The organism is Paenarthrobacter sp. 10N417 (assembly GCF_056394745.1).
Window position 1 is genome coordinate 1 of sequence record NZ_JBFTIL010000014.1, and the last position, 57671, is coordinate 57671.

The 57671-nt window shown below is 60.6% G+C and carries 56 protein-coding genes and 1 pseudogene (1 of these 57 running past the window's edge); 29 read left to right on the forward strand and 28 right to left on the reverse strand.

All coding sequences use genetic code 11. The features are described from left to right. Positions 1-241, forward strand: a pseudogene (locus AC1DCM_RS16730) (hypothetical protein); the annotation flags it as partial. A gap of 138 nt (positions 242-379) precedes the next feature. Here AC1DCM_RS16730 and AC1DCM_RS16735 read toward each other — a convergent pair. After that, positions 380-2230, reverse strand: a complete 1851-nt coding sequence (locus AC1DCM_RS16735) for an FG-GAP-like repeat-containing protein (protein WP_477519075.1) — start codon at positions 2228-2230, stop codon at positions 380-382. 207 nt (positions 2231-2437) lie between these two features. On the opposite strand from AC1DCM_RS16735, the gene AC1DCM_RS16740 reads away from it, so the two are divergent. The 5 genes from AC1DCM_RS16740 (at position 2438) to AC1DCM_RS16760 (ending at position 6829) form a co-directional block, all read left to right on the forward strand. After that, the gene (locus AC1DCM_RS16740) at positions 2438-3604 is read left to right on the forward strand and encodes a glycosyltransferase family 4 protein (RefSeq protein WP_477519076.1); all 1167 of its coding nucleotides are present in this window, start codon (positions 2438-2440) and stop codon (positions 3602-3604) included. Beyond that, a complete protein-coding gene (locus AC1DCM_RS16745) occupies positions 3601-4950 on the forward strand; it encodes a UDP-glucose dehydrogenase family protein (protein ID WP_477519077.1) in 1350 nt (449 codons plus the stop codon). The genes AC1DCM_RS16740 and AC1DCM_RS16745 overlap by 4 nt, the downstream gene beginning before the upstream one ends. 86 nt (positions 4951-5036) lie before the next feature. After that, positions 5037-5924, forward strand: coding sequence for an SGNH/GDSL hydrolase family protein (locus tag AC1DCM_RS16750; RefSeq protein ID WP_477519078.1), 888 nt, complete (start codon positions 5037-5039; stop codon positions 5922-5924). A 156-nt stretch (positions 5925-6080) separates the two neighbouring features. After that, positions 6081-6542 carry an Hsp20/alpha crystallin family protein gene (locus AC1DCM_RS16755; RefSeq protein ID WP_442002563.1) on the forward strand — a complete coding sequence of 154 codons (462 nt, stop codon included), beginning with the start codon at positions 6081-6083 and terminating at the stop codon, positions 6540-6542. Positions 6543-6607: 65 nt separating this feature from the next. After that, a complete protein-coding gene (locus AC1DCM_RS16760) occupies positions 6608-6829 on the forward strand; it encodes a hypothetical protein (RefSeq protein ID WP_442002562.1) in 222 nt (73 codons plus the stop codon). On the opposite strand, the gene AC1DCM_RS16765 is transcribed toward AC1DCM_RS16760, so the two are convergent. Then, positions 6821-8017 (reverse strand): low temperature requirement protein A, encoded by a 1197-nt coding sequence (locus tag AC1DCM_RS16765; RefSeq protein WP_477519079.1) that lies wholly within the window; start codon positions 8015-8017, stop codon positions 6821-6823. The genes AC1DCM_RS16760 and AC1DCM_RS16765 overlap by 9 nt on opposite strands. Positions 8018-8245: 228 nt before the next feature. Here AC1DCM_RS16765 and AC1DCM_RS16770 point away from each other — a divergent pair, with 228 nt between their 5' ends. From AC1DCM_RS16770 to AC1DCM_RS16780, 3 genes are all read left to right on the forward strand, one after another. Then, positions 8246-8983, forward strand: a complete 738-nt coding sequence (locus AC1DCM_RS16770; protein ID WP_477519080.1) for a hypothetical protein — start codon at positions 8246-8248, stop codon at positions 8981-8983. A gap of 80 nt (positions 8984-9063) precedes the next feature. Further along, positions 9064-9480 carry an SRPBCC family protein gene (locus AC1DCM_RS16775; protein ID WP_477519081.1) on the forward strand — a complete coding sequence of 139 codons (417 nt, stop codon included), beginning with the start codon at positions 9064-9066 and terminating at the stop codon, positions 9478-9480. Next, positions 9480-9908 carry a MarR family winged helix-turn-helix transcriptional regulator gene (locus AC1DCM_RS16780; protein WP_477519082.1) on the forward strand — a complete coding sequence of 143 codons (429 nt, stop codon included), beginning with the start codon at positions 9480-9482 and terminating at the stop codon, positions 9906-9908. Before AC1DCM_RS16775 ends, AC1DCM_RS16780 begins: the two co-directional genes overlap by 1 nt. Before the next feature lie 10 nt (positions 9909-9918). Here AC1DCM_RS16780 and AC1DCM_RS16785 read toward each other — a convergent pair whose 3' ends face one another. The 4 genes from AC1DCM_RS16785 to cspE all read right to left on the reverse strand — a co-directional run bounded on the left by AC1DCM_RS16785 (position 9919) and on the right by cspE (position 16016). Further along, the gene (locus AC1DCM_RS16785; protein WP_477519083.1) at positions 9919-11181 is read right to left on the reverse strand and encodes a plasmid pRiA4b ORF-3 family protein; all 1263 of its coding nucleotides are present in this window, start codon (positions 11179-11181) and stop codon (positions 9919-9921) included. A 312-nt stretch (positions 11182-11493) separates the two neighbouring features. Further along, positions 11494-12759, reverse strand: coding sequence for an APC family permease (locus tag AC1DCM_RS16790; protein WP_477519084.1), 1266 nt, complete (start codon positions 12757-12759; stop codon positions 11494-11496). An 83-nt stretch (positions 12760-12842) separates the two neighbouring features. Further along, entirely contained in the window at positions 12843-15401 is a 2559-nt protein-coding gene (locus AC1DCM_RS16795; RefSeq protein WP_477519085.1) for a helix-turn-helix transcriptional regulator, read from the reverse strand. Between the two features lie 411 nt (positions 15402-15812). Further along, on the reverse strand, positions 15813-16016 hold the full coding sequence (gene cspE / locus AC1DCM_RS16800; protein WP_011773907.1) for a transcription antiterminator/RNA stability regulator CspE: 204 nt from the start codon (positions 16014-16016) through the stop codon (positions 15813-15815). 301 nt (positions 16017-16317) lie between these two features. Between cspE and AC1DCM_RS16805 the strand changes: the two genes are divergently transcribed. From AC1DCM_RS16805 to AC1DCM_RS16830, 6 genes are read left to right on the forward strand one after another with little or no spacing between them, the layout of a single operon-like run. Further along, positions 16318-17760, forward strand: a complete 1443-nt coding sequence (locus tag AC1DCM_RS16805; protein ID WP_477519086.1) for a DUF3375 domain-containing protein — start codon at positions 16318-16320, stop codon at positions 17758-17760. Beyond that, positions 17757-18344 carry a DUF4194 domain-containing protein gene (locus AC1DCM_RS16810; RefSeq protein WP_477519087.1) on the forward strand — a complete coding sequence of 196 codons (588 nt, stop codon included), beginning with the start codon at positions 17757-17759 and terminating at the stop codon, positions 18342-18344. The genes AC1DCM_RS16805 and AC1DCM_RS16810 overlap by 4 nt, the downstream gene beginning before the upstream one ends. Positions 18345-18346: 2 nt before the next feature. Beyond that, positions 18347-21763, forward strand: a complete 3417-nt coding sequence (locus AC1DCM_RS16815; protein ID WP_477519088.1) for an ATP-binding protein — start codon at positions 18347-18349, stop codon at positions 21761-21763. After that, positions 21753-23027 carry a Wadjet anti-phage system protein JetD domain-containing protein gene (locus AC1DCM_RS16820; protein WP_477519089.1) on the forward strand — a complete coding sequence of 425 codons (1275 nt, stop codon included), beginning with the start codon at positions 21753-21755 and terminating at the stop codon, positions 23025-23027. Before AC1DCM_RS16815 ends, AC1DCM_RS16820 begins: the two co-directional genes overlap by 11 nt. A gap of 55 nt (positions 23028-23082) precedes the next feature. Beyond that, positions 23083-23448, forward strand: a complete 366-nt coding sequence (locus AC1DCM_RS16825; protein WP_477519090.1) for a TfoX/Sxy family protein — start codon at positions 23083-23085, stop codon at positions 23446-23448. A 41-nt stretch (positions 23449-23489) separates the two neighbouring features. Then, positions 23490-24362, forward strand: a complete 873-nt coding sequence (locus AC1DCM_RS16830; protein WP_477519091.1) for an SDR family NAD(P)-dependent oxidoreductase — start codon at positions 23490-23492, stop codon at positions 24360-24362. 113 nt (positions 24363-24475) lie between these two features. Here the strand turns inward: AC1DCM_RS16830 and AC1DCM_RS16835 are convergent, their stop codons facing one another. Beyond that, positions 24476-24838, reverse strand: coding sequence for a hypothetical protein (locus AC1DCM_RS16835; RefSeq protein WP_477519092.1), 363 nt, complete (start codon positions 24836-24838; stop codon positions 24476-24478). 175 nt (positions 24839-25013) lie between these two features. Here AC1DCM_RS16835 and AC1DCM_RS16840 point away from each other — a divergent pair, with 175 nt between their 5' ends. The 3 genes from AC1DCM_RS16840 (at position 25014) to AC1DCM_RS16850 (ending at position 27855) form a co-directional block, all read left to right on the forward strand. Further along, complete coding sequence (locus AC1DCM_RS16840) at positions 25014-25613, forward strand: TetR/AcrR family transcriptional regulator (RefSeq protein ID WP_477519093.1); 600 nt, start codon at positions 25014-25016, stop codon at positions 25611-25613. 182 nt (positions 25614-25795) lie between these two features. Then, complete coding sequence (locus tag AC1DCM_RS16845; RefSeq protein ID WP_477519094.1) at positions 25796-27037, forward strand: flavin-containing monooxygenase; 1242 nt, start codon at positions 25796-25798, stop codon at positions 27035-27037. 44 nt (positions 27038-27081) lie between these two features. Then, positions 27082-27855, forward strand: a complete 774-nt coding sequence (locus tag AC1DCM_RS16850) for an alpha/beta fold hydrolase (RefSeq protein ID WP_477519095.1) — start codon at positions 27082-27084, stop codon at positions 27853-27855. A 131-nt stretch (positions 27856-27986) separates the two neighbouring features. Here AC1DCM_RS16850 and AC1DCM_RS16855 read toward each other — a convergent pair whose 3' ends face one another. Next, positions 27987-28619: a hypothetical protein gene (locus AC1DCM_RS16855; RefSeq protein ID WP_477519096.1), complete on the reverse strand. Its 633-nt coding sequence runs from the start codon at positions 28617-28619 to the stop codon at positions 27987-27989. A gap of 225 nt (positions 28620-28844) precedes the next feature. Between AC1DCM_RS16855 and AC1DCM_RS16860 the strand changes: the two genes are divergently transcribed. Next, entirely contained in the window at positions 28845-29102 is a 258-nt protein-coding gene (locus tag AC1DCM_RS16860; protein ID WP_477519097.1) for a helix-turn-helix domain-containing protein, read from the forward strand. Positions 29103-29478: 376 nt separating this feature from the next. On the opposite strand, the gene AC1DCM_RS16865 is transcribed toward AC1DCM_RS16860, so the two are convergent. The 3 genes from AC1DCM_RS16865 to AC1DCM_RS16875 form a co-directional block, all read right to left on the reverse strand. Beyond that, the gene (locus AC1DCM_RS16865) at positions 29479-30414 is read right to left on the reverse strand and encodes a hypothetical protein (protein ID WP_477519098.1); all 936 of its coding nucleotides are present in this window, start codon (positions 30412-30414) and stop codon (positions 29479-29481) included. A 346-nt stretch (positions 30415-30760) separates the two neighbouring features. Then, positions 30761-31372 carry a dihydrofolate reductase family protein gene (locus AC1DCM_RS16870; protein WP_477519099.1) on the reverse strand — a complete coding sequence of 204 codons (612 nt, stop codon included), beginning with the start codon at positions 31370-31372 and terminating at the stop codon, positions 30761-30763. A 239-nt stretch (positions 31373-31611) separates the two neighbouring features. Further along, positions 31612-34671, reverse strand: a complete 3060-nt coding sequence (locus tag AC1DCM_RS16875) for a DEAD/DEAH box helicase (protein ID WP_477519175.1) — start codon at positions 34669-34671, stop codon at positions 31612-31614. 224 nt (positions 34672-34895) lie between these two features. Between AC1DCM_RS16875 and AC1DCM_RS16880 the strand changes: the two genes are divergently transcribed. Then, the gene (locus tag AC1DCM_RS16880; RefSeq protein WP_477519100.1) at positions 34896-35360 is read left to right on the forward strand and encodes a hypothetical protein; all 465 of its coding nucleotides are present in this window, start codon (positions 34896-34898) and stop codon (positions 35358-35360) included. A 94-nt stretch (positions 35361-35454) separates the two neighbouring features. Here the strand turns inward: AC1DCM_RS16880 and AC1DCM_RS16885 are convergent, their stop codons facing one another. Then, a complete protein-coding gene (locus tag AC1DCM_RS16885; protein WP_477519101.1) occupies positions 35455-35982 on the reverse strand; it encodes a hypothetical protein in 528 nt (175 codons plus the stop codon). A 580-nt stretch (positions 35983-36562) separates the two neighbouring features. Next, a complete protein-coding gene (locus AC1DCM_RS16890) occupies positions 36563-37816 on the reverse strand; it encodes an HNH endonuclease (RefSeq protein WP_477519102.1) in 1254 nt (417 codons plus the stop codon). Between the two features lie 431 nt (positions 37817-38247). Here AC1DCM_RS16890 and AC1DCM_RS16895 point away from each other — a divergent pair, with 431 nt between their 5' ends. Beyond that, positions 38248-38472: a LacI family DNA-binding transcriptional regulator gene (locus AC1DCM_RS16895; RefSeq protein ID WP_477519103.1), complete on the forward strand. Its 225-nt coding sequence runs from the start codon at positions 38248-38250 to the stop codon at positions 38470-38472. 596 nt (positions 38473-39068) lie between these two features. Here the strand turns inward: AC1DCM_RS16895 and AC1DCM_RS16900 are convergent. The 3 genes from AC1DCM_RS16900 to AC1DCM_RS16910 all read right to left on the reverse strand — a co-directional run bounded on the left by AC1DCM_RS16900 (position 39069) and on the right by AC1DCM_RS16910 (position 41713). Continuing rightward, entirely contained in the window at positions 39069-39773 is a 705-nt protein-coding gene (locus AC1DCM_RS16900) for a hypothetical protein (protein ID WP_477519104.1), read from the reverse strand. Further along, positions 39751-40311 (reverse strand): hypothetical protein, encoded by a 561-nt coding sequence (locus tag AC1DCM_RS16905; RefSeq protein ID WP_477519105.1) that lies wholly within the window; start codon positions 40309-40311, stop codon positions 39751-39753. The genes AC1DCM_RS16900 and AC1DCM_RS16905 overlap by 23 nt, the downstream gene beginning before the upstream one ends. Positions 40312-40372: 61 nt before the next feature. Next, a complete protein-coding gene (locus AC1DCM_RS16910; protein WP_477519106.1) occupies positions 40373-41713 on the reverse strand; it encodes a hypothetical protein in 1341 nt (446 codons plus the stop codon). Between the two features lie 247 nt (positions 41714-41960). Between AC1DCM_RS16910 and AC1DCM_RS16915 the strand changes: the two genes are divergently transcribed. After that, the gene (locus tag AC1DCM_RS16915; protein ID WP_477519107.1) at positions 41961-42815 is read left to right on the forward strand and encodes an FG-GAP repeat domain-containing protein; all 855 of its coding nucleotides are present in this window, start codon (positions 41961-41963) and stop codon (positions 42813-42815) included. A gap of 36 nt (positions 42816-42851) precedes the next feature. Here the strand turns inward: AC1DCM_RS16915 and AC1DCM_RS16920 are convergent, their stop codons facing one another. Further along, positions 42852-43553 carry a TetR/AcrR family transcriptional regulator C-terminal domain-containing protein gene (locus AC1DCM_RS16920; RefSeq protein ID WP_477519108.1) on the reverse strand — a complete coding sequence of 234 codons (702 nt, stop codon included), beginning with the start codon at positions 43551-43553 and terminating at the stop codon, positions 42852-42854. A 113-nt stretch (positions 43554-43666) separates the two neighbouring features. Between AC1DCM_RS16920 and AC1DCM_RS16925 the strand changes: the two genes are divergently transcribed. The 5 genes from AC1DCM_RS16925 (at position 43667) to AC1DCM_RS16945 (ending at position 46844) form a co-directional block, all read left to right on the forward strand. Continuing rightward, positions 43667-44386: a DUF2306 domain-containing protein gene (locus AC1DCM_RS16925; protein ID WP_477519109.1), complete on the forward strand. Its 720-nt coding sequence runs from the start codon at positions 43667-43669 to the stop codon at positions 44384-44386. 71 nt (positions 44387-44457) lie between these two features. Then, positions 44458-44772 carry an ArsR/SmtB family transcription factor gene (locus AC1DCM_RS16930; RefSeq protein WP_442002520.1) on the forward strand — a complete coding sequence of 105 codons (315 nt, stop codon included), beginning with the start codon at positions 44458-44460 and terminating at the stop codon, positions 44770-44772. Then, entirely contained in the window at positions 44769-45176 is a 408-nt protein-coding gene (locus AC1DCM_RS16935; protein WP_477519110.1) for an SRPBCC family protein, read from the forward strand. Before AC1DCM_RS16930 ends, AC1DCM_RS16935 begins: the two co-directional genes overlap by 4 nt. Before the next feature lie 324 nt (positions 45177-45500). Beyond that, complete coding sequence (locus AC1DCM_RS16940; protein WP_477519111.1) at positions 45501-45932, forward strand: helix-turn-helix domain-containing protein; 432 nt, start codon at positions 45501-45503, stop codon at positions 45930-45932. Beyond that, the gene (locus tag AC1DCM_RS16945; RefSeq protein WP_477519112.1) at positions 45933-46844 is read left to right on the forward strand and encodes a zeta toxin family protein; all 912 of its coding nucleotides are present in this window, start codon (positions 45933-45935) and stop codon (positions 46842-46844) included. 44 nt (positions 46845-46888) lie between these two features. On the opposite strand, the gene AC1DCM_RS16950 is transcribed toward AC1DCM_RS16945, so the two are convergent. The 3 genes from AC1DCM_RS16950 to AC1DCM_RS16960 are packed head-to-tail and all read right to left on the reverse strand — an operon-like array spanning position 46889 to position 49390. Beyond that, on the reverse strand, positions 46889-47497 hold the full coding sequence (locus tag AC1DCM_RS16950; RefSeq protein ID WP_477519113.1) for a TetR/AcrR family transcriptional regulator: 609 nt from the start codon (positions 47495-47497) through the stop codon (positions 46889-46891). Between the two features lie 12 nt (positions 47498-47509). Continuing rightward, complete coding sequence (locus AC1DCM_RS16955) at positions 47510-48355, reverse strand: alpha/beta fold hydrolase (protein ID WP_477519114.1); 846 nt, start codon at positions 48353-48355, stop codon at positions 47510-47512. Between the two features lie 42 nt (positions 48356-48397). Further along, a complete protein-coding gene (locus AC1DCM_RS16960) occupies positions 48398-49390 on the reverse strand; it encodes an NADP-dependent oxidoreductase (protein ID WP_477519115.1) in 993 nt (330 codons plus the stop codon). A 260-nt stretch (positions 49391-49650) separates the two neighbouring features. Between AC1DCM_RS16960 and helR the strand changes: the two genes are divergently transcribed. Further along, complete coding sequence (gene helR / locus AC1DCM_RS16965; protein WP_477519116.1) at positions 49651-51885, forward strand: RNA polymerase recycling motor ATPase HelR; 2235 nt, start codon at positions 49651-49653, stop codon at positions 51883-51885. 65 nt (positions 51886-51950) lie between these two features. On the opposite strand, the gene AC1DCM_RS16970 is transcribed toward helR, so the two are convergent. From AC1DCM_RS16970 to AC1DCM_RS17000, 7 genes are all read right to left on the reverse strand, one after another. Next, on the reverse strand, positions 51951-52406 hold the full coding sequence (locus AC1DCM_RS16970; RefSeq protein WP_477519117.1) for an SRPBCC domain-containing protein: 456 nt from the start codon (positions 52404-52406) through the stop codon (positions 51951-51953). A 79-nt stretch (positions 52407-52485) separates the two neighbouring features. Then, on the reverse strand, positions 52486-52824 hold the full coding sequence (locus tag AC1DCM_RS16975) for a YciI family protein (protein WP_477519118.1): 339 nt from the start codon (positions 52822-52824) through the stop codon (positions 52486-52488). Positions 52825-52869: 45 nt separating this feature from the next. Further along, a complete protein-coding gene (locus AC1DCM_RS16980; RefSeq protein ID WP_477519119.1) occupies positions 52870-53850 on the reverse strand; it encodes a TIGR03086 family metal-binding protein in 981 nt (326 codons plus the stop codon). Between the two features lie 24 nt (positions 53851-53874). Continuing rightward, a complete protein-coding gene (locus AC1DCM_RS16985) occupies positions 53875-54210 on the reverse strand; it encodes an ArsR/SmtB family transcription factor (RefSeq protein WP_477519120.1) in 336 nt (111 codons plus the stop codon). A gap of 59 nt (positions 54211-54269) precedes the next feature. Continuing rightward, a complete protein-coding gene (locus AC1DCM_RS16990) occupies positions 54270-54497 on the reverse strand; it encodes a hypothetical protein (protein ID WP_442002510.1) in 228 nt (75 codons plus the stop codon). A 98-nt stretch (positions 54498-54595) separates the two neighbouring features. Further along, a complete protein-coding gene (locus AC1DCM_RS16995; RefSeq protein WP_477519121.1) occupies positions 54596-55969 on the reverse strand; it encodes an MFS transporter in 1374 nt (457 codons plus the stop codon). 83 nt (positions 55970-56052) lie between these two features. After that, positions 56053-56790 carry a GAF and ANTAR domain-containing protein gene (locus AC1DCM_RS17000; protein ID WP_477519122.1) on the reverse strand — a complete coding sequence of 246 codons (738 nt, stop codon included), beginning with the start codon at positions 56788-56790 and terminating at the stop codon, positions 56053-56055. A gap of 270 nt (positions 56791-57060) precedes the next feature. On the opposite strand from AC1DCM_RS17000, the gene AC1DCM_RS17005 reads away from it, so the two are divergent. Continuing rightward, positions 57061-57492, forward strand: coding sequence for a hypothetical protein (locus AC1DCM_RS17005; RefSeq protein ID WP_477519123.1), 432 nt, complete (start codon positions 57061-57063; stop codon positions 57490-57492). A 30-nt stretch (positions 57493-57522) separates the two neighbouring features. On the opposite strand, the gene AC1DCM_RS17010 is transcribed toward AC1DCM_RS17005, so the two are convergent. Then, on the reverse strand, positions 57523-57671 hold the 3' portion of the coding sequence (locus AC1DCM_RS17010; protein WP_477519124.1) for a helix-turn-helix transcriptional regulator. It continues 109 nt past the right edge of the window; 149 of the gene's 258 nt are visible here — the last part of the coding sequence; its start codon lies off the right edge, out of view — the gene reads right to left on this strand; it ends in the stop codon at positions 57523-57525.

The following is a 57671-nucleotide window of genomic DNA, read 5'->3' on the forward strand; positions in this document are numbered from 1 at the left end:
GCAGCGGCACGGCGCGAAAGTCACCAAGAAACACGACGCGCCAGCCACACCCCACCAACGCGCGATCCGGCATGAACGGATGCACAAACGCCCGGTCATCCAGATGAACGCCGCCTTCAAACGCATCAAGCCCGGAGCCCTCTCACGTCAGATTCTGGCGCTCACCGGACAGCTGGAAACACTGGCCCTGGTCAAGAAACCAGCACCCCTCAAACCGGTAAACCGAGCCTGGAACGGCTAGGCAATCCGGAGGTTCTTCAACGAGGCAACGAAGCCACTCATCCGGAGGTTTTCAAATGAGGCAACGTATTACTCTTCCCGGAGGTATTGCAATGAGGCAACAGGGCCTCAGCGCACAGAAAGCAGCAGAGACCGGTCCTCAGAAGATCGCGGTCATTGCGTTCCAGCCCTGCCCCACTTTGCTGCCAGAAGGCCAGCGCGGCGCACTGCTTCCGGCATACAACCACAGGTCCCCGGCTGAGTCCCGGGCCATGATGTCAACCGGGCCGCCGCCATTGAAGTCGCCTGGCCCAAAGATGGTTGTCATGTCGTCCCAGCCTTGGCCGATCATGACGACTGGTAGCCACTTACCGCGCCCGTTCCCGGGATAAAGCCACAGATAGCCGGAGGCATCACGGGCAGCCAGATCAGCTGTCCCGTCGCCGTTATAGTCACCGAGGCCCGTGATTCCGTCCATGGAGGACCATCCGACGCCTATGGGTGATTGCGGGAGCCAACCCCCCGAACCGTCGCCGGGGTATAGCCACAGCACTCCAGCACCGTCGCGCGCTGCCACGTCCACTGCATGATCCCCATTGAAGTCGCCCGCGCTGATAATGGCCGTCATGCCGGACCACCCGGTGCCAACTTGCTCGCGAGCGAACCACCCACCCGAGCCGTCTCCCGGATACAGCCACAGCAAGCCCTTGTCATCGCGCGCCAGGACGTCGGCGTTGCCGTCGCCGTCGAAATCTCCTGGCGTAAGCATGGCCGTCATGATGTTCCAGCCCCGCCCGATCTGGACCCTTGGCAGCCAGTATCCAGCACCGTTCCCGGGATACAACCACAGGTCACCTTGGCCGTCCCGGGCCAGTACATCCGTGTTCCGATCACCGTCAAAATCATTCTTGGTGGGAACCTGGACTGACCCGTCGATCACGGTCACCGAGCCTGTACGTTTATTGGCAATGTACGTGATGTTTGTTAGTTCGTTAACGACTGCAACGGCAGGTTCCACACCCGCCGGAACCGTGCTGGTTGAGCGGGTTCGACCATCAATAATGGTCACCCCGCCACTGCCAGTTGGAACGTAGATCTTGTCGGTCGTTTGGTTCACGGCCAGTGTCCGGGGGTCGAGCCCGGTACCAATTGTCAGGCTTCCGGCGTAGCTTTCCCCATCGATCAACAGCACCGAGGACCCGCTCCCGTCGATGCCAACAACCGATACGTAAACAAGATTGGTCACTTGGTTGACTGCAATCTGTCCGAGCATCCCAGCCGTAGGAATGGTCGCGATGATGCTGCTTGTCCCTCCATCCAGCACGTACAGCGAGGCCTGGTACCGGGAAGCTGACGACACATAGATCCTGTTGGTTTTCTCATTGAGGGCAATGGCAGACAGCGCGGAACCGAGCACAATGGATGACGCTGTATTGGTCTCCCCATCAATAACCGTCACGCTTCCGCCGGTCAGGACGAAGATCTTATTGGACGTTTCGTTGAGCACGATGTCCGTAACGGGACCATAGATGGGAATCAATGTGGTGGCATTGCTCGCACCATCAACTACCGCCACTCCATTACTGAAGCCCACATAGACCTTGTTGGTGATCTCATTCACGGCCACCGCCGTGGGATCACCGCCGATGGGGATTGATGTCAGGCTATTGGTATCGCCGTCCATCACCGTAGCTGTGCCCCGAGCGTTGCTGAAATAGATCTTGTTGGTCACCGTGTTGACTGCAACATCCACCGCATCAATGGTGTTGTTGTACGTCGTGGCCCCCTTCAACTCTCCGTTGATGACCGACAGGCCGTCGTCGGTAGCCACGTACACCATGTTGGTCACAGAGTTCACTGCCATGGCATGAGGGGCGGCCCCAACCATAAGGTTATCGGTCGCGATATCCGCCTCCGCGGGCGAGCCGGGCAGAAGCGAGAGTGCCATTGCGGCCGCAAGCGCCCAGACCGCCGTCGCCCGCTTGATCCTTGACCTAAAAGTTCCGGTCACGCCTGCACTACCCAGAACTGCACCCGCAAGACCCCCAGCAGCAAACATGGCAAGACCCCCCAAAAGTCGAGACGCGGCGGCGCGTCATAGAACGGGAGTCTACCGGGCGGCTCCGACAAACAGGACACCCTCCTGTTAACCAACTCTTCCTCCACAGGCCACCAGTTCGAACCCACAAGGCCAACCGCTCCGACCACCGTTGAAGGCGTGAGGATCGCAATCGTCGCCGAATCATTCCTGCCACTGATGAATGGGGTAACCCATTCGATACTGCGGGTGCTGGAGCATCTGCAGGAGCGCGGGGATGAGGTGATGGTGATCGCGCCGTCGACGTCGGACACTGATGTTTCGAGCGTCGTCAAGGGTGCGTATGTGCACAGGCTTCCCTCAGTGCCGCTGGCCGGTTACACGAATGTGCGGGTTGCGTTGGGTGGTGTGAATCGGGTCAAGCGAATCCTTGCCGATTTCGCCCCCGACGTCGTTCATCTCGCCTCCCCATTCGTCCTCGGCTGGCGCGCGGTGCAGGCCGCCGATCAGCTCGGGATCCCGACGGTTGCGATCTACCAAACCGAGGTTCCCAGCTACGCCGCCCGCTATGGCGTGCCGTTCCTGGAGAACTGGGCGTGGAACCGCGTGGACAACATCCATCTTCTGGCCACGCGAACCCTTGTGCCGTCCACGTTCGCGCTGAACCAGTTGCGCGGACGCGGCATCCTGCGCGTGGACATGTGGCGCCGCGGCGTGGACACCGCGCGCTTCAACCCGGCGAAACGTTCGACGGCGTGGCGCAGCTCGGTAGCGCCGGACGCTCAGCGGATCATCGGCTACGTCGGCCGCCTAGCGGTGGAGAAGCAGGTGGAAGACCTCGCCGTGCTGGCGGACCTGCCGGATACGAAGCTGGTGATTGTTGGCGATGGTCCCCAACGGGAAGCACTCCAAACGGCCCTGCCCAACGCCCACTTCACGGGCTTCCTCGGCGGAGATGCCCTGGCGCAAGCTGTGGCAGGCTTCGATCTCTTCGTGCATCCCGGCGAGTTCGAGACCTTCTGCCAGACCATTCAGGAAGCCATGGCATCGGGCGTTCCTGTAGTCGCGACCGGTCGCGGCGGCCCCCTTGACCTCGTGGAAAACTCCCGCACCGGCTGGCTGTACGAGCCGGGGAACCTCACTCAACTGCGCGGCTACGTTCAGGACCTGATGGGCGACGACGCCAAGCGCCGCGCGTTCGCAGCGGCAGCAACCGCTTCGGTCCAAGGCCGGACATGGCCCGTGCTCAGCGCCGACCTGGTGCGGCATTACAACGAAGTCATCGCCGGCATTTCCAGCGAAGCCGGCCCCACTGAACTGACCTCAAGCAAAGGACCCTCCTCATGAAGATCTCCGTGATCGGCTGCGGCTACCTCGGCGCAGTCCACGCCGCAACGCTCGCGTCCATGGGCCACACCGTGGTGGGCATCGACGTCGACTCCCACAAGGTTGAGCAGCTCAACAAGGCGCTGGCTCCCTTCCACGAACCCGGTTTGGATGAACTGCTCAGCGACGGCCGTACCACGGGCCGCCTGAAGTTCACCACTGACTTCTCAGCGGCAGCCGACGCCAAAGTCCATTTCCTCTGCGTGGGCACGCCGCAGTCCAAGACCTCTGACACAGCCGATCTCTCCTACCTGATGAGCGCCACGAAGAGCCTCCTCCCCCACTTGGCCAAGGGTGCCGCCGTCGTGGGTAAATCAACGGTGCCAGTTGGCACGGTGGAGACGCTGCGCGCGGTCCTGGCCCGACGCTCGGACGTCCTGCTCGGCTGGAACCCCGAGTTCCTGCGCCAAGGCACGGCGGTCAAGGACTCTCTGGTTCCCGATCGCCTGGTTTACGGCGTCCCGGGCGGCAAGGGTGCCGCCGCTGGAGCTCCCGTGACCGCCGTTCTGGATGCCGTGTACGAGCCGCTGATTAGCGCGGGCATTCCTCGTTTGGTCTGCAACTTTGCGACGGCGGAGCTGATCAAGTCGGCGTCGAACGCGTTTCTGGCCACGAAGGTCAGCTTCATCAACGCGATGGCAGAACTGTGCGACGCGTCGGGTGCTGACGTCAGCGAGCTTAGCGAGGCGATGGGTCTGGACCCGCGCATCGGCAACCGGTACCTGCATGCGGGGCTCGGGTTCGGCGGGGGTTGCCTGCCCAAGGACATCCGCTCGTTCCGCGCCCAATCGCGCGAGCTTTCCGTCCCATCCGTGGACCGATGGATGGCGTTGGTGGACACCATCAACCTGGACCAGCGCACGCGCGCCGTGGAGGTGGCAAGGGAAATGTGCCGCGGCTTCCTGTCCGGCAGAACGGTGACGATCCTCGGCGCAGCGTTCAAACCGGACACCGACGACATCCGCGACTCCCCCGCTCTGGACGTCGCCCAGCAACTCGCTTCTGCCGGCGCACATGTAACCGTCACCGATCCCAAAGCCATCAACAACGCCTGGATCCGCTACCCGCAGATCCGCTTCGAGGCCTCCACCAAGCGCGCCCTCGAGGGCGCCGAACTCGTTTTGCTGTTGACCGAATGGGACGAATACGTGTCCCTCTCGCCGTCGTTTGCGGGCTCGCTCGTACGACGCCGGATGGTGCTGGACGCTCGGAACGTACTGGATGCTGAGGCGTGGCGAAGTGCGGGGTGGACCGTCCGCGGGTTAGGGACTGGAGCGTCAGTGGTGGCGGAGGAAATGTTCCTATAGCCGACTCGAGTTCGCGGGAACATCACGACCAGCACTGCCGTTATCCACATTGTAAGAAACCTTTTTCCTTACAAGGAGGTAGGGCAATGAGGTGGCGTGGCCGGGTTACCCCCGATGGCCTTGTTGATCTCAATGCGGGTGCTGGGCAGGATACCAAGAACCGCTCGCACCCTTGGAGCAGGTATGTGGCGCTTGGGGATTCCTTTACCGAAGGAATTGGGGATCCCGAACCAGGAAGCGTCGGAGGGCTGCGCGGCTGGGCTGACCGTGTTGCCGAAGAGCTCGCAGCCGATCACCCGGATTTTGCCTATGCCAACCTGGCCGTGCGCGGGTTGCTCATGCAGCAGATCCTCGACCAGCAGATAGGTCAGGCACTAACCCTGAAGCCAGACCTGATCACGTTATCTGCAGGCGGGAACGACATGGTGTTCCATGGCAGCGATCCGGACAAGCTGGCCAGCAAACTTGAGACCGGCGTGAGCGTCTTGGCTGAGACGGGCGCGGCGATTGTCTTGTTTACGGGACCCGACTGGGGATCCACTCCTGTGCTGGGACGTAACCGTGGCAAGGTGGCGATCTTTAACGAGAACGTTCGCGCTATTGCTGCCCGCCACGGCACACTCATCACAGATCTGTGGGCTATGAGGCAGCTCAAGGACCCGAGGATGTGGGACCCTGATCGGCTCCATCTCTCCCCCCTGGGTCATCACACAGTGGCCATCGCTGTGCTGGACACACTCAACGTCCCGCACACCCTCCGGCCGCTGGAACCCAAACAGCTGCCGGAAAGCAGTTGGCGTCAGGCCAGGGCCGGCGACCTCGCATGGGCAAAGGCATACTTTCTCCCTTGGGTGTTCAAGCAGCTTCGGCCCCACGGTCCCGGAGAGGAACGCCGGGCGAAGCGGCCGTCGGCAGGCCCCGTCTTCGACGGCGAGAAGGCTTCGGGAGCGTCTGCGGCATTGGTGGAGGGATAACTTTAGGTTCCCCGGGGGCCCGTGCAGGGAGGTTCCATCAAGGCCAAAAGTCGTCTTAACAACGATGCGCGTTCGGCGTATTTTATTGGTGTAGATCCGATTAAGGCCCCGCCGGGGTCGGTCCGCGGGGCCTGGTAACAAACAGGAGGCACCACGATGAGCAATCTACTTCGTTGGTCGGCCAGCGACATCGCCGATCCTGTCCGTCGGTTCCTTGAAGGAGACACCGGCTCCTGGCTCCGCGTTGAGGAATATCGGGACGGCGGATCAATGGTGGTCAAAGCCGAAGTTCCAGGCATCAATCCTGAAAAGGACGTCGATATCACCCTGTCCGGTGACGAGCTGCAGATCCTTGTGCGCCACGAAGAGAAATCCGAACACAAGGATAAGAGGGGGTACCGCTCAGAATTCCGGTACGGCACCTTTTCCCGAACAGTAAAGCTCCCGACGGCGGTCTCCGAACAAGACATCAATGCCTCGTATACGGATGGCGTTCTTGAGGTGCGGATTCCGGTGCCGGAACAATCAGAGAAACAGTCGCGGAAGATACCGGTCAGCCGTGGCGCATCTTCGTCCACCAGCACTGGCACCAGCTCGGGTCCCACCGAAACCCGTTAGACCCTGGCCCGGTGCCTGCATCGGGCAAGACCCCCTATTGGTAATTCAATCTTCGGGAGCTCACGGTGGACACCGGAGTGATGACGGCTTATATCGTCGGTTATCTCATTACTGCAATCACGGTGTTCGTGTTTTGCCTGCCAGCCATAGTTCTATTTGTCATTCTGTTGCTGGTGGCAGCGGTACTTCGGGTGTTGGTGTTGCCGCTGGAACTGCTGATCCGGAAGCTGCGCCGGCACCCGGAGGAACCCCAAACTGACCAATCGTGGTTGTTGGGCTCAGGTTAGGAGCCGTAAAGATCCATCAGCCGGCCGCCGTCGTCTGCGGAACTCCACATAAGCCGTGACCAGAAGCAGGAGGACCACGGCACTTACCAGGATGACAACCGCCGAAACCACAGCGTTGATCGGTATGAGCAAGGACGCGACCACCACTGCGGGCACCGCCCACGGCACTACCATTCGAAGCGGTTGGCCGTAGCGAAGCGCCACCACCGCGTTGCACGCATAGAACAGGGCGATTCCGCCACCAAGCGAAACCCCGGAACCGAGCGGCAGATGCTCGAACGGTGCTGGAATGGCAGTTGCGATCGCAGCGGCGATCGCTGTCACGCCCACAACCAGGAGAAACGGCAAAAACAGCGTGGTCTGAAGTATCCCGGAGAAGTCGGACTGCGATTGCAGACGTTCGAGCCCCGCAGTGATGGCCCCGGTTCCATACTGGAAGAACGCCCAGCCCAGGAGTGCCACGATGAGAAATCCCAGCGCACCGGCGATGCCGGCGCCCGGACTCCAATCATTCGACACTTCACTGACGATTGTGAGAACGGATTCGCCGAGGACAATGATGACAAAGAGACCTAGCCGTTCGGAAGCATGCTCGATGTTGATGCCACCAACGCCGCGCTCAGGCCAGAGGCGTCCACTGACCGCCACCATGCCAACCTCGATGGCGATCGATGCCGCCCACAGGATCAACGCGACGTAGAGCGGCAGGAATGCGGCGACGAGCCAAAGAAGGGCCGTCCCGCCGTTATATATCCAGATGCGCCCCGGCGTACCGCCGGATCGTTGGCGGTGCAGATGCAGCCACAAGACCAGGAGGACGACCCGCATGGCAGCGTTGGCAAGCGAGAAGGCCCACGCCCGTTCGCCAAACGCAGCCGGCGCGGCGGCGGCCATCACGCTCGCAGCTGCCATCGCCGCCAGCATCGCCATGCCCAGCCCCCGGGAGGACAGGGCCGGCAAGAGGTTGACGACCGAAACCATGTTCACCCAAGCCCACCACGCCGGGAAGAAGAGCAGGACGAAAGTTCCGAATTCGACCCAACCGGGGTCACCGTGGATTCCATGGGCAAGCTGCCCCACGAAAGCGACAAAGACGAGGTCGAAGAACAGTTCCATCCAGTGCACCCTGCGGGGATCGCGGGCTGCATCCTTGGTCCACGCGACGGAGCCCGACGATTTAGCCATCATTTACCAATGCTAGGCACGCGACGCCCGGATGGGCAGCCATGGACTCCTGTGAACATCACTGGCGACCCCGCAGCCGACGAACTGCTCAGCGATGACGCCTCGCGCGGCGCTTCTTGACCGGGAGGTGGGCTAAGTCATAGAGGACTTCTCCTGTTGGGGCCAGTGTGACCGGTGTTACTGTCGCTCCACGCGCCTTTTCGCATGGGCGCACTCTAAGGGGGCAACACATTGGACACACAACTTTCGCGCGCCGTAAAACACTCGCTTTTCGGCGGCAAATCGTCGCGGGGTTTTCGCGGTAAAGCACTCGGAATCACAGCCATCGGGTCACTGATGATTTTGCTGGCTGGTTGCGGTTCGGGCTCTATGGCAGCTGCTGGCTCGGTAAGCAGCAGCTCGGGATCAGCGTCGGCCTCTCCGTCGCCGACGCCCACACCCACGCCGAGCAATATAGCCGGGAAAGCCTGCACCACAGAGAAGAACACCCAATCAGTGGGCGGCGAAACGTACATCTGCACCATTGATCAATCGGGAAAACTCGCCTGGCTGGACTCAGCAACAGCAGGAAAGCTTTCTGATCAACGCGCTGCAGACGCTGCGGCAAAGGCCGCGGCAGAAAAGGCGGCAGCGGACGCAGCCGCGAAAGCTGCAGCGGACAAGGCAGCGGCTGACAAGGCTGCCGCCGACAAACTCGCTGCCGATCAAGCGGCAGCAGCAAAAGCAGCGGCAGATCAAGCTGCTGCCGATCAGGCTGCTGCAGCCGCTGCTGCGAAAGCTGCCCCAGCTCCACGCGTTCAAAGTGGGTGCGACCCGAACTATGCCGGTGCCTGCGTACCGGTTGCGTCCGACGTCGACTGTGCTGGAGGTAAAGGCAACGGCCCTGCTTATGTGAGAGGCCCAGTGACCGTGGTTGGTTCTGACATTTATGGCCTGGACAACGACCACGACGGTATCGGCTGCGAGTAGCAGCCTCTGATTTTGCCACTGTACAAGATGGTCTGCGCACAGATAGTCTGTGCGTAGACCATCTACTTCAGGAGGCAACCATGTGGGACTACGAGCACAGCATTGAAACCACCGCGGCACCCGAGGCGCTCTGGCGACTCTGGTCCGACGTCGAGAACTGGGGTTCCTGGAACGCCGAAATCGAACGCGTCGAGATCGATGGTCCCTTCGCCGAGGGTTCGCAGATCCTCATGACGCCACCCGGGGATGAACCCATCCAGTTGCGAATCGCGGAGGTAGTGGACGGCGAGCTGTTCGTCGACGAAGCACGCTTCGACGAGCTGCTGATCCGAACCGCCCACCGCTTGGACAGGCTCGACGGCGGTCGCGTCCGGGTGCTCTACAGGATGGAGATCACCGGTGCTGGCGCAGACCAAGTTGGCCCCGAGATTGGGCCTGCCATTACGGCCGACTGGCCCGACACCATGGCTTCGCTCGTCGAACTCGCGCAGCGCTGATGCCGCTCAGCCCGGGCGAGAGCCCCGGATTCCTGCTGTGGCATGCCACCCTTCGCTGGCAGCGCGAGATTGCTGCGGTCCTGGCTCCGATCGGCCTCACCCACGTGCAGTTCGTGCTTCTTGCCTGCACCTGGTGGCTCAACAAAGAGGGTGAACACCCCAATCAGCTCGCCGTTGCCCGCCAGGCCGGTACCGACGTGAAGATGACCTCGCAGGTCCTTCGAACCCTGGAGCTGAAAGGTCTAATAGAGCGCGAAGTCGACCCCGCGGATACGAGGGCCAAACGGCTACGTGTTACAGAAGCAGGCGCTGAGCTGGCTCCACGCGCAATCGCTGCAGTGGAGCTCGCCGACGCCCAGTTCTTTGAACCCGCGCCCGCCGGTGAGCTTGTACCGCTGCTGCGAAAGTTGGCGCATCCGAGCGATTGATGGCCTCCGGCTATCCGTCACCCAAGCGGCGCTGGACGTCGAGGAGAAACTTGGTGCCGGCGTCGGACAGCTTTGCGTTAGGTCGCCGCCACATTCGCGGACCCCATAGCGATAGAAATTCCAACGGCCGTTTCACGTCGTAAAAGAGGTCGTGAGCCAGCTCTAGGGGAATCAGGCCATTGCCCTCGGATACACGGAACCCGAGCATGGAAAGTTCCGATCGAACTGCTTCATCAATGGTGGCGTAGCCCGGCGTCGCTCCGGACAATTCCCACAGGACCAGGAGCTGAGTGACGACCTTATCAACCGGGGAGTCCGGGGATGCGAAGTGGTTGGCCAGGAACTCCCACAGGGCGGCGGGGTCTTGAACAACGCGCCGACCCAGCGGAGTGAGCAGCAACTTGTTCTTCGACTTGCGCAGCAGTTTCCAATCCTGCAATTGCTCCCGGAGGTTTCTCACCTCGGGGATGTTAACCTCGTTGCGGCCCGGTCCGAACCAGTCGTCGTCCCAATTGAGCTCGGTCATCATTCGCTTAACAATTGCCGGCTTGAGCCATCCTGCTGAGGTTAGATCCAGCCCATCGGGATTGGCTTCCCTCAGGAGCCAACTAATGGGAGCCAGCGCCACTTCCATGTCTTCCTCTGTGGGCGCCTCTGGCCACAATCTCTGAGCCAATCGATGGAGCTCAGCGTTGACAGCCTCCATGTCGAAGGCCGTCGGGTCGAAGCGATCAGCCCGCTCGCTGGTCACCCACTCCAGCCATCCCACCATGTCTGCATGTTCTGGGTGGCTTGGGTCTCCGACCGCCCGCACAATATTGGCGTATCCATACACTCCCCCCGAATCCTCGAGGGGACCACGCATTGCGCCGCCCGTGCACGTAATAGTCGATTCCAGAATTAGGGCGGGCCCCACGACTTCGATTTCGTGAGTCCAGTTGTCACCAAAGTCGTAGTCGTATTCAAGGGACGACTTTCCAGGCTGGGTTGAATCGAACAACTCGCGGAGTTCAACGCCGCTGGCCTCCTCCGAGCCTTCAGGTGAGTCGTCATCTTCGGCGAGCCTGGTGATGATCCGCTTCTTGTCGGCCTGGTCGTGGCCGGCCAAGGCATAAAGATGTGCGTTCTTCCAATCGAATGCGCATTGAATCGCACTGTGCAGCTCGGCAACCGTGGCGCTCTCCGGGAGAACGACCTGCCGCCAAATCAGCGGGTCCGTTCCACTGATGGAAATGCGCAGCTCGACGGCGGGGACTTGGGTGGGTGACTCCATGCGCCTAATTGTGTCAGTGCTCTCCGGGCAGGGCGCAATCGCGTCCCACCACCTAGTCCGTCCCGGCAAACACTCATTTTTGGATGGATGCACCATGGAAACCCCGAATTTGCTCGTTTATCAGTACCTAGAGCGAACGAACAAGCACCTAGACCACTATTCCCGGCCATAGTCTCCTGTTGTGCCTTCGGGACGGGAAACCCGGTGTCCGGCGGGTACCCCACTCGTCCCAGGCGAAGAAGGCACAACGGCACGGCTCCACCTATTAACCCCCAGGTGGAGTCGTGCCCAGCCTGGTTGCCGGAGTATGGCTTATCGAGCGCGGGAGTGACCCCGGCGCAAACGGATCACCCGGAACACGATGCCTAAAACGAACATCAGCACACCGAGCCCGACAGAGAGCGGCGGCAGCGTAGCAACCAACGCCACGCAGGCAGCAGCTCCAGCCACTTGAAGTGCTTTCGGATAGCGGCGGTCCTCGACGGGCTGGGTGAAGGCCGCAATGTTCGCAATCAGGTAATAAAGCAGCACACCGAACGACGAGAAACCGATGGCGCCCCTGAGGTCAGCCACGGAAATGATCAGGCAAATCACCACGGCTAGCGTTGTTTCCGCCCGGTGGGGAACCTTATACCGCTGATGAACTGCCGCGAGCCAGTGCGGGAGGTCGTGCTCGCGGGCCATCGCCAGGCTCGTCCGGCCCAGCCCTGCGATCAGCGCCAGGAGAGCACCCAAAGACGCAACTGCGGCTCCGATCCGAACAACGGGAGCAGCCCAAGACATCGCACCAGAAGTGACGGCATCGGCGAGGGGTGTCGGCGTCCCGGAAACACCGTCGGGCCCCAGTGCCGCCAACAGCGTGACCGCTATCAGGGCATAGATGACGATTGTGATTCCCAGGGCGATGCTGATGGCGCGAGGTATGGTGCGGCGAGGCTCACGGACCTCCTCCCCCATCGTCGCGATCCTCGCGTAGCCAGCGAAGGCAAAGAACAACAGCCCGGCCGACTGCAATATGCCGTACCAGCCGTGCGCCAGCAGTCCCTCCCCCACAAAGTTGCTGAAGTCAGGTCCGGAACCACCCCAAACGGCCGCCACGGCTACCGCCAGAGCGGCAAGGACGGCAACCACCAAAATTCGCGTGAGTCCCGCTGTGCGAGTCACGCCGTGATAGTTCACAGCCGTCAAAATTACGACGGCGGCAATCGCCACCGGACGCTCCCAACCTGCCGGTGCTGCATAGGCTGCGAAGGTCATAGCCATGGCTGCGGCGCTGGCCGTCTTGCCGATCACGAATCCCCACCCGGCAAGGAACCCGGGCCACGGCCCAAGCCGTTCACGTCCGTAGACGTATGTTCCGCCGGAGGTGGGGTATCTGGCAGCAAGTTGCGCGGAGGACGTGGCATTGCAGAAGGCCACGAAGGCCGCAACAACCAGACCAATTAGCAGCCCGGATCCTGCTGCCGCTGCGGCTGGTGTGAAGGCTGCGAAGACCCCGGCACCGATCATGGAGCCTAAGCCAATGAGCGAAGCATCGAAGGTGCCGAGGCGGCGGGCCAAGGCCGGGGAATTGCTCACGAAAACCCTTCACGCATCAAGGTCTGAGCTCTACCGGTGTCACCGGAGACTCGTACTGGAAGATACGTTCAGCCTAACTTGCGTCAGCGTGCTGCCATTGAATTCCCCACGAGGATGAAGAGGCCATTGCGCGAGGTTGCGCCCGTTTTCCGGAGGGCGTTGGAGATGTGGTTTTCCACTGTTCTCGCGCTGATTCCCAGATGTTCAGCAATCTCAACGTTCGAGCGATGTCCCGCCAAGGCGGCAACCTCAATTTCGCGTTCCGTGAGGGGCGTCGTCCTGAAAGTGTTGAAGGAGAGTTGCTCGTTGGTTGACGGAAACCTTGCTGCGAACAAAGAAGAAGCCTCGGCCATAGCCTCTGCCGCTGCTGTGTTCCCCTCCAGAACGTGACGTTTGAGAGCGCCTCGGAGCAGCATACCGATCTGATAGTTGTCGGCATCCAATTCGTAGTGCTTCAGGAGGAGACCAAGCAACTTGTGATCGCCCTCCACAACGGCGGTGGCAACGGCCATCATCTGGTCGTGAGCCGTTACCCCACTATCGCGCAGGATCTTGCGAAGGAGATCCAGAACCGGCGCGCCGGGAGATAAGCATGTGCAGAGCAGTGCCGTCATTGCTGCTTCCAGGATGTAGCCGCTCTTCATCTGACGTTTGATGAGCTTCACGGCCCGCCGATCAAAAACCGACGGCTGAGTAGTCTCTGCGGCAATGAGCTCATGCACTCCCTTGCCGATACCGGGCAATGGGCCAACATCGGGAACTTCCGTCCTTGCCTGCGACGCGATGGACAACGCCGGTGAGATGGCCGTCGTCGCATGCCGTAGACCGGCGAGCCGCAGCATGGCGTCATAGAGGACATCCACTACGAAGCCGGGACGGCCCATGGCAAAGACGCTGCTCATGAGGTATTCGGCTTCTTCAAAGTAGCCCCGGTACAGCAGACCGTGCGCTGCCACGTAGCTGCTGGCGACGACGCCGAATTGATCGAGATTCCGACGGGCCTCGGCACGCCAATCCAGCGCAAAGACCAGGGAATCCTCGATCCTGCCTGCTGCAAAGAGCGCGAAGGCGTGAAGGAACGGACGCAGGTGCGGGAAGGCGTCGTCGTCCTCAGCCTTATCTGTCACGCTGAGGACCACAGCCGGCCGAAAGCGATACAGCTCGAGCAAGCTTTGGACGAGTCCTTCCAACCCCAGCGACGTAGGCTGCGGGGTTTCAGCAGAAGTCTCGGGCAGGGGTGTGACCCGACCATGGGAGGCGTTGATGAAGAGAATCGTGGCCTCGGCGCTGGACGCCTGATCCGGGTTCTGCTCAGCAAATCCTTTCAGAATTCCAACAGCCGTACCCACGCCTTGCCCTGAGTAGATTGCAAGGAAAGCCTTGGTGATCGTGAGAAAGAGAATGTCATTGGGGTCGCCGTTGAGTGTGGACGTCTCCCGACAGACGCGGGTTGCCCGCATAACGTTGACCGGCCCTCCCCAGTAAACCCTGAGCAGAGCGGCAGCATTGGTCGCGGACTTGTTCGCTTGCCACCGTTCATAACGAGTTCGTTCGCGGGCGGCACTGTGATCGTGAAAATGCCGGGCGGTTACGGCGTCATCGTTTCCCTTTTCGAGCCGCAAGGATCCTAGCACCCGGGAGAGGCAGTCGGCAGTTGTTGAATTGCCCTGCGCCGTTTGAGGCACACCTTCAAGTGCACCAGCGATCTTGTTCCGTAAGAGGTGACGATCCCTGAGCGTCTTTTGGCCCCTGAAATAGTCTGCGATGACTGGCGGACTTATCGCCGCGATCGGCCCGTTATGGTGATCGTCCATGACTGAAAGGAACCCTCGCCGTTCAAGGCCTTCCAACACATCGGGCTGTACCACCTTTTGCAGAACGTCTACACGAGCGGTGCCAAGGATTGCCATGGTGTGCAGGGCAGTGACTTCTTCCGGAGCCAAATCCGCCAGCAGCGCTTCCAGGGTGCCTCTCAAATGGTCGTTCCAGAGGGTGTCACCGGTCATCTGCCACTGCCGACCACGCATTACCAGCAGCTCGCTTAAGGCCGCGGTCTCCGTGATGCGGACAATCAGGCGAGGGTTGCCGCCGGACTTTGTCAGGATTCTCGCTGTTGTGTCTGCATCAGCGGCAGCCCCCAGCACCTGCGTCACCAAGGTGTGTACCTGCTCAAAATGGAGCGGGTCCAGTTGCAGCAAAGCTTCGCGACCACTGTTCATGACGGCCAGTTGACCTCTTGAGATCGAGCCGCTGTCCGGAGCCGTGACGACCAACGGACAGTCGGACCTGCGGCGAACGGATTCCAGCACCGCCAGCGATTCGTTGTCCAGCAGATGGATGTCGTCCACTATCAGGACGTGCTTTCCAGGCTTGGATAACTGGCTTGAGAGCGCGTCTGCCATATCCATAACTCCGCTGCGGCCGGGCCGCAGCTCCAAACCCAGGCTCTTGATGGCTGAGTACGGGATTGAGCGATGTGTTCGGAGGCCGCTGATGAGGTGGATAGCGATGCCGGTTTTTTCCAGGTTGGCCACCACGTTTTGCAACACCGTGGTCCTGCCGCTTCCGGGGGCTCCAATAATCCGCACGCTTATGCCGCGGCCGACGAAATCGAGGATGCGCTGAACCTCAGAATCGAACACTCGATCCAACCTTCTGTTTCTGTGGATGACCGACATGCGGCTCACTTCGCAGGTTAGATTTCGGAAACGCGACTAGGTGGCAAAACGGCCTTGCACAGACCGCTTAACGCCCGTCTAGGTGGCAATTCCGGCAAAAATGAGTGCTCGCGCGACTCGCCTAGGTGCTGAGCCTGCTTCAAATGAGCTGGTGGGAAGGAGTCGTTTGCAGTCTGTTCGTCCATGGAAGGCCCTCGGTTTCGTAGTTGATACCAACCACGCTACGGACGTTCGAAGGTGAGTTACAGGGGTGTAATTCGCTATGTGGATATGTGTTCTAGTATCGCCTAAGCGTCTCGTATACATGTTCGACTACAACGACAACAAAAAACAGGGCCGGTCAGTGACCAGCCCTGCTTTTTTGTTATCCGAAGACTAGATAGCCTGGATGTTTACTGCCTGGGGACCCTTGGGGCCCTGCTCGACGTCGAAGGAAACCTTCTGGTTCTCTTCGAGGGAGCGGTAGCCCGAGGAGTTGATCGCAGAGTAGTGAGCGAAAACGTCCTGGCTGCCATCTTCAGGAGAGATGAAGCCGAAGCCCTTTTCGGAGTTGAACCATTTCACGGTACCTGTAGCCATTTTTTCAGTCCTTACTGAAGGTGGAGATTCTCCCGACTTTCGGGTCTCCGGTGTGGGGTGTTCTCCACCGTTACTTCAGAAGGTCGCGATCCAGATGGATCACGGGGACTGCCTGAACTACCAAATGCCAAACACAACAACACCGTCAAGTTTACATAGATCTGAGCAGATAGCCAGTGCGACGTCAGATTAATCAATCCGGTGGTCGGACTGACGAAGAAAATTGTCGTGGTCTTGGCTTAGCCTGTGAGTCAAGAGCCGGGCCAGCAGCCAGTACAAACCCGAAGACTTAAGGGAGCACGTGGACTTCTACGCCATAAATTCCCTGCGTGAGAACCACGCGGGCTGGGCCCTCCTACGCGCCCAGAACGCCCCGCTGGCGCTGCACTTCTTCATGACCGCTTTCACAGACCCTAACCAGCGTAACGTTGGCCGCCAGCAACTGATCGATACTTTGGACGACGTCTTGTTCGGTGTCCGGGAATCCTTCGGCGAGGACCGGTTCCCGCGTAGCGCATCAGAGTATCTTGACGACTGGGCAGCACCAGAGCGTGCCTGGCTGCGCAAGTACTACGTTCCGGGTGAGGACGAGCCGCATTACGATCTGACCGCCGCGGCAGAGGACGTTGTCAGGTGGGTGGAGAGCCTCAGAGGCCGCGAGTTCGTGGCCACGCAATCCAGGCTCACCAGCATCTTCGCGGTCCTGAAAACCTTGGTCCAACAATCGGAAACAGACCCGGAAGTGCGGCTTGCGGAACTGCAGCAGCAAAGGGACCAGATAGACAAGGAGATGCAGCGGATCCGCGCGGGCGACGTCAAGGTCATGAGCGGCCCCGAGGCTCTGGACCACTTCCAGCAACTCACGGCGTTGGCGAAGGACTTGCTCTCTGATTTCCGGGAGGTCGAGCAGAACTTCCGGAAACTGGACCGCCAAGTCCGAGAGCAGATCGCCACGTGGGACGGCAGCCAAGGCGAACTGCTGGACACGATCTTCGCCAATCAGCAGGACATCGGCAGCTCCCTCCAAGGCCGCACGTTCCAGGGCTTCTGGGACTACCTCATGTCTCCCCAATTGCGGAACGAACTGAACGATCTCCTCCAGCGAGCCACTCGGATCGAGGCTTTGGCGCAGGCAGACAACCTCCACACCATCACCAACCTCCATCAGGATTGGTTACCGGCGGTTGAACAGACACAGAGCACAGTGAGGCAGCTTTCCCAGCAGATGCGCAGGCTCCTGGACGACAAAGTCTTCCTCGAGAACAAACGCATCATGCAACTGATCCGAAGCGTTGAGGCGACTGCACTGGACACACGGGACCACCCGCCGTCGAACGTTTTTATGGAAATCGACGCCCCTTCGGTGGACGTCGCGTTGCCGTTCGAGCGGCCGCTTTACGAGCCCGGCAGCCGCGTGATGGTGATGGACGAGGTGGTCACCGCGGATGATCAGGACCTGGATGCGAGCGCGCTGTTCAGCCAATTCCACGTGGACAGGGAGCGTCTGAAGTCGAACATCGACGACGTCCTTGAACACGCGGACCAGGCAACGCTCGCAGACATCACCGCCGCACATCCATTGACCCAGGGCCTCGCGGAGCTGGTGCAGTATTACCAGCTGGCGGTCGAGTCGGACTGGGCCACTATCGATGCAGAAACAACCCAGAACCTCCAGTGGCAGCTCCCGGATGGCACGCTGAAAGAGGCAACCATTGACCAGATCATCTTCGTGAGGCCGGTATGACAACCGAAACAGCAAGCACCCCCGAGGAACTGCCCGCCGTCGTGACCAGGCTCTTCAAAGGTGTGGTGTACGCGGAGGCTGACCAGAAGATCTGGCAGTCGCTGATCACGCTCACGTCCCAGGTCAGGGATTACGTTGCCGTGCTGGGGCTCAACCTGATCCTTGACGAGTCGGAGGGCTACGCGTTCCTGAAGTCGCGCGAGGATCCTGAAGGCACGCTCCCCCGGCTCATCCCCCGAAGGCAACTCACGTTCGATGTCAGCCTGCTGCTCGCCCTCCTCCGGAAGCGGATGCTGGAGTTCGATACCAACAGCAGCGAGCTCCGCCTCATCATGTCCGAGGCCGAAATCAAGGACATGGTCTCAGTTTTCCTGCCCGAGTCCAGCAATGAGGCCCGGATCCTGGACCGGCTGGGGACCAACGTCAAGAAGGTTGTGGAACTCGGTTTCCTGCGGAGACTGAAGGGCGAAACGGAAACGTATGAGGTGATGCGCATTTTGAAGGCTTACGTTGACGCGCAGTGGCTGGAAGAGTTCGACGCGCGGCTGGCTGACTATCGTGACTCTCTCACCGGAAGCAAGTGACCATGACCACTGACGTTCAGGACACGCTGTTCAGCATCGATGAAACAGCAGAAACGGCGCACGACGGCGGCCTGCCGCCCGGGTTCCGCCTTCAGCGTTTGGAACTGCTCAACTGGGGCACGTTCCACGGCGGGGTGCGGACGTTCCGTTTGGATGGTGCCAACAGCCTGTTGACCGGCGATATCGGCTCCGGAAAGTCGACGGTTGTGGACGCGATCACGACGCTCCTTCTGCCGGCCAACCGCATCGAGTACAACAAGGCCGCAGGCGCGCAAAAGCGGGAACGCACGCTGATGTCGTATGTGAGGGGCTTCCATAAGAGCACCCGGAGCACTGGCGGCGAGTACTCCAAGCCCGTGGCGCTGCGGGCACCGGGCACGTTGTCAGTGGTCCTCGGCGTCTTCCATAACGCTGTGCTCAACAAGACCGTGACGCTCGCCATCACCCTCTGGACGATGCAGGAAGCCGGGCAGCCCACACGGTTCTACTCTTTGGCTGAGAAGGAGCAGTCGATCGCTGAGGACTTCTCCAATTTCGGCCAGGATCCCGCGAAGCTGAAGAAGAAGCTACGTGCTGAGGGCGTCACAGTTCACGACACCTTCGATCCGTATGCGGCCGCATTCAAGCGCCACTTTGGCATCAGCGGCAATCAGGCGATGGAGCTGTTCCACCGCACGGTTTCCATGAAGCAAGTGGAGAACATCACCCACTTCGTCCGGACCAACATGCTGGAAGACGATGACGTCGAAGCGAGGATCAGCAAGCTGATCGGGCACTTCGACGATCTCAAGAAGGCACACGAAGCCGTAGTCCGGGCCAAGGACCAGATCGAACTGCTGAAGCCGATCCGGGAAGGCGCCACCACGCATCAGAAGCTCAGCGCCGAGGAAAACCAGGCACGCAAGCAAAGGGATCAACTGCATCCCTGGTTCACGGATCAGCAGTTGACGCTGAGTCTGGAACATCAGGACGAACTGGAGCGGACGGGACAGAAGCTCCGCGAAGACAGCACCCAGCTGAGCTCGGACATTGCCCGGCTGCGGCACGAACTTGCGATCGTGCAGGAGGACATTCGGACCAGTGGCGGTGGCCGGCTCGCTGCCATCGACGCCGAAGTGGCGCAGCTTGAAAAAGCATCCCAGACGCAGCGCAACCGTTTCGAGCAGTACACCAGTGCCGCCGTCGAACTCGGATTGAACACTCCAGAGGACCGGGTGCTGTTCGACGCTAACCGGCAACGCTTGAGCCAGGTTGAGCAGGACCTTGCAGCCAAAGCCGTGGAGTTGCAGGACCGGCGAACGGCTTTGCATTCGGAGCTCAGGGAGCTGGCTGCGCGCAGGGAGGACCTCGACGCCGAACTGGCCAGCCTTGGCTCGCGGCAGACTCTGTTGGCCCGTCCGCAGTTGGAGCTGCGGCGTCGTATTTGCGAGGGCACTGGCATTGCCGAGTCGGCGCTCCCCTACGCTGCCGAACTGTTGCGAGTCCGCGACGGCGAGGCCGAGTGGGAAGGGGCTGCTGAACGTACGCTGAGGAGCTTTGCGCTCCAACTGCTGGTCTCCGCTGAGCACTATGCGGCGGTGAGCTCATGGGTGGACGCGAATGATCTCAAGGGCAAGCTGGTGTACCGGCGGATTGGTGACTCGTACCCGCAACGGCCTCCCGCACCCGGGACGCTGGGCGCGAAGATTGCAATCAAGCAGGGGACGCCGTTCCGCGATTTCCTGCTGGATGAGCTCAGCACCAGGTTCGATTATGTCTGCTGCGACACCATGGAGGACTTCCGCAGGCATCCCAAGGCGCTGACTGTTAATGGTCAGTTGAAGGGCTCGCGGGGAAGGCATGAGAAGGACGACCGCACTGGCCTGACGGACCGGCGGACGTTTGTCCTGGGCTGGGACAACCACGAGAAGATCGTGCGGATTCGCGCTGAGCGGGACGACATTGACGGCAAGCATCGCAGTGTCGGGACCCAGCTGGCGAAGGTCGATGCGTCACTGGGTGACGCCGCCCGGCTGAACCGCTTGCTGGGCAATGTTGGGTCTGTGACCGAGTTTTCGGAGATCAGCTGGCAGGTGACCGCCCGCCGGGTCCAGGAGCTTAGGGATGAGAAGCTGCAACTCCAGCAGGCGAGCAGCGTGCTGCAGCAGCTGACGATCAAGGAGTCTGAGGTCGCTGCCAGGATCGAGAAGCTTCAAGAGCGCTCCGACAAGGTTCGCGAGCGGATTGGAGCCAACGACAAGGACGCCCGGGACATCGCAACGGTGATCGAGGAATGTCGCCTGACCTTGCAGGAACAACCGCTAACGGACGACGGCGACGTACTGGCTGCCGTAGCGCGGCTCAACGCCGAGACACTCGGTCAAAAGTTGCTCACGTACCGGAATACCGTTTCTACGGAGAGTTCGGTCCGTTCCGGTCTGACCGGAACGATTGACGCGCTGACCAAAAAGATCGCGACGGCTGCGGCTTCCACAGTGCGGCTCATGGCGGACTTCCGCAACAAGTATCCGAACGAGACCACGGACATTGACGCCACGCTGGAGGCTGCGGAGGAGTTCAACAGGCTCCTCGAACAGCTGGAGCGCGATGACCTTCCCAGGTTCGAGGCGCGTTTCAAGGACTCACTGACGCAGAACACCATCCATGAAGTAGTGGCGTTCAACGCATTCCTGGACAGCCGCCGGCAGGACATCGTGAACCGGATCAGCGAGATCAACCTGTCCCTGGCGGAGATCGAGTACAACCCAGGCAGGCACATCCAACTGGAGCATCAGAACTCCACTGACCTGGATGTGCGGCAGTTCGGGATCGACCTCAGGGCCTGCTCCGAGGGCACGATTGGTGATGATGATCAGTACTCTGAGCAGAAGTATCTGCAGGTGGAACGGCTGATCGAGCGTTTCCGTGGCCGTGAAGGGTTCACCACCTTGGACGAGCGCTGGACGTCCAAGGTGACGGACGTGCGGAACTGGTTTACGTTCTCGGCATCGGAGAAGTGGACCGAAACGGGCGAGGAGTTTGAGCACTTCACGGATTCGGGTGGCAAGTCCGGCGGACAGAAAGAGAAGCTTGCGTACACGATCCTTGCGGCTGCCTTGGCGTTCCAGTTTGGATTGGCTTCTGTCAAAGGCGCCTCACGCTCCAGCGCAGGCGGCCCTGCCAAGGGGAGGAGCTTCCGGTTTGTGGTGATCGACGAGGCGTTTGGTCGTGGCTCTGACGAGTCCGCCCGCTATGGAATGGAGCTCTTCCAGCGGATGAAACTGCAGCTGCTGATCGTCACACCACTTCAGAAGATCAACGTCATCGAGCCGTTTGTGGCACACGTGGGCTTCGTCGCCAACACCAACGGCAACGACTCCCAGCTGCGCAACATGACCATCACCGAGTACCGCGAGGAACGGGAGAAGCGTGCCGGCTAAGTCTGCTCTTGCTCGTCGTTGGACGACGTTGCCGGGGCTGCGATCGCTGTCTGCAACCGCATGGGACCGTGGCCAGCTCCTGCGCGAGGCTCTTGAACCGACTGACCTGTACCCACGGCGTCGCGCGTTGAAGCGACCATCCGCCACGGAATTGCGGGACGATTACGCTGCCGCCCGCGCATGGGCTGCTGAGCTGTTCGCCGCCGCAGGGCCGTACAGTCTCGAAACGGTCGACGTCGGCCGTACCACTATCGGGTCAAACCAACTTCCCGCCGTGGCCGTGTTTGATTCTGTGGAGGACGAGGTTGCGTTTGTTGGTAAGTCGCGGGAGTTGGAGCGTTTCCGATCGCTTGCTTCTTCGCTTGTAGCTCTTGATCCCGCTCTTAAGGCTTGGGCTTTGARGCGACCACTTGCTCTGTTGGAGCTGGGCGACGCGGCATTGACTGCTGCCCGAGTGGCGCTGTGGCTCGGCGACCACCCCTCCCCTGGTGTTTATGTGCGGCAGTTGAGCCTGCCTGGGGTTCACACGAAGTTCATCGAGACGCACCGCCGGACAATTGATGAGATGGTGGGGACGCTGGTGCCCGCGGAGGTTTCGGATACACCCACCGTCGAGGCGCCTGACGACGAACTGCTTGAGGTGGCTGAGTCTTCGACTCTCGATGATCCCTTGCTGGGACGATCAGCTGCCCGAACACCGGCTGCACGCTTCGCCGAGCGCCACGGTTTCCTCCATCAGCCCGAGCAGGTCCGATTCCGTGTCTTGGATTCGGCAATCCCCTTGCTGGGTGATGCCCGGGACATCACGGTGACGGCTTCCGCGTTTGAGTCCCTCAGGCTTCCGGTGAGCACCGTGATCATCACCGAGAATCTCGTGAACTTCCTGGCCCTCCCTGACCGGCCGGACACTCTGGCCATCTTCGGGGCCGGCTACGGCTTCTCACCCCTCCGGGATGCGGCAAGGCTGCACAGCTGTGAGGTCCTGTACTGGGGTGACTTGGACACCCACGGCTTCCGCATCCTGGATCAACTGCGTTCAGTCCATCCTCATGTGTCGAGCGTACTGATGGACGAGGAAACGCTGCTGGCGCATCGGGATGCGTGGAGCGTGGAATCCTCCCCCTCACGCGCTGTGCTGAGCCGGCTGACCGCTGAGGAAGCCCGCGTCTACGAGGGGTTGCAGGCAGGCAGCTATGGCGACGGAGTTCGGCTGGAGCAGGAATTGATTGGCTGGGATTGGGCGCTACGGAGGCTTGCGGCCTGATCGTCATGCTCTGCGTACAGTTGGGCATGGAGGCACAACCTAGGAGAACAAGCAAATGCAGATGCCCAAGCCCTCGGACGCCGATAAGGAACGCTTCCGTTCTGTGCTGCCCGATCATCCGGATGTCATCGTCAAGCCGATGTTCGGCAATCTTGGCGCCTTTGTGAATGGCAACATGTTTGCGGGACTGTTCGGCCCCACCATCGGCGTCCGTCTTTCCGAGGCCGACAAGGCCGAGCTCGAGGCTGATCACGAGACTCAACCCTTCGGCCCTGAAGAACGTCCCATGGGCGGATACACCGGTCTTCCAGATGCTTGGAATGATGATGCCGAGAAGGCCGAACCATGGGTGGCCAAAGCCTTCGACTACGTGGCTGGGCTCGCAGCGAAGAAACCGAAAGCACGGCCTTCCAAGAACTAAATACCCTCGCCAAACACGCCGTTTCGTGCTGAGATCAAGCCATGCCCTCGATGAATGGACGAACAGCGCTGGTAACCGGCGCTACGGGTGGTCTTGCCAAGGCCATCGCCACCGCACTGGCACGCGAAGGTGCGACCGTCGTCGTGGTTGGACGGACAGAAGCGCGGGCCGAAGCGGCTTTGCGCGACATCCAGGCGGCGGTCCCGGGCGCGACCTTGGAGCCTCTTGCCTGCGATCTCTCAAACCAAGCGTCAATTCGCTCGGCCGCTGAGGAGTTCCTTTCCCGGCACGACGAGCTTCACGTGCTCGTCAATGCGGCCGGCGTTTTCCGCAAAGAACGCCACGTGACCGCGGATGGCCTCGAGCTCACGTTCGCCACCAACGTGATGGGCTACTTCCTTCTGACGAATCTGCTCCTGGATGCGCTCAAGCGCGGCGCGAGCAGAGATGAGGGGCAGCCGTCGCGGATCGTCAATATCGCTTCCAAGTATTCGGGCGGCCCCTCGGTGACAAAGATCGATTTCGATGACCTTCAAACTGAGAAAGGCAACTACAGCTACCTCCGCTCTACCCCACCAACAATGCTCGGCCGTGTTCTATTGACACAAGAGTTCGCGGAACGCCTTCGCGGATCCAACATCGTCGTCAACGCAGTGCACCCGGGCCTCGTCAAGCACACCGCTCTTCTGCAGGACGTTGGCGGACCATTCCGCTGGATGACAAATACCTTCGGCAAGCCCGCAGAGAAGGCAGCCGATACGGCTGTTTGGCTGGCCACGTCGCCAGAGGCTGCGGCGGTGTCCGGCAAGCTCTGGGCCAAACGCAAGGAACTGCCGACGCCGGGCATGGGCTCTGATCCCGCCGCCCGGAAGCGGCTGTGGCAAGAGTGCGAGCGACTGTCCAAAATACTGTGATCTGACAGCGAAAACCCCACGCCAGGCTGACCTCCCGCACCTGATCCACACCTCCCGAAACGGTCTGCCCGTTTCGGGAGGCCTGGATTAGATCGCTCCTTGGTCCGCCGAACTCAGACCCCGTTGAACATGTAGAGAGCCTGGACGCGTCCGTCGTCGTTAATAAGAAGGAAGTCACGACCAGTGGCGACCGTCTGCCCGGAGGGGGTCTCGACTGACCATTCGAGCTGCAATGTGTTGTGGTTAGGGGTCACGTCACCGGACGTGAAAGAAAGTCCGTTCCCTTGGATGTTCTCCGTATTTACGCGCTTGATGTTGCTCTCAATCGCTTCGATTCCACGGAATTGCACGTTCGCAGGGACGGCGTAGTGGACCGCACTCTCCGCAAAGACCTGGCTGGCCAACTCGTGGCGACGATCATCATCGGTGGTCATCCAGACTTCGAAGTACGCTGCGGCTAGATCTTCAGATTTCATGGTTTTTCCTTCTTTCATTTCCCGGGCTCAGTTACGGACGGCATACATCCGTAAGGGCGAAATCAGCCACGAGAGCCAACTATCTGTTGACACTGTCAACAGCGTAAGCAATATGTGTTGACAGTGTCAACTGCTCGAAGATCAGCCGCGATCCCCGTAGGTAGGATGGTTGACCATGGACTCTTTGCCCAGCGAGACTCGATCGAAACTATTGGCGGCAGCGAGCGATCTGCTGACCAAGGGTGGCCCCGACGCAGTGACTTTGCGGGCCGTCGGCTCCCAAGCGGGCTTGTCCCGCACGGCCGCATACCGACATTTCAAAGATAAAGACGATCTCCTAAGCGCTGTTGCAGCAGAGAATCTCGATTATTTGGGCGAGCAGATGCGTTTAGGAGCTGCGTCAGGTGTGGGTGATCGCACGCCGCTTTGGGGCGCCCTGCTGGGTTATACAGAAGGGGCAATGACGCGTCCTGCCCATTACCGTCTTGTATTCGGCGACTTCCAAATTGGTAATCCGAGTCGCGATCTTGAAAACGCCGCGACCGCCTGCACAGACTATTTGTACACACTGGTCTCAAAGGGACAGCTGGATGGTTATGTAGTTTCGGGCGATATCCGCGAGATCACAGCCCTCGTGTGGGCGACGGTACATGGCTTAGTTGATCTGACCCTTGCTGGGCATCTCCGCGAGCCGAGAACTGTGGATGGAGCAGCGAAGATGCCACGCCTTGTCGAGCTTGCCTTGCAGGCCGTGACGCCGTCGCAGAGTCGATGAGAATCCATACCAGAACCAGCAGCGACTTCAATCAGATACAGCGAACCTGGGTCTCACTGGGTAGAGCCCGGAAGCGGCTGTGGGAAGAGTGCACCCGACGGTCGAAAATCCTGTGATCTAACAGCCAAAACCCATGCCGGCTGACCTCCCGCACTCACATCTCCAAGCGTAAGATCCACCCCATGGGACGCACCCCAGAAACGGTCATCATCGGCGCAGGCCAAGCAGGACTCGCGACGAGCTACTGGCTGACCCAGGCCGGCGTCGAGCATCAAATCCTGGAACGGCGAGACTCGCTGGGAGGTGCGTTCCAGGATCGGTGGGACGGGTTCTACATGAACACGCCGAACCTCGCGCTGGGCCTGCCGGGGATGCCGTACGCAGGTGACGATCCGGACGCGTTCATACCGCGGATCGCTGCGGTGAATCTCTTCAGAAAGTACGCGGAGGTAATCAACGCTCCGGTTCGCACCGGCGTCGAGGTTACGCGGCTGGCGGCCGCACCGGATGGGTTCACCATCGAGACGTCGCTCGGGCACATGCAGGCACGCAACGTCGTCCTGGCGACGGGCGCCTATCAGGTACCCAAGCTTCCCGCCGTTGCGGGCAACCTCCCGCCGAACGTCTTCCAGCTCCACACGCACGAGTACCGCAACCCCCAGCAGCTGCCCGATGGCGCTGTGCTGATTGTCGGGACCGGGCAGTCGGGCGGGCAGATCGCCGAGGAGCTGCACGCGGCCGGTCGTGAAGTTCACCTGGCCGTCTCCACGTGTCCTGAAGCGCCGCGCCGATACCGCGGCCACGATCTCATCTACTGGCTGCTGGAAGTGGGCAAACACGGGCCGGACTACGGTATCAATGCCCTCACCCGCGAGGGACTCCCATCTCCCGCGGCCCGTTTTGCCTGCAACCCGCTGCTTTCCGGCACAGACGGCGGCCACAACATCCACCTCCGCGAGCTCGGCCGACGCGGCATGCACCTGCACGGCCATCTGGAAACCATCGACGACGGCGTCATCACCTTCAGCGACGACCTCCCCGAACGCCTCGCAACCGTCGAGTCAACCTTCGCGCAGCGCTCTGGACGCGCGATCGAGGCGTACATCGCGGCCGCAGGCATCGAAGCACCAGAGCAACCACCGGAGCCCGAGGATGATTGGCTGCCCACAGAACCAGCCACGTTGAATCTTGCCGACGCGAACATCACATCCGTCCTGTGGGCGACCGGCTACAAGCTCGACCTGAGCTTCATCGACATGCCCGTGCTGGATGAATGGGGCTACCCGAAGCACTCGCGAGGTGTCATGGAAGAAGCCGGCCTGTACACAGTGGGCCTGCCCTGGCTCACGCGGCACTACTCGTCGATCGTCGCCGGGGTCGGCCTGGATGCGGAGTATGTCGCGGGCAGGATCGCTGGGGCCTGAGCAGGCCTCTCCCCCTTGCCCCTCCCCAAGCGTATGGTTCACCCATGGGAGCAATCCGCGTGTTCTTCCTTCCAGGCAGCGTCCTTCCTGCTGCGCCCGCCTACACCGACCTCCTTAAAGCGCTGGGCCCTGACGTGGACGCGTTTGCGAAGGACCTGGACCTCTACGAGGCCGACGAGCCGCCACCCGATTGGTCCCTCGATACCGAGGTCGATGGAGTCCTGCGCGAAGCAGACGCCAAACAGTGGGACACGTTCCACCTTGTCGGCTACTCGGGTGGAGGAGCTGCTGCCCTCGCCTTCGCCGCCAAGCACCCCGAGCGCCTGCTCAGCCTGACCCTCTTGGAACCTGCCTGGGCGGGAGACTGGGATTGGAGCAAGGCACACTCCCGAATGTGGAAGCGGTTTGAAGAACTCGAATCGCTGCCGCCAACGCAGTTCATGGAGGCCTTCACGAGGCTGTCGGTAAGGCCCGACGTCGTCCTTGCGCCTCCGCCGGCGGGCGACCCGCCGCCGTGGATGGCCAAGCGACCTGCAGGAATTCGAGCGTTCCTGCGTGATTTCGAGAAGTACAACCTGGACCGCGAGCAACTCAGCGCCTTCGCAAAACCAGTCCTCTACGTGCTCGGAGGGCTAAGCAACCCAGACCAATACGGGGATATCGCAGATCGACTGTCCAGGGTTTTCCGGGACTACCGAGTGGAAGTGTTTGAGGATCGCCACCACTTCGATCCCCCGCACCGGATCGAACCGGAACGGCTCGCCGCCGTCTTGAGGGAACACTGGAAGCACGCGGAGAAGAGCAGCCCCATCGACTGAATCGGGAGCAGGTTCTAGTCCGCCGACATATCCCCCACCGCAGGCGTCCCCTCAACCAAAGCGTAGCGCTGCATCACGGCACCCTTCGGCGAGGCGACCACCAGGTCAACCACGAGTGCTTTCGGCTCTCGCTAATCCGCGAGCCAGGTACCATTCGAGTCCAGCTCGTAATCTGCGATCTCCCGGTCGACTATGGTCAGGTTGCCGCCCTTCATCACAGTCATTTTGAAGGATGCGAAGTCGCCGAGGGTCTCGGAGTCGGCAAGGGTTCGAAAGTTAAATTCGAAAGTCGCATTGTCATCGGTCGGCGACTTTGCGCACTCCCGCACCAGAGTCAGCGTTCCAAAGTCTGCGGCAGCGTAAGAGCCTGGCTGCGGTTCGGACGTCTTCAGGTCATCGATCGACAAAGCGACGCCACTCATTGTCCCGCTGATAGTTTTGAAAGGTTGGCGCGTGAGGTAATAGCTAACCCTCTCCATGTCTGTCTTAGTATCCCCCTTCTCAGGGTTTGCCCTATCAAGATCCTTCACTTGATCGATAGCACCCTCGGGCCAATCGATTTCCACATCCACCGCACAATACCGCGCAGAATTCAGCTCATGAGCGGTAACCTCCACGGAGGTGAAGGGAAGGTCGGTGGATTCAGGGGCAACGTCTTTCAGGGCCTGCGGAATCTTGACCGTGAGCCTATCCTTGGCCCCATATCTCGGGGTCTCGAACTGGTACACGCTGCTGGGAGTCTCGCTCGGTTCATTTTTCGGCACGGGGCCACTGCTACAGCTCGTCAGCAGAACCGTGGCGAGCAGCAGCGGAAGCGTTCCTTTCCAGGGACTGAACGTTGCACGAGGGACTCTTCTATCGGGATTCATGTACGTGGGGCACCTTTCGCAATGGAGGAGGAACCTTCTAAAGAATCCCTTCCTTGACCATATATATCAGACCTTTTATAAAGGGTGTCTTATTTCGGGCCTGATTTAGATCATTGGATCGTGGGATGGAGCGAAGAAGAGGCGAGGCGTTTGGGCGCGACGCTTAGACGACTGCGCGAAGAGCGAGGACTTAGCCAGGAGTCTCTGGCCTTCCGCGCCGGGGTAACGAAAAACCAACTCCAATTGATCGAGAACGCTCGATCCTCTGGGCGCAAAGACTCTGTGGGTCCGTCCAATCCCCGGATCTCGACACTGGCAGGCCTCGCCGAGGTGCTGGAGGTTGGCATGTCCGAGATTTTGGCGGAAGCGAGCCTGTAGCCCGCAACCGCACGAGTAACAATCAGGTCTATGGGTTTGCCAGTAACTGCCACCCTCTTGCGTCAAGCCCGCTCCGCGCTACTCGCTCAACCCCATGCCGAAGCCGTCATGAGGCTTGTCGGTCTAACTTGCAAAAGGGAACAATGCGCACATAGCCAGCGGCGTCACCAAATGTAGGCGAAAGATCGAATGTGTGACCTTGGACCTTCCTTCGATTCTGCACAACGGCAATTGATATGGACCTGCTTGACGCCGTGCGCGCAAGCGACAGCCTGCCGCGGTAGGTACACCCTGTTAGATGGCGGAGAAGGGCATACTCCGGCAGTGTTCAAGCACAACCGTTTTGGTTTGCTCGCAGTAGTGCGGTTTGACGCTGTCAGGCGCCGGACGTCGCCGCTTCGAGGACTGCATGGAATTCAGGGCTGATGTGAATGGAAAGGCTGCCGTCCTCCTCGGACAGCTGGGTCAGTTGCTCGTACCCGGTGCCGTTCCACCAATAAACATGTGGACTCACCGGGCCCGGTGCATCGCTGTATCCCATGGCCGTGAACCGCACCATGCCTTCAAGGGCGGGGACCACGCTGTCATCTTCGATGAAGTGCCACACCAGCTGATGTCGGTTGGGAATGCTCATCAGCCACCCCAAGTCCTGACGAGGCGACTTGCCGGTAAGTTCTGTAGCAAGTCCAGGCAACAGCAGGGCCTTGCCGGCTGTGTAGACCGAATCGCCCAACAACGCTGAAAAAGACCCGCCTCCCTGCGTGGGGATTGTTTCGACTTGTTCGTTGTCCAAAGCACGAAGGTTCGCTAGGCCCTGCGTCCGGAGCGCCTCCCAGCCGCCAAACTTGCTGGCATGCTCACGATTGAACACAGCCACCGTGTCCGGAAGATCGAGGGCCAGCATCTCAACAACACCTGGCGCAAATTCGCTGTGAGGGTAGCCGTCAAGGCTTGGAATGCCTGCTTCCTCGTAAAGACGTGCGTAGGTCTGGCTAGACACTTCTTCTGGCGTGAGCTCGTCAAAAGGATCAGGTGCTTCGAAACTTGCCAGCACAGACTGGAGGTGCTGGCGGATGATCTCACGCCACTGTGCTGCCGGAGCGTTGTGACAGTTCGCTGCGACATTCCAGAACCCGTATCCGCGGCCGGCAGAGTCAATGGCATGATCCGGATTGATCTGTACTTCGTAGCCCAATTCAGCGAAAACTTCACGTGCCATGACCCGGAACTCTTGTGCCTTGGACATCGCGAAGAAGGTCAGGTCCTCATCGACCGGTTCCTGATCACGCTGCTTCTTTTTGAAGAGGCCCACAAAGACTCGCTTTCGTTTGTGATGGATCAGGAGTGGACAACATGGTCCAATCAGATGATTCTGCCTGACCGCTCTGAAATCCAGTCGCGACCCGCCTGATGCCGGAACATCTGCTGATGCAATATTTGAGAACCAGATCGTGGAGTTCAACCCGCATTCTCCAGCAACAGCTACGCTATCGATACGCGGGGAGGACAGCACCTCCTTTGAGAATCCAAGAGCTTGAGGATCGTCACCACTTCCATCCCCCGCACCGAATCGAACCCGATCGGCTCGCGGTTGTTCTGAAGGAACACTGGAACCGCGCGGAGGAGAGCACCCCTACCGACTGAACCGTGAGCCGCGTTTATTGTGCCGCCATGTCCCCCACTCCAGGCGTCCCGTCAACCAACGCGTAGCGCTGCATCACGGCACCCTTCGGCGAGGCGACCACCGGCTCGATGAGTTCAAGGTTCGTTGGAACCACCCCATCGGCGAAGACCTTCTTCCCGCCACCGAGGAGGATCGGATACACCCAAAGCGTGAGCCGATCGAAGAGCCGCTCGGCGAACAGGGTCTGCACGAAGTCGAGACTTCCGATGACGTGGATGTGCTCATGCTTGTCGCGCAGTTCGTGCAAGGCAGCCACCACATCAGGACCGAGCTGAGACGAGCCATCCCACTCAAGATTCAGAGCCTGACGCGACGCCACATACTTCGGAATGCGGTTGAACAGCTCCGCTATGCCTCCGTCCTGATGCGGCCAGTACCCGGCAAAGATGTCGTAGGTACGGCGCCCAAGAAGCAGTGCGTCCATCCCCACCATCCCGGATTCGACCTGTTCGCCGACCGCGTCGTCGAACAGAGGCGCCTGCCACCCGCCAAACGCGAAACTACCCTCCGGATCTTCCTCAGGTCCGCCCGGCGCTTGCGCGACTCCGTCGAGCGTGGTGAACAGGTCGATGTGGATGAGTCCCATGTCGGGCTCCTTCTCGTCTGCCCGTCGTCACCCCGGCGACGGGATCACTCCGAGGCTTCCACAGGACGCCTTGCGAAGCAACGGCCAACGGAGAACATCGACGACGGCGAACCCCACCAGCCGCTGTGACCGAACGTGAACGGCAACCCGCTCAGGCTCGTCCACGGTCAGGCCGTCAATGCGAAACCAATGCCCGGAGGCGGGGGATGAGCTGCCGGACTTCGGGCAGGGACAACTGCCTAGCGAGCCACGGCTGCGGCCGTCGCGTAAATGTCGACGGGCATCCGGCGGTGGAGCTTCCACGTGATCGCAATGGGCTTCTCGCCCTTGTGCTCGACGTAATCGACAGGGCCAAGGCACGTGTACGGAACCGTCAGGCCAGTTTCATCGTCGGCGGTATTACGAGTGAACAGAAGAATATGTGACCCATGAGTTCCCCGGTCCAGGTAACGTTTGCCGGTTAGGCTCGTCGGGGATGTGGCATTTTGCGACTCCCAGTGGAATAGCTCCGGGCTGATCGCGTAATCCTTGTACATCGTGGTTGCCGAGTGCTTCCGATCATCTTTGTTGAGAGTGATGAAGAAAGCGTCTGTCGCCGTTGCAGGGCACCAGGCAACACCTTCGCGGTGCTGAACGTTCTTTCCACTCTCCAGCGACCCATACTGAAGCGCCGCTAGAATCTCCTCACGTCGGTAGCTCGCATGAGACAACAAAGGTATGTGCTGAAGTCCAGCGCCAAGCCCTTTAGCCGCGTGCTTTGCGGATGCGACGCCCAAGCGAACGATCTGCCGGAGCTCGCTGCATACAAACCCGTAATCGCGCAGGTGCTCCAGACCGTCGTCGTATGTCTTGAAGCCGCCGCCGTCGTCCCACAGCGTGTAGAACAGCATTCGCGCATACGTCTGCTCTCGAATGCCCAGCTCTGCGTAGCGGGGTGCGTCGGCATCCACGAGCATAGAATACGCTTCGGCCCGTTCCGGATCGTCGACATGGATGAGAGCAGCCATCCGCCCAAGGAGTTTCTTTTCGTCGGCACTTGAACGATCGTGGTGGGCACCTTTGAGCACAGACTCAAGGCCAGAAAATCCCTCAATGAGCTGAGCTTGGCGAAGGTAGCCCGTCCACGAGTCACGGGTCGAGCGATAAATCGTCTTGAGATCGTTGCCTGACTCGCGCAGGTACGCGGCGAGCTCGATCTGGCCGTACGAGGCTACGTCACTGACCAGCTGATTCCGATTGAAGCGCAGCTGGGCTCTGATGTTATCCAACACGACTTTCTGTGCCACACGATCCAGCACAATTTGGGACCCCGACGGAAGATACGGGAATTCTTCCTCGACAGCCTTTTCGAGTTGCTTTCGTCCATAGCCGGTAAGAGCTCTGTAGCGCAGATCGAAACGGAATTCACGACGCTGTTGGCCAATGAAATCCAGGACTGTGAGTACGGCCTTGTCGTCCGCTCGCCGCAGGCCACGCCCCAGCTGCTGCAGGAAGATCGTGGCGCTCTGAGTGGGCCTCAGCATGAGGATAGTGTCCACTTCAGGGATGTCTAGGCCCTCATTGAAGATGTCCACGGCGAAAATGCAGTTGATCTCTCGATTGCGAAGCTGTTCTAAAGCGCGACTACGCGCAGCTTCGTCGGTACCGCCGTCTACCGCAATGGAGGGTATGCCGGCATCATTAAACACCTTCGACATGTAGTGGGCGTGCTGGACGGAGACGCAGAAGCCGATGGCGCGCATGTATTCAGTGGCCACGACCTTGTCCCGAAGCTCCCGAATGACCTTCGCTGCGCGGGCGTCGTTGCCCGTGTACAACCGATCAAGCTGAGCGGTGTCGTAATTGCCGCGCTTCCACTCCAAACGGCTGAGATCCACGTCATCCGAGACGCCGAAGTAGTGGAACGGTACGAGGAGATCGGCATCCAGTGCGTCCCAGAGACGGAGCTCGCTGGCCGTTCTCCCCTCAAAGAACTCCTTGGCGACGTTGCCACCATCGCCGCGTTCCGGCGTAGCGGTTAGACCAACGAGCTGCTGGGGTTTCAAGTACTCGAGCAACTGGCGGTAAGTCGGTGCCAATGCATGATGGAACTCATCGACCACGACGACGTCGAATTGATTGGCTTCGAAGGTCTGGACCCCGAGGAACGCGAGAGACTGCACTGAGGCGAAGACATGTGTCCATTGCTGAGGCTTGTGATCGCCGACGTAGAGTTCACCAAATGCACCGTCTTGCATGACGTTTCGGTAGGTGCCTAAGGACTGCTTGAGAATCTCTTGCCTGTGAGCCACAAAGAGCAAGGACAACGGCCTCCCAGCTGCTTCACAGAGACGCTTGTAATCGAGCGCTGCGATGACTGTTTTACCGGTCCCCGTGGCCGCAACGAGAAGATTCCTGTTGAACCCTTTTGACCTCTCTGCTTCAAGGTCTTCGAGCATTTCTTCTTGGTGAAGGAATGGCACGACCTCAAGTCCAGTGACAGTGTCAGGGGCTGCCGTTCGTCTCCCACCATTACGTTCCAGTGCCGCATCCAGCTTGTCGCCGTCTCGATCCGGGTCGTAAGACTGAAAGGCCCTTTGCTCCCAATAGCTATCGAACGTGACCTCAAACTTTTTGAGCAGCTCCGGTGTTGCGATGGAACTCAGGCGTACGTTCCACTCCAGGCCATCGAGCAACGCCGCCTGACTGAGATTTGAGCTCCCTACATACGCAGTACCAAAGCCAGTCTGCCGTCTGAAGAGCCAGGCCTTGGCATGAAGTCGGGTGGCTTGAGTTTCGTAGCTGATCTTCACTTCGGCGCCATAACGCCTGACTAGTTCGTCGATCGCTCGGCGTTCTGTGGCTCCCATATACGTAGTGGTAATGACCCTGAACTTCACACCCCGCTCGTTCAACTGCTCAAGGGCAGGCTCAAGGAGCCTCAAGCCTGTCCATCGCACAAAGGCGCAAAGCAGATCGACGGTGTTGGCCGATTCAATCTCGGTTCGAAGCTCCGCTGCAAGGTTGGGGTCGTCTTTGCCGTTTGTGAGCAATGCAGATTCGCTGAGCTTCGTGGTGGGCCGTCGGAGTTGGCGCCGCTTCAATGCGTCGGGTCGGTGCAATGACAGCAGTTGTTGCGGGCCGGGCGTGATCGGGTTGTCTGTCTGGACCTGAGACAACAGGCGGTTAGCTAAAGCGACGCGTTCCTCTGGCTTCGCAGCCTTGAGTGCATTTCTGACGACTTCTGCAACGTGACGAGAAAGCACCTCCGGAGCGTCGTCTGAGGCGATCGCGTCAACTGTCGCGCTGAGCTCCGGCATAAGGGACAACTTGGTTTCAAGGCTCGCCGTTTGCAGGAGTTCATAAAGCCCCTCGGGGAGCGTTGCCCGCTCCGATCCCCCATCAAATGTATTCACTGCGCCAGGTTATTGGGTCGGTGTGACATCCACCAATCAGTACGAAACCAGCGGCGAGCCCCTTCAGTGTCACAAATATCCTTTCCAACATCCTTCAGCCTAGATTTGGGGGCATGTGGGATACCTTCTTGGCGGACGTCACCGTGGCGCTGATCGGCGCTGTGCTGACAGTCGGCATCGCTTACGGTACGTTTCGGCCCCAACTGCGTCATAACGAGAAACGCGTTCTGCGCCACCTCGTTTGGGATCTTCAGCACCGACGGGCGTTAGCCATCGGCAATCCCGTAGAAATTCGCGATGCAGCAACTAAGGAGGACTACAAACGAGCCGGCCTAAGCGTGGTCGACATCCGTGACCGCGTACGACAGACAGTGGATCAGGTCCGAGCCAACTCCAAGGCGCAGGTGTACCTGTCAGAAATGATGGCGTCCTGTCATCATTATCTGGAAGACAGCGACTCCTTGCCGGACTTCTACGCTTTGCATCTCGCGAACCTGCAGCGGAATCTCCATGACGCCGTCCTTGGAATAGCTTCAGAAGTCTCAGGCATTAAGGCCGGCGAGCCTGGTTCATTGGCCTACTCCAAACGTTGATCGAACCAGCTTTGCTCCGCGTCACGGTTGGAAGGAGGGTGGGCGTCATCGTTCAGGAGATGGGTGTGTGCTGGCGTCACGGCGCTACGTCAGCTCAGGCGAGCGAAAAAATTTCTCTTCCCGACACGTGCCGCCAGATCACGTGATCCAGCTTTCGCGCCTGCGTGGGGTAAAGCTCTGCAACCTGGCTGATCAAACTCGCGGCCTCCTTCGGCGTGACGTCTTTGCCTTCCAGACCAGCGTGCTCCTCAATGAAGCGCATCAACATACGATCAGGCTTCACAGATTGAAGTCCTACGAGAATTAGCAAGTAATTGAATGTGACCCCAGAGGACTGGCTTGGAAGTTGTAGCCACGCCTTTTTGATCCTCTTCAGTTCAGAATCCCGAAGGAACTCCTCCCGGGTGTCAGCCGCCGTTTCAACGGGATCCCCCTCAAGAGCCGCCAACGCCAGCGCAGCACGGTGGACGACTTCGCCTTTAAGTAGTGCGCGGCCAGTGTGCGACGGCTTGCGGTTGTTGACGGCTTCGGCCCACCCTGCACTTCCATCTACAGCTTCGAACGAGACCAGGAGTTCTTCCGCGCCGTCAGTATTTGGATCGCAGCCCTGCGCCCGTCGCATGACCGATATGCCGTTATGACGTTCACAACGCTCGTGTAATGCGATCCGGTCGAGAAGATCGAATCAATGATGCACAGGGCGAGGCTATCCGGATATCCGTCTGCTTCGATCCACTGAGACCCGTCGTCAAAGATTGAGCGGCATACGTCAGTTAGTTTTGCAGCGGCTTCGCTGAGTTCCGTCCTCATGGACGGACTCTAACAAAGGCCCATGACTGTTTTTGTTGCTCAGAAACTGGACCGTTACGGGCATCGACAACCCGGGCGTAGAACAAGCAGCAAGCAAAGCAGTCCTCGTTCACGTAACCAAGTGATGGTGGAGTCGATTGCCTTGGCGGTCCCACTCTAGATAGTCGAGGACGAAGCTAGCAACATAAGACTGGGTGGGCCTCGTTCAATGCGGCCCACCCAGTCCCAACGCCGATTCCAGCCCCTATCCGACCCACAGAATCCTCGCCAAAACTGTCCACGGTCGGCAAGATCAGCGACCCAAGCGTCGAGCTGACCAGCTCGAAAACCGATGACAAGTGAATGATAGCCATTGGCGTAGGGGCTGGCCGGACGCGTTGCAGTAACCGGCGTCATTCGGACGTGTCACATGATCCTGACTCACTCGTTGAGTGAGCACGGTTGTATGCCCATTCTCCTAACCACGCTACTTGCTCCCTGCTGTCGAGTCCTTGGAAGAAGTGCTCTGTTAACGCAATGGCGCGCAGCAATTCTGGCGTTCGACTCGCCCTATCCCGCACTGCCTGTAATGGACCTTGGCTGTCACGCCATTCGCTGGAATTCCATTGGTTTGACCGCTGCCCGCGCGGTGCACTCCTATCCCAGCGCGGCTTTCCTCCCAACAGCCGTGGCGCCCATCCGAAAAGCAGTGGGCGATCCCTCTTGGATTGATTACATGCACTGCATGCCGGCGTGATGTTTGAAAGTCTATGAGGCCCTCCTCGTTTGAGGGGTACGATGTGGTCCATCTGAAGGTCATTAGCACCAGCCTGAAATCCACAATAGGTGCATCGATTTGCCAGAGTCTCAAGTAGGTTAAGCCAATCCTGGATCGCAAAAGTGCTATAACCTGGGTTGCCGTACTTGGCAGCCTTCCGTTTGGCGCCCGCGAGGCGCGCCCTTACCCTTACGAGGTCTGTATTTGCCGCTACCCATGCGGCAGTCTGGCATTGGGTGCTGCAGTATCGCGAGTTTCGCCTTGCGGTTGACATGTCCCCGTCGCAGTGAGGGCAGAATCGGAGTCCCAATTCAGACGCGCGGTCTTGTGCCCGGCGTCCCCTTAAATAGTGCATGTTGCAGTAGCCCGCTTTGAAGACGCCAGATGGATCCGTATCGGAAGTGATCTGGCAGTTCTCGTGGCGGCATCTTACGGAAATCGCCGAGCCAGTGGCCTTTCTACGCTCGAAGTGCCTGCGGCAAAGTCCGTCGTAAAGTTTGCGACTCGCTCCGCATCCTCCAAGCGCTACTGCAGTACAACTCTGAGTGCTTCTACGAGACGCCGCCCGGTGAGCTTGGTAGTGCTTGTCGCATCTGCCCCTTACGAATTTGTTTCGCTCTGCGGACGGGAGATGATCACATCCGTCCTCTATACAAGGCTTGACCGACCCGTAGAAATGGTGTCGGCGGCATCGACCCGCTCCGTAGAGACGTACACCATCCCCGCATGGTCGTCCCCCGACGATGCAAACCGGCTCATAAGTGCCCCGACGCTCCATCCGCCTGAAATGCTTCGGGCACACAGCTTGGGTTCCTTGCCAATGCAACTGCCTGGGTTCGCCGCACGACGCACCGCCGACAGAGCAGATTTTTCTTTGGTTTTCTTTCATGACAACAGGTTTACTGTCGAAGAAAATTTCGTCAAATCCAAGCTACCACCACAGATGTATCTAAGACAGACCGTTGAACGAAGATAATTCGCCCTTAGATATAAAGGCATCCATTCGTGTTTATGCAGTTCAGCGGGCCAAACTGAGGGGAAGCCGACCGATGCGACTGCCATTGTCGTGATTCGATCTAAGGGCGCTTCACCACAGAGTCGATGATCTGCGCTCAAATTGAGTGACGAAGATCACCTCCCAAGGACCCATTAGCCGACGACGGGCGCATGTGTCAGTCACTTGCCGTCCCGTTTACGAAACAGTGCGACCATCCGCCTCACCCCTGCACGCGCTGGGTGAGCCGGATTACGTAACCGTTTACGTAAACCGCTTGCGCAAGCCCCCAACAAAGTAGCAAGAGCAAACAAGAGGACCCGCCCATGGCCACGATCAGCGACGTCGCCAAGCACGCAGGCGTTTCGCCCGCCACGGTTTCGCGTGGTCAACAGCCTGGTGGCTATTCGGGCCAGACCGACCAACGCGTAGAGGAAGCCGGCAAACAGTTCAGCTGCGAGACGGACAACCTCGCAAGGAGCCTGAAAACCCGGCAAACCTCGGCGATCGGTCTCCTGGCACCCGTGGTGTCCGACGCCCTCGCCTCGTAGGTCATACGGGCCGAGGAAGTTGAGACACAGGAACGCGGTCACGCCGTGATCCTGAGCCGCACGGCCGTCAAGTCGGCGTTCATCTTCGGCTACCTGCGCACACTCCGCACGTAGCGGGCCGCAGGCGTCATCCTGATCTCGGCCGTGATCAGCCCAGAAATCCGGCAGATGTTCGGCTCCGGGATCCCGTTATGTCGGTTGCCATCAGCGACAGGTTGGCCCCCAGCGGCGCTATCGACGGCGAACAAGCAGCCTCCGATGCCACGCGTCACCTGCTCGCCCTCGGCCACCGCTGCGTCGGGCTCCTGGTCGGCGACCCGGGCTCCATCTACGTCGCCCAGCGAGGCAACGCGGTTACCTCCGCGTTACGGCCGAAGAGAAATGCCCACCCGCCACCGCCGAGGGCAGCTTCTTCTACGAGAGCGGCGCACTCGGCCTGGACAGCCTCCTCGAGCAGACCTTGTTCTCGTCGACTTCTTCGCGATGAGCGCCGAAGTTGGCGCGCCGTCTTGGAGGAACATTTCCGTGCCCGGGATTCGACAACACCTCCAGGCCCCTGCACGTCCACCCGCCGCTCAGCACCGTCGCCCAACCACTCAAATATCCATGATGTTCAGCCCCTCATCCACCAGCGCACCCCCCTGCGGCAGCGTCACGCTCGATACCTCGAACGCCGGCGGAATATCGACCTTCGTGGCAAACACGCGGGCCGGCTCATCCACCCGCACAACGGTCGACGGACCGCCGATGTAGGCCTGCGTGTGCCTCTGGTGATAGGCCGACGAAGCAACAACCACGCTCGCATCCGAAGCGACTCCCGAGACCCAGTTCGGCAACGACAGAACCACGTCACGACTCTGCCCATTCGTGAAGTGCACCGTCGCGACGCCCGAGGACACGTTCCTCGTGGAGAACCCCGTCACCAGCAAAGTCCGCCCCTTGCCCGAAACAGCAACTTCCTGCCTGGCAGCCTTCAAAGTATCCGGCGTCCCCACCGCCGTAGGATGCCAAACGGACGACACCCCAAATGCCGAATACCGCTCGCCCGAGCCAAACCCAGCCGCCGCCAAAGCCTCCTCCGAGAACGTCCGCCGGTCAGCCGTAACAGCCCCATTCCGCGGATTGGCAGCATCAGCCACCGACGTCTGGTTCACCAAAGAGCCGAAAGGCAGCGCAGCAGGCGCAACGCCCGGCCCCTGATAAGCACCGATGTTCGGCGCCCCAACAGAAGCCCCACCAGAGGTGGGATTCGCGAAGACGTCCCTGCCGCCGTCGTCGTTAATCCGAACGCCTGTACCCAATAAAGGCGACCGGACAACAGCCGGTACCCGGGCACGTCCAACGAGGATTGCCCACTGCCGCCAGCCACCAACCGAGGGTCGCCGAGCACGAAACCCGTCTCCCCGTCGGACGGCAACATACCGCCAAAATACGCGTTGTTCCTATAAGAGCTGAGGCTGTCTTGAGGCTACCGCCCGGTGCCACGAAGAGGTTGTTGCGGACCTCGCGCGGGCCGGTCATGTCGTCCAGGAAGGTGCGCGACGGGCAGTAGAAGGTGTTGTTGTAGATGTAGTGCTTGCCGGTGCCGGTGCTGCTGCCGCCCATCCGGCAGTCGTCCTGGGCGATGTTGTAGCGGAGGATGACGTTGGCCGAGGTGGCGCCACCCGCGCAGTTGGAGATGCAGTTGGGGTAGAAGCCGCCCGCGTTCCCGTACGAGTAGTTGTACTGGAAGGTGCGGGTGCCCACCACGTTGTGCTGGAACAAGGTGTTGCGGGAGTTGTACGGCCACATTCCGGCGAGGTTGCCCGCGATGAACGGCGTGGTTGTACGCCAAGCCACGGGTAGGAAATTCGAGCAGCGGCCTGCGGATTGCGGAGAACCCTTTAGGAGCGCAGCGCCCTTACAGCCTCACCTTGTAGACATGGTGGGTGGATTCAACGGGGAAGTCATCCGTGAACTTCCCGTCCTTAACGGCAATGGTGCGGTTCTCGTTCACCACCTCAACCGTCTTGGCTGTAACACCCGTTGGCAGGGTGAAGGTCCGCTGGCCGGTCTGCGCGTCCTGCGTCATCGCGAAAATGTAGGCGTCGCCGTTGTAGCTTTTCAGCATGGTGTCCAGCCCGTCACCGAAGTACCACACATAGCTCTGCGTGTTCAGAACGGGTGCCAAAGTCTTCACTTCCGCGTTGATCTCACCCATGGCCTGCACCTGGTCCCGGGAGCATGCGGTGTTGTGGATGCGGACATCGGCGAGCGCATCTCCGGACATGCACGGGTTATCGTCGCCGCCGCCGGGTGACTGCGTGAACCAGACGATTCCGCGCGATTCGTGGATGAGCATCGCCCACACCTGGGCCTTCACCCTGTCCGGCGTCATCTGGTCGGACAGGTCGTGCTCACCCTCGGGACTAAGCACGGTCGGGACCATCCAGACGGGCGAGTAGACACCCCTTGCGGTGTTGACCTCCTGCATCACTTGCATGGCTTTTGCGTACGCCGACGACGTCTGGCAGGTGGCCGTCGTCGTCGGGTTGTATCCCTGGGGTGTGCGCAGCCGCCAATCGCGGCAGGCACCTGCGTAGTAATAGTTGGACGTCGAGGACACGTCCACGGTCTCCCAATAACGCTTGGTGATGTCCATCGGCGCGTCGTAGCTGATGAGGGATGGGGTCCAGTTGGCGTAGGTAAACCGGCCCTCCTCTTTGGCCTTCAACTCTGCGATGGTCTTGTTCATGTGGGCTACGCCCTCGTCCCAGCCGAATCTTCCATCTACCTCGTCGTCGATGTAGTTGCCCGGGAGCTGAGCCCAGTCATCAGGTGCGTTCATCACTTTCATCAGCGAGAACATGCCGTACTGATCGAAGAGCGCATAGTCAGTGTCCGGGTTCAGTTGGACGTAGAAGTTGATGCCATGTGCTTTGTCGAACTGCACCTGCTCGCCGTTCCCGGATGCGTACCAGACGCCGATGGGGAAGAAGCCCGGGTCGTCCCACCCTGCGGCGTCGGCCTTGCTGAACTTCTTGTAGAAGTCCGGGCCACCGTCCCAGGGAATTCTGGAAAGTTTGGCCAACACTGCCGGAGGCGTTGCGGAGGGCGAGCCAGTCGATGAGGACGACGCCGTGCCTGTGGGGATTGCTGACGAGCTCGACGGCGGGGCGCTGGGGTCCGCTGCTGCCGTGCAGCCGGTGAGCACCAGGACGGCAACCGCTGCTGCCGCTGTGAAGTAGCGAACCCGCCTCATTGCTCCTCGATTCCGGCCCGACCGGTGAAACCTGAATGTCTATAGGATGACAGGGCTTTCCGTCAGCCCCTAACAAAAATTCGGCGATCCGGATAAGCTCCGGTCCATCGCGTGATGGCTATGTTGCTAATGGGGGGTAACAGTGATGTTCCGATCAGGGTCGACTACTACTGCACGGCGCACTGCTCATGCATTGCGAAGGGTTCGAAGCCGGAGACGACCGCATTTCCTTGGCGCAGCTGTGGCCATGGTGGTGGTCTTTTTCTTGGGCCTCATGGTGGTTCCTGCCCAAGCAGACAAGACCGCCACCCAGGCTTTGAGCGTCCCCAGCAACAACTGGGACTATATCTACATCGGTACCGAGTACTTTCACGACGTTCTAGCCCGTGACACAGCGGGCGATCTCTGGGTCTACGCCGGCGATGACCATGGTGGCTGGATAAAACCCCGCTTCAAAATGGGCGAGGGTTGGAATGCCATGACGGCGATTGTGGGTCCGGGCGAATTCCAAAGCGAGTACACAGACGACCTCCTCGCCAGGGATGCAAACGGCGCCTTGTGGCTCTACCCCGGCACGGGCCGTGGGGTTCTCCAGCCCCGGATGCAGGTGGGCGTGGGCTGGAACGTCATGACTGCTTTGGTGGGACCAGGAGACTTCAACGGTGACCACAGGGTGGACCTCATGGCCCGTGACGCCGAGGGGCGCCTCTGGTTGTATCCCGGTGACGGCCAGGGCGGATGGCTCCCACGGTTCCAAATCGGCGAAGGCTGGAACGTCATGACGGCCCTCATCGGTCGCGGCGATTTCAACGAGGACCGGAAAATGGACCTCCTTGCCCGCGACACCAGCGGCCGCCTCTGGCTCTACCCCGGAAACGGAACCGGCGGATGGCTGCCGCGGATGCAAGTCGGCGAAGGCTGGAACACCATGACCGCAATCATTGCTACCGGCAACTTCGACATTCATACCCAGGGGAACTCGCAGATCATCGCCAGGGATACCAACGGCATCCTTTGGCTCTATCCCGGGATTGGAAGCCGCCATCTGGAGCCGCGGAAACAGATCGGAGAGGGCTGGAACGTCATGACCGCGCTGGTCTGATCTTTCCAGACTGCTGAATCTGTTGGAGACGACTGTTTATCCGCCAGACTTCCAGCCGCGCTCGTGAAGTCGCTCAACGCCGTCGAGCAGGAGATCGAGAGCGAACTCAAACTCAGACTGGTCATCACAACCGTGGCCCACAACTGACGCGTCGTCGTGGGCGGCGGCCAGGGCGATCTTCAGGAGGTGAGGATGGCTCTCGGCCATGTGCTGAATCATCGCCGTCTGCACGTCAGGCGTGATTTCGCTTGGCTCCCGTCCTTCTGAGTCGTCAAACACTTCCTGGGTGAATCCCCACATGCGGCTGCCCAAAGCGTGCATGACGTGATGGGTGAGGTCGGGGGTCAGCCCGCCAGCCAGAAACAGCCCGGCCAGGGTGTCCATGTACTCCAGCACAGCCGGTGTTGTATTTGTCCTGGTCTCGATCACGGAACGAGCCCACGGATGCACCATGAGGGCCCGACGTGCCGAGAGCACTCTCAGCCGGACAGCGCTCTTCCAATCAGCATCGCGGATTGGCGGATCGATCTCGCCCACAATGGTGTCCACCATGCCGTCGAGGAGTTCCTCCTTGTTGGCCACGTGCTTGTAAAGCGCCATGGGTACGACGCCGAGGTCCTGAGCGAGTCGTCGCATGCTGAGCGCGTCAATGCCAACCTCGTCTGCAAGTTCGACGGCGGCGCGAAGCACACGCTCCCGGTTCAGGGGAATCCTGCGCGTCTCCATTTGTTGGCTCATGGGCCCTCCAGCCTGATCGTTTGCGCCAACCATTGACAGTGTGTACAGCGTACACCTACGCTTTCCCTCATGAAGGTGTACGCCGTACACCTACGAGTCAAAAGGGCCAGACCATGAGATCAGAAAGCTCCACCGCAGGGTTCCGAAGCCGCTTCGGGCGGGCGCAATGGCCAGTCCCCACTGGATTGATCTTCCTCAGCCTCATCCCGGTGATCGCCGGGGCAGCCCGCCTCACAGAACTGACGGGCGGCGGGGCCGTGACGCCACAGAACGAACGGTTCTTCGACTCACCCATACCAGTGGTCACCCACATTGTCTGCGTCACCGTCTACTGCCTGCTCGGAGCCTTCCAGTTCGTCCCCTCTCTTCGCAGCGGCAGGCGCAAGTGGCACCGGATGACGGGGCGCATCCTCGTTCCTGCGGGCCTGCTTGCCGCACTCTCCGGCCTGTGGATGTCCATGTTCTACGCGCTACCGGAGGGCGACGGTGAGGCGCTCCTGATACTTCGGCTCATCTTCGGATCGGCCATGGTGGTAAGCATCGTTCTCGGATTCATGGCTGTTCGGCGCCGGGACTTCGTTGTGCACAGTGCCTGGATGACCCGGGCTTACGCAATCGGTCTCGGCGCAGGAACGCAGGCCCTCATATTCCTCCCCTGGATGCTTGTCTTCGGCCCTACGGACGAGGCGACCCGAGCGGTGCTCATGGGGCTCTCCTGGATTATTAACCTCGCCGTAGCCGAGTTGGTCATTCGCCGGCGGGCAAGCAAACCGGCATCGGCGTCCCATCCTGCGGGGCGATCCGTTCAGACCTCAGTGGAATCCTCACGATAAGCTGCGCGCCCGTCGCGGGCTTGGGAGTGCCCAGGTTGTCATTTCGGAAATTTCCGACATATCATCATCGAGTGCTTCCAGACGTCTTCGGCGCCCTCGCGAACCCTTCGCGGCGTACCATCCTCGATAGCCTCCGTGAGGGTCCATTGACGGCGGGCGATCTCACGGGTCGTCTGGACCTCAGCCGCTCTACAGCGTCTGAGCATTTGGCGGTCCTGCGGGAGGCTGGCTTGATCCGGGAGGAACGGCAAGGCCGGAACAGGATCTACCACCTTGAGGCCGACGGCCTACAGGAGGCCAGCAACTGGCTGAAGCACTACGAGCAATATTGGAACCAGCGGCTCGACGCCCTGGCCGAACTGTTGGATGAGGAAAACACACCATGACCGAAAACGCCATCAAACTCGAGCGCACTTTCCCGCACCCCAAAGAGGCAGTGTGGGCTGCCCTGACCACCCCGGAACTGCTCGCCCGCTGGTGGGCTGCCGGCGACATCGCACCCGTGGTGGGTCACCGTTTCACCATGGACATGGGCGGCTGGGGCCAGCAGCAATGCGAAGTCCTCACGGTCGAGCCCGGCTCAGCGATCACGTTCATGTTCGCCGAGGGAGTCCTGGACACCACCATTAGCTGGCAGCTGGAAGCCACAGAAAATGGCACGATCCTGCACTTTGAGCACGCCGGCTTCCGCCTCGACACCCCCATGGGACAGCAGGCCCTCGAGGGTATGGGCAACGGATGGCCTGGCCTTCTGGCACGGATCGACCAGGTCCTGGTCAGCGTTAGCTAAGCCGTCGGCACGAAGGCAGGGTCCGGCGTCGTACATCGAGCGCGCCCAGTATGACGCACCGGCCTGAACCTGAGGAAGGAAATTTCACCTGCAGGATTTTCAGGGCGATCGTCCTCCGGAAACCATCGCAGGAGAGTCACCGCGGAGCTCACGAAGGGCCGAGACCCAGGTTTCGGCTATCTCGTAACCGTCGGCCTTGTCGATCAGAACGCGTGTGTTCGTAAGTGCGTTGTCCAGCTCACAGCTTCCAGGTCTTCTGTGGGGGGAGCAAAGGATGTACCGTGAGGCTATACAAAATGTATTTTGCCACCGGAGGGAGACGAGATGCTCACCATTCAAGATCGTTTGGCCCGGACTTTTGCAAATCGCGAGCTGAACAGGTTGGACATCCTGCGGTCCTGCTCGATGGCCCACGCCGAGGGGCTGACCCAGGCCGAAATAGCCCGACGGCTCTCTATCTCCCAGCCGGAGGTCCATCGGATTCTCCGCAAAATTGAGAACTTCCCGGAGCTACTGAAGCGGACTCCTCGTGAGGTCATTCTCGATTTTCATGCCGAGAAGATCGGCCACGACGCCATGATGCTCGAGCTGAAGAACTGGCACTACACCTTCGCTGAAGACGCCGAACCGGGCAACCCCGAGGGGGCGCTGGTGGCCGGGGATTGGGACCAAATCGTCGACGCTGTGCACCGGGACCTCATCGATGTCGCTGATTACGAGGCATTGCTGTCGACCGTCCGCCCGACGGCCGCCTAGGTGGATGATGCGACCCTTCGCAGGGTTGACGGAGAGTTAAATGCCCTGACGTCGCTCGGAGGGGAACTCCATCGGCACTCACCTTTGGCCACATACCGGCCGGGGCAGCTTGTCAGCCCCGAACGCATCCGTTTTCAACGTCGGCTCCTCGACGAGTTCATAGCTGAGGGAGAAGCGGACGTCCAAAAGGACGGTCTGGCTGCCGTGGTAACCGCGGGACCGCCCGGTGCCGGCAAATCGACCATAGTCAGGAACCTTCATCTTGGAGGCCCAGGCTGGCGAATCATCGATGCTGATGAGATCAAACTGAAACTGCTGGATGCCGCGGTGCGCGACGGAATCTTCGACAAAGTGCTGGTCCGACGGTTGGCTGACGGGTACTTCATCATGCCCAATGAACTCTCCAGCTTGGTTCACAATGAATCCGTTCAACTGGCCGACCGACTCATCGAGCGCTCGCTCGAAGCACGCGAGAACGTTGTCATCGAGGGAACTTTATCCTGGCCGGGTCTTCCGCGGCAGTACACTCGGATGCTGGAACTCCACGAATATACGAACGTGACGATTGTGGATGTTGAAGTGGATTGCGCTACGGCGCTCGAGCAGGCTTACTTCAGGTGGAGTGAGGGACGCACGAAGGCAATCAACGGTGACCGGAATGGCGGCGGTCGGTTCACGCCGCGCGAAGCAATCACGGCAATCTATGACGCTTCGGGCTTCAGTGTGTGCAACCAAAACGCCATCGACCTCTTTAACAGCCCCGGCGTGGCCGGCTTCAGTGAGGTGGGGCTGATTGTCTCGACCGGGCCCCTGCCTGAGGACCGTCGGGTCTATCGAAGGATCGTGGGCGACCATGTAGGAGAAGCACCTGGTTATCTGAAGGACAGCAAGCGCACGACGAAGGTCGATTAGCCCCACTCTGGATTTAGCACTCGGCGTGCCCGAACCGGAAGTTGCTAGCCCCCCGTGGCCAAAACCACGTTGATCTGATCGCTGATCTCGTCCCCGACTTGCTCGTCAGTGAGACCGCTATTGGCAGAGGAGCTCATGCTGATGAACATGATCGCCAAGATGACGCGGGCAATTTTCGCTGGGTCCCGGGCCGTCAATTGCTCATCGCGGCCCAACACCTCTGCGATGGCGGCTTCCGTGCGCATGGTCAACGCAAGTGCCTCCGCGTGGTGGGGTTCGCTGGGATCACCGAAGACGATCTCTTTCAAGTAGGTCCGGCCGTTCTCGATCTGGACCCGGTTGCATTCGATGATGGGTCGGATGATCGCCATGATCCCGTCAAGGACGGCTTCTTCCTGTTCCGCTGCGGCGACACCCGAGTTGAGCGCGTCGCCATATTTGACGTTGTGGACCAAGAGAAGCAGCTCCGCCTTCGTCTTGGCGTACAAGAACAAGGTTCCCGATCCGACGTCGGCCTTGTCAGCCACCTGCTGGGTGGTGACCTCGTCTACGCCGTACTGGGTGAAGAGCTCACGGGCGGCAGCGGTGATGCGGTCAAGCTTCTCCTGCTTATTCCGCTCACGTCGGCCAAGGGTCTGGGGCACAGCCTGCATTCAAATACCGTATCAGCGGCCCAGGAATTCGAGGGCGACGGGGACGAACTCCTGGTGGTACTGGAAGATGCCGCCGTGCCCTGAATCTGGGTAAATKATCAGCTCGCTGCCCGGAATCCGGCGGTGCATATCCTCGGAGAGCCGGGACGGAACCATGCGGTCATTGTCGCCGTTGGCGATGAGTGTCGGCTGGGTGATGGCGCCCAGGTTGGCCGGTTCAGTGCGACCCCACTTCTTGATGGCCTTCAACTGCGCCTGGAACGCCTTGGTCTTGATCGGTGCGTCCAAGTTGGTGGTGCGCTCCTTGAGCCGCTGGATAAATGCCCTCGCGGCGGGCTTGCCAGCGGCATTGCGGTTGAAGAACAGGAATTCCTTGGGGTCCTGCCGGCTCAGGGTGGCTCGCAGGACGTCGTAGTAGGTGACGCGGGCAACCTTATCGATGTCCTTTCCACCTGCAGGGCCAGTGCCGGCAAGGACGAGCTTCCGCACCAGCTCCGGGTATTTGACCACCAAAGCCTGGGCAATCATGCCTCCGAGCGAGAATCCGAAGAGGTCTACTTTCCCGTACCCGAGCGCCTTCATGAAGGCCGCGGCGTCATCCGCCATCTCCTCGATCGTGCCCGGAACGTCGCCGGTAGTGGCACCGACACCACGGTTGCTGAAGGTGATCACGTGGTGCTTCTCGGCGATGGGGTCGATGATGCGCGGGTCCCAGTTGTCCATTGTCGCGGCGAGGTGAACCAGGAAGACGACGGGGATTCCACCCTTCGGGCCCAGCTCACGGTAACTGTAGGTGACGCCGCCGGCGGTAACTGTGCTGACCGGTGCGTCCTTGTAGGCGGTGATGACGTTGCTCATGATGTTTTTTCCTGACGGTGTGATTGGCAGTAGTTGATTGATTTAGTGGCTGACGACTGTTTTGCCGCGGACGCCGCCCTTGTCCAGCCCGGCCAGGACGTCCGGCGTCTGGTTGAACGGGACTACCCGGCCGACGACGGGACGGATTTCCCCGGCGTCGATGAGCGCGGCAATCTCCCGGAGCTGGTTGCCGTTGGCACGCATGAAGAGGAATTCGTAGGTGACGCCAAGGCGACGGGCTTTACGCCGAATGCCAGCACTAATGAGCGCCACAGCGCCCTTCATCACTGCGTTTGCGCCGAGCTGTTGGGCGAAAATGGGATCAGGCGGGCCTGAGATGCCGATGGCCTTACCGCCGGACTTGAGGACCTTCAGCGATCGCTCCAGATTCTCGCCGCCGAGGCTGTCCAGAACGAGATCGTAGCCACGGAGGATCTCCGCAAAGTCCTCTGTGCGGTAATCAATGACCACGTCCGCCCCGAGCTCGCGGACAAAGTCCGCATTCTTGGCGCTGACCGTTGTGGCAACGGTGGCCCCAAGGTATTTGGCGAGCTGGATCGCGATGGAGCCCACTCCCCCAGCTCCCGCGTGAATCAGGACCTTCTGGCCAGGGACAACATTGCCGCGTTCAACGAGCGCCTGCCACGCGGTCAACGCCACCAATGGCAGGGATCCCGCTTCGTCCATGCTGATGGACGCCGGCTTGATGGCGAGGTCCGCCTCGGCCACAGCGATTCGCTCGGCAAAGGTCCCGATGCGGTCCTGATTCGGACGGGCGAAAACCTCATCGCCTGGCTTGAAGGACCGCACTTTCGCCCCGACACTGACCACTACTCCGGCGAGATCGTTGCCAAGGATCAGCGGCAGCCTGTACGGGAGGATCTGCTTGAACTCCCCCTGCCGGATCTTCTCGTCCAACTGGTTGAGGCCGGCCGCTTTCACCTGCACCAGCACGTCGTGCTCGCCGACTACGGGCTCGGGAACGTCAACCTCTTGCAAGGCTTCTTTGTATTTGTTGAGGACGAAGGCTTTCATTGGGGTTCTCCTGATTGAATAACTGAGTTAACTCAATTCTGAGGCCACTCAGTTCTTAAGTCAAGAGCAGGCTGAGGCGTCACGGGAAAAAGGCACGAAAAAAGGAGACACGTTGTGTCTCCTCACTTTCAATCTATACGGCACTGGGGGGCTTGCCGCAAGGCCCGGGGGGTACGGCAAAATTGAGAGCCGACGCCGGAAGTACGCGCTGTTTCAGACGCGCGGTTCCGGCGCCATCAGCCCAGAAAGGAGCTGACAGCGTGCCCCTCACTACCAGCGCGTTCAACCTTCCCGAGCACCTCGCGCCCAAAGCAGATCCAGCCCTGATCGCCGCCGACGAGCAGCACTTCGCAGTCATCGCTGAAAGCCTTGAGCAGACCATTTCCGAGCTGTCCGATCAGCTCGATGCCATACGGAAAGCCCCCAGTCGCTTCGGCCAGGAGGCAGTGGAGAAGGACGTCGAAACCCGTCGGCTGACCGGCCGGCTGCGTGCGCTCCGTCGCTTCGGGCTGGACCTTTGTCTGGGGCGCGTCGTCCCGGCCGGCGACACTGAACCGCTCTACATCGGGCGACTCGGCCTCACGGACAGCGACGGCCGCCGGCTACTAATTGATTGGCGCTCCCCCGCCGCCGAACCGTTCTTCGGAGCCACCCACGCCAACCCCATGGGCCTGGCAGCCCGCCGTCGTTATCGCTGGACCCGGGGCCGGATCACCGACTACTGGGACGAAGCCTTCACCACGGACCCGGCCACCGCAGGCCACGCCTCCGCAGATCCGTTCGGCGGCACGGCTGCCCTTGAAGACCTTTCAGCGTTCATCGCCAGTCTGGGCAGCAGCCGTTCGGCCCGGATGCGGGACGTGCTCGGAACTATCCAGGCGGACCAGGACGCCATCATCCGCGCATCGTCCCGGGGTGCTTTAGTGGTCGACGGCGGTCCCGGTACAGGTAAGACTGTGGTCGCCTTGCACCGCGCCGCGTATCTGCTCTACTCGGACCCTCGCCTCGGTCATCGCCGGGGCGGCGTCCTGTTTGTTGGCCCGCACCGGCCATTTCTGGCGTACGTAGCGGATGTCCTTCCCAGCCTGGGCGAAGAGGGTGTGCAGACCTGCACGCTGCGGGACCTCGTGCCGGAGGGAGCCGACGCTGCAGTCGAGTCCGACCCCGAGGTTGCCCGGCTCAAGTCTTCGGCGAACCTGGTGAAGGCGATCGAGCCGGCCGTCAGGTTCTACGAGTCACCGCCGAAGGAGGGCATGGAAGTCGAGACACCCTGGGCCGACGTCTGGTTCAGCGCAGACGACTGGGCCGAGGCCTTCGACGTGCCAACACCAGGCACTCCCCACAATGAGGCGCGCGAGGAGGTCTGGGAGGAACTGCTCACCATTTTGGTGGACAAGTTCGATACAGACGAGGTTCCGGAGGACTTGCTTCGTCGATCCTTCGCGCAGAATCTGGACCTCGTGGAAGCGTTCAGTCGGGCCTGGCCGCTGCTTCATTACCCGGATCTCGTGGCCGACCTTTGGCGGGTGCCAGCGTACCTGCGTCTATGCGCTCCCTGGCTGAGTCCTGATGAAGTGGGGAAGCTTCAGCGGGCCAATCCGAACGCTTGGACTGTGTCGGATTTGCCCCTCCTGGACGCTGCCCGGCAACGGCTGGGCGATCCTGAGGCGTCCAAGCGAAGGCGTCGCCAGAAAGCCGAAGCCGCTGCCGAGCGTGAGCTCATGGATCGCGTGGTGGAAGACCTCGTGGCTGCGGACGATTCCGAAATGCTGGTCATGTCCATGCTGCGCGGCGAGGACATGCAGGAGAAGCTCATGGATGAGTCAGTGTTGATCGCGGACCCGGACCAGCTCGCCGGCCCGTTCGCCCATGTGGTGGTGGACGAGGCGCAGGAACTGACCGACGCCCAGTGGCAGATGCTCCTGCAACGCTGCCCATCCCGGAGTTTCACCATCGTCGGCGACCGCGCGCAGGCCAGGCACGGATTCACCGAGTCGTGGCAGGAACGGCTGGAGCGCATTGGTCTGAGCAACGTGAACCTGACGCATCTCAGCATCAACTACCGCACGCCCGAGGAAGTCATGGCCGAGGCCGAACCCGTCATCAAGGCCGCCCTCCCCGACGCCAACGTGCCCACGTCCATCCGAAGCGGCGGCCTCCCGGTCATCCACGGGCCCGCCGCAGACTTGGACTCGATCCTCACCACATGGCTTGATGCGCACGCCGAAGGAATCGCTTGCGTCATCAGCAAGAACGACGGCGGACGCGCCTCGCTCCCAGCGTCGCCGCGCCTCCGTTCGCTGGCGCCGGAGCTAGCGAAGGGCCTCGAATTCGACCTCGTCGTCCTGATTGATCCGGAGGAATTCGGGACGGGCATCGAAGGAGCCGTAGACCGCTATGTCGCGATGACCAGGGCCACCCAGCAGCTGGTCATCCTAACCACTACCGAGACCACTGCCAAGACCACTGCCGAGCCAGCCGGCGGCGACCGCTGAGACCCTTCAGCACCCCAGCGGGCGTCTTGCCAATCGCCCAAGGGACTGCCGCCGTCGTCGACTGTTTATTGAGCTGCCTCGGCAGCCGTTTTCAGGTCGGCCGCGAACTGTTCGAAGCTCGCGTCGAAGGACGGGATCTTGTTCGCAAACAATGGAAAGATCGGCCCGCCGATGCGTTCATTCATCTCGAAGAGAGTCTGCCCGCCGTTGGTTTCCGTGAGGGTGTAGACGCGGCTGCCCATCGCGTCGCCCCAGACGAGTCGGCTGGAGGGTTCGAATTCCTTGACCTTGAGTTTGAACGTGCGGCTGGGATCCATCGTGGACACCAGCTGGACGGTGGATCCTGGTTTGATTTCACCCTTCAAGGACACGATGGTGGAGTTCCATCGGGGGTAATCGGCCGCGGTGGTCAAGACGCGCCAAACTGTGGCGGCGTCGGCGTCGATTGTCGTAGCCACCTTGGTGGTGCGGCTGAACGTCGTGCTGACGGTGGTGGCGGTTCCATCTGGACTGGTAGTCATCGCATTCCGCTTTCTAAGAATCAGCAGGTGCCCGCTGCCATCAAGCGGCGGGCGCATGCTGGGACCGGTCCTTCGAATGCTACATTCCGGGGATCTCCTGCGCCTCGTGAACCTCGATTTCGCAGCCACCGGGCATGTTCAGGTGCGGGTGGACTTTGGCGAGCTCAACGGCGGCGTCGAGGTTGTCGGCTTCAAGGATGCTGTAGCCGGCCACTTCACGCTGGCTGGGCGCCGTGCTGCCATCGGAGGCCACGCGGACTCCGTTGGCCAGCGGCGTGCCGAAGTCGACCAGGCGATCGCCCACCTTGGCACCCCACGCGTTCCACTCCCCCATCACAGCTGCCATGTCATCCGGCGACGGCGGGGCGGCCTCTGCGGGGGTCATGGGTGCGTGGTAGATGAAAACGTACTTGGACATGATGGTCCTTCTTTCCTGCTGTTTGTTGGGTTCTCAGGGTGGCTTTTAGAGGGTGACAGTGCGGCCGGTGAAGGCTACGAGCCGTTCCAGGCTGCCGGCTGTCTCCGCCGTCGGCTGCTCGGGCGCAAAGCCGCCGCCGGAGCGGACCTGCTCGGAGATGGTCTGCCGGGCAAGTTCCGTCACGTAGTCGCTGACGACGTCGGACACCGCCACGTGCTGTCCCGTCGCCTTTGCGAAGTCCCAGGCATGGACGAGCAGTTCTAGGTTCAGGATCCCGGCGACCGTGGTTACCGGCAATTCGGCGAAGCCCATATCGACAGTGCCTTTCAGTCCGCGCCTGCTGAAGGCTTCCAGCGCGGGCTGGGCCAACTCAGCGATCCGCACCTCTGGCGACGCGTCCTTACGGTCCACAGGTGCTGCTCCGAGCGCGCGTCCGATGCCCTTCAACGATCCGGCCAAGTGGTCCAGCAATTCGCTGACGTTGAACTCCTCGCACGGCGTAGGCTTCGCCGTGTCCTCGGGGGTGAGGTTGCGCAGCACACCAAGGAGGATCGCCAAGGAAGCCTCAGCCGAGCTCATCTGGTTGATGGGGTCGGGCGCCCATGCCCAGTCGTCGCGGCCAGCGCCGTCCTTCGATGAAGCCTCGGCCAGCAGACGATCCAGGTAGTGGTTCCAGCCCATCGCGTGCGATGTTTCCTGCTCCTCGGTGAGCCCTTCATGCAACAGCCGGAGGGACGTTCCGTCGGCGTCCGGTTCCAACGTGATGCTGATGGTGGAGGCGCCTGGGGGAAGATCATCCTGCCCCTCCCAACCCCAGGTGAAGACGACGCGCTTGCCCGGTTCGATTTCCTGGAAGGTTCCTGCCGCGTTATGGCCGGGAGTTACGGTCCAGCGGAAATCCCCACCGATCCGGAGGTCCACCCGGGCTGCGACCGTTTGCCAGCGCCGCAGTCGCTCGGGCTGGGTGATGAGGGCGAAGGCCTCGTCGGCTGTGACCGGCAGGTGGATGGTTTTGTCGAAACTCATGTGCGTCCTCGCCTTTGGAAGTTATTAGTGGTCTGGGTGTTGTTGTTGCTGATTGCCCCGCCGTTGGGCAAGAGCGGCAGCATCGGATGCAAGGAGGTCCAGTTCGTTGGTCCAGAACTGGGAAACAAGTTCCCGGAGCCGGCCCATCCCCTGGGGATCGAGCCTGTAGTACCTGTTTCTCCCTTCCTTGCGGGCCATCACCAAGCCCGCTTTCTCCAACAACAACAGGTGCTGTGAAACCGCGGATCGGCTGACCTCGAAGTGCGCCGCCAAATCGCTGACCGCCTGTTCGCTGCCGGCCAGGAGATGAAGCAGCCGACGCCGATTGGGCTCAGCGGCTATCTCCAGGGCATCCAACACGAATAATACGTTAGTGGTGACTAACGCATTAAGCAAGAGGTGTGGCTGGTGCCTTCCTTTTAGTGCCTTCCTTTTGACAACTCCGCCTTGCGGGAGCTGCGATGTCGCGGGCCTGCCCCACGCCGTCGTCGTTGCAACAAGGCTGTGAGTGGCAACACCAGGCGGGAAGCCACCACGGCGGCGAGCGTCACCAGAGTCACAAGAATGGCAATGGTTACCAGCACCAGCCACAATTCGGGTGCGGGCGAGCCACTAAGAATTTCCGGGGTATTTTCGAGTCCAAGCATCTACTTCTCCTGCAATCTGGGGCGTAACTATTGCAGTGGTGAGTACGAGTTAATGCTGGAACATGTCGCGGAAGGCCCGATTCTTTGCGTCGGTTGTTTTATCGCGTGTCCGCAGTGGGCTTCCGCCACATCACGGCGAGCACCAACACCAGGACGTTCAGGCCCAGCATCACCAGCACCATCAATCCCCAGTTGGCTTGGTTCACGCCCGAGCCATACAGAACGCCAATCAGCACGGTCGCAGTGATAGCACCGAGATACCGGCATGTCTGGAAGATTCCGGCAGCTACTCCGCGTTCCTCCGGTCGTGCTGAAACATAGAGCCCTTGGTTCGAGGCCGTGCTCACCAACCCATACGGAATGCCCATCATCGCGGTCAGCACGAACACCAAAGGCGCCCACAGAGACAAGGTGAGCGCGCCCAGACCGGCTGCCGCAACAGTCAGAATAAGGACACCGGCGATCAGGACGGAACGCACGCCGAACCGCTCCATCAGCCGCACGGTCAATGGCGTCACCACAACCGACAACGCCGCAAGGGGCAGCATGAGCAGGCCTACTACACCGGCGTCGTAATGACCTGCCTCCTGCAGCAATTGCGGCAGTCCGAAGAAGGCAAAGTAGTAGACGCCGCTGAAGACGATGAACAACAAATACACCAGCAGCAGCGGCCGGTTCCTGCCCAGCAGGCGGAGGTCCAGGAAGGGCGGCCGGAAGCGCAGCTCGCGCCAGGCGAAAAGCCCGCCCATCACTGTCGCAGCACCCAGAAGCCACCAGCGGTAGGCCGGCATCACGTTAAGCAGCGCCATCATCGCCAGCATCAGCGACGTGACGAATGCGAGGATGCCGGGGATGTCGGAGTCGCGGATCAGTGCTGAGAACTTGCCCGTTTCGCGGCCGGAGTCAGCTGGGGCAGCCTTGTGCACCACAATGAGCGCAAGCAGGGCGATCGGCACGTTGATAGCGAACAGCGCTTGCCAACCGACCAGGCTCACCAACAATCCGCCCACAACGGGGCCCACGGCAGCGGCCGACGTGTTTGCCATCTGGATCCTGCCGAGCGGCCGGGTCGACGGCAAGTTAGCGAGCTTGCTCAGTTCGGTGACCATCACGACAGCCGAGGGGTACGCCGTCGCAGTCCCGACAGCCATCAGAGCGCGGGCCACACACACCAAAGCGAAGCTGGGAAGGAAGGGCGCGATGGCACAGGTGACCGCAACCAAGGCCATGCCGAAGGTGAACAAGCGGCGGGGGCCGAAGCGGTCAGCGAGCCTGCCCATGAGTGGCTGGCCGGCGGCGGACGCCAGGTAGAAGGACGTGATCACCCAGGTGACGGTGGCGACGTCGAGCGCGAAATCCTCCCGCAGGACTACCAATGCAACCGCGATCATGGACGAGTTCAGCGGATTCAGCGCCGTCCCGAGGCTCAGCGCAGCAATCGCGAGGCCGGGCCGGGGTCTATTCGTCGTCACCCACCCAAGTCTGCTCCATGGTTGCTTCGGGTTACGAAACGCGTTCGCGGGGCGGACATTCGTCGCGGGGCGGACATTCGCCCTTACTCCTCGAAGTGAGTCGTGATCTTCCCCGAGGACACGGCGGCGATGATCGACCGGGCCAAATGCCGCAGCTTGATGTTCCGATTGCTGGAGGCAGTCCGCAGGATGGTGAACGCCTCTTCCTGGCTGCAGTGGTTCTGCGCCATGATCGCGCCCACCGCCAGGTCGATTACCGTGCGCGATTGCATCGCAGCGGCAAGATCGTTCCGCGCATCGCTTAGCTGGGCGATCTTTAGCGCGAGGCGTAGCGACTTGGAGGCGTGCGATGCGAACACCTCGGCGCGTTCCACGTCATCGTCACTGAATGCATGGGTTCGCTCGGAGTAAAGGTTCAGGGCAGCGCGCGTATCTCCCTCGACCAACAGCGGCACGCTCAGTATGGACCGAAGCCCCTGATGGGAGGCGGCCTGGACATATTCCGGCCAACGGTGTTCACGAAGAAGGTCCGGGACCAACACGGAGGTCAGCTTGTCCATGGCCGTAAGACAAGGGCCTTCGAAGGTGTTTTGGAGTTCGTCCATGACGCGGGCACGGTCATCGCTGCTGGCGGCCGTGGCTGACTTCTTGCGCCGAAGGACTGTGATGCCGCAATAAACAGGAGACTTGCGGTGTGAGAGGCTCTCTGCCGAGAAAGAAGCGAGATCGCCGAGAAAAGCCTCGACGTCTTCGCTACCCAGGACAAGATCCAGAAAATATCCATTCTGGAGAGCTTCCTGCTCGGGGCGGGGGTTTACCATGTGGCACGTTCCTACTGACTGAAAAGCGTCCCCAGCAGACAGCAAAGGAGCGAATATCGCCGCCCTCTGCAAAACGGTCTGAAGACACCATATCGTCCAACGATCAACGGTACAAAGTGCGGCACGACATGCATTTAGCAGCAGATCCATGAACCAAACCCGACCGACTTTGTCAATCCGGGCAGGCTGTCACATCGAACGGAAAGTAAGTAGGCTTACTTTATTATCCGAGTCCGGCCACCGGACGATTCGTGCAAAGGAGACATTCTGATGGGCGTTGAAGACAGCATCCGTAAAGCCGCCGAAAACGCGATGGAAGACCTGGCGGGCACCTCCGATCCCGTGGACGACCAACACGTGCCCGAACCCGGCGCGAAGGACGACGACATCCAGGTCCACTCCTCCATCAGCGAAGGTTCAAATGCGATGGACTCGGACACGCCTGAAGAGCAGGCGCAGGCAACCTCGGGTCGCTCGTTCGCCGTGGCTGGCGACGGCGAGGCCCACGAGGAATCCACAACCCGCACCGCCGGCGTAACCGACAGCGACATGAACCAGGACCGGGAAGGCGACCGCGACGTGCCCGCCGCAACCGACGACGTCCCCGGACCGGCAGGCCTGCCCGATGGAACCCCGGACGAACTCCGCGCAGACCCCTCAGAAGGTGACGAGGACCCGTCGACGAGCATGGGACGGGGCTGATTCCTGCAGAGAAAGCGTGCCCGTAGAACGCTAGGTTTTTACCTGCAGCCGGGAGAAGCGCGGAATCAGGGCGACGTCTCGATCCAGGGCCCGGATGGCAGCTGTGGCTGTTTCTATCGACACGCTCTCGCCTTGTTCCAAGCGAATGATCGTGTGGCGACTCGCCTGGATCATCTTGG

Coding starts and splice junctions, on each gene's coding strand:
- AC1DCM_RS16775 (WP_477519081.1), top strand. CDS start 9,064: ATGTGGGACTACGAGCACAGCATTGAAACCACCGCGGCACCCGAGGCG.
- AC1DCM_RS16845 (WP_477519094.1), top strand. CDS start 25,796: ATGGGACGCACCCCAGAAACGGTCATCATCGGCGCAGGCCAAGCAGGA.
- AC1DCM_RS16815 (WP_477519088.1), top strand. CDS start 18,347: ATGACCACTGACGTTCAGGACACGCTGTTCAGCATCGATGAAACAGCA.
- AC1DCM_RS16885 (WP_477519101.1), bottom strand. CDS start 35,982: ATGCGACGGGCGCAGGGCTGCGATCCAAATACTGACGGCGCGGAAGAA.
- AC1DCM_RS16870 (WP_477519099.1), bottom strand. CDS start 31,372: ATGGGACTCATCCACATCGACCTGTTCACCACGCTCGACGGAGTCGCG.
- AC1DCM_RS16840 (WP_477519093.1), top strand. CDS start 25,014: ATGGACTCTTTGCCCAGCGAGACTCGATCGAAACTATTGGCGGCAGCG.
- AC1DCM_RS17005 (WP_477519123.1), top strand. CDS start 57,061: ATGGGCGTTGAAGACAGCATCCGTAAAGCCGCCGAAAACGCGATGGAA.
- AC1DCM_RS16745 (WP_477519077.1), top strand. CDS start 3,601: ATGAAGATCTCCGTGATCGGCTGCGGCTACCTCGGCGCAGTCCACGCC.
- AC1DCM_RS16785 (WP_477519083.1), bottom strand. CDS start 11,181: ATGGAGTCACCCACCCAAGTCCCCGCCGTCGAGCTGCGCATTTCCATC.
- AC1DCM_RS16940 (WP_477519111.1), top strand. CDS start 45,501: ATGCTCACCATTCAAGATCGTTTGGCCCGGACTTTTGCAAATCGCGAG.
- AC1DCM_RS16975 (WP_477519118.1), bottom strand. CDS start 52,824: ATGTCCAAGTACGTTTTCATCTACCACGCACCCATGACCCCCGCAGAG.
- AC1DCM_RS16990 (WP_442002510.1), bottom strand. CDS start 54,497: ATGCTTGGACTCGAAAATACCCCGGAAATTCTTAGTGGCTCGCCCGCA.
- AC1DCM_RS16910 (WP_477519106.1), bottom strand. CDS start 41,713: ATGAGGCGGGTTCGCTACTTCACAGCGGCAGCAGCGGTTGCCGTCCTG.
- cspE (WP_011773907.1), bottom strand. CDS start 16,016: ATGGCTACAGGTACCGTGAAATGGTTCAACTCCGAAAAGGGCTTCGGC.
- AC1DCM_RS16765 (WP_477519079.1), bottom strand. CDS start 8,017: ATGATGGCTAAATCGTCGGGCTCCGTCGCGTGGACCAAGGATGCAGCC.
- AC1DCM_RS16835 (WP_477519092.1), bottom strand. CDS start 24,838: ATGAAATCTGAAGATCTAGCCGCAGCGTACTTCGAAGTCTGGATGACC.
- AC1DCM_RS16830 (WP_477519091.1), top strand. CDS start 23,490: ATGCCCTCGATGAATGGACGAACAGCGCTGGTAACCGGCGCTACGGGT.
- AC1DCM_RS16850 (WP_477519095.1), top strand. CDS start 27,082: ATGGGAGCAATCCGCGTGTTCTTCCTTCCAGGCAGCGTCCTTCCTGCT.
- AC1DCM_RS16750 (WP_477519078.1), top strand. CDS start 5,037: ATGAGGTGGCGTGGCCGGGTTACCCCCGATGGCCTTGTTGATCTCAAT.
- AC1DCM_RS16925 (WP_477519109.1), top strand. CDS start 43,667: ATGAGATCAGAAAGCTCCACCGCAGGGTTCCGAAGCCGCTTCGGGCGG.
- AC1DCM_RS16810 (WP_477519087.1), top strand. CDS start 17,757: ATGACAACCGAAACAGCAAGCACCCCCGAGGAACTGCCCGCCGTCGTG.
- AC1DCM_RS16755 (WP_442002563.1), top strand. CDS start 6,081: ATGAGCAATCTACTTCGTTGGTCGGCCAGCGACATCGCCGATCCTGTC.
- AC1DCM_RS16890 (WP_477519102.1), bottom strand. CDS start 37,816: ATGAAAGAAAACCAAAGAAAAATCTGCTCTGTCGGCGGTGCGTCGTGC.
- AC1DCM_RS16875 (WP_477519175.1), bottom strand. CDS start 34,671: ATGCCGGAGCTCAGCGCGACAGTTGACGCGATCGCCTCAGACGACGCT.
- AC1DCM_RS16915 (WP_477519107.1), top strand. CDS start 41,961: ATGGTGGTGGTCTTTTTCTTGGGCCTCATGGTGGTTCCTGCCCAAGCA.
- AC1DCM_RS16960 (WP_477519115.1), bottom strand. CDS start 49,390: ATGAAAGCCTTCGTCCTCAACAAATACAAAGAAGCCTTGCAAGAGGTT.
- AC1DCM_RS16950 (WP_477519113.1), bottom strand. CDS start 47,497: ATGCAGGCTGTGCCCCAGACCCTTGGCCGACGTGAGCGGAATAAGCAG.
- AC1DCM_RS16825 (WP_477519090.1), top strand. CDS start 23,083: ATGCAGATGCCCAAGCCCTCGGACGCCGATAAGGAACGCTTCCGTTCT.
- AC1DCM_RS16920 (WP_477519108.1), bottom strand. CDS start 43,553: ATGAGCCAACAAATGGAGACGCGCAGGATTCCCCTGAACCGGGAGCGT.
- AC1DCM_RS17000 (WP_477519122.1), bottom strand. CDS start 56,790: ATGGTAAACCCCCGCCCCGAGCAGGAAGCTCTCCAGAATGGATATTTT.
- AC1DCM_RS16780 (WP_477519082.1), top strand. CDS start 9,480: ATGCCGCTCAGCCCGGGCGAGAGCCCCGGATTCCTGCTGTGGCATGCC.
- AC1DCM_RS16895 (WP_477519103.1), top strand. CDS start 38,248: ATGGCCACGATCAGCGACGTCGCCAAGCACGCAGGCGTTTCGCCCGCC.
- AC1DCM_RS16970 (WP_477519117.1), bottom strand. CDS start 52,406: ATGACTACCAGTCCAGATGGAACCGCCACCACCGTCAGCACGACGTTC.
- AC1DCM_RS16980 (WP_477519119.1), bottom strand. CDS start 53,850: ATGAGTTTCGACAAAACCATCCACCTGCCGGTCACAGCCGACGAGGCC.
- AC1DCM_RS16935 (WP_477519110.1), top strand. CDS start 44,769: ATGACCGAAAACGCCATCAAACTCGAGCGCACTTTCCCGCACCCCAAA.